Below are 57,671 nucleotides of genomic sequence, written 5' to 3'. Positions count from 1 at the left end.
ACTAGTTTTGTCCCCCATAACATCGTATAACGGCTCTTTAATTAGTTCTATAAGTAATTGGATGAGAAAGTAAAATTTAATTAGTTATTTTCCCACTAAAATGCCCACCTTCATAAACACCCTCTTTCCATAAAACATTTCCATTACTATCAAATGCTTCGATTTTCAATGGGTCTGGTTCCCCAGCATCTGCTTCTTCTAAAGCATCAAAGGTAACAAACCAACATCTTAATCCTTCAGAAATCTCAACAATTGTAGCTCCCTTCTCTATTGTTTTTTGCTTCACAAGCACGGTTGTAATTTGATCATTTGTGATAATTCCTCCAACCAATGTTAAAGGTACTTTTGGATTATTAAACATTACCCAGTCCATACCGTCACCAGGATCTATCTCACCGTTTCCAGTATGTGTCCAATATTCATCAACCGACTTTTTATATCCAATACGGAATCCTGTTTCATCTTCATAAAACACAACTTCATAATCTTCCTTTTGCAGTTTATCCAATATCTCAGTTGATTTTGGATGTGGAACGCTTTCTATAAAGTCCTCCGTACTATTTATGCTAAAAGTATATGAGCAGCCTGTCTGTAGCAGTAACACTATAAAAACCAAAAGTAATTTTTTCTTCATTAATCATTCCCCCCTTTGCTATATGAAAGTATATAATAACTTTCTCGTCATTAATTTACGTATATCTAGAATTTTAGTTTCAAAATATTCAATAAATAAATTAGAGTTCAGCATTAGAAAGTTAAATTTCTTAAACGAAGTCAATATTTGTTAATTTCTAAAGCTTCGTTAAAGTTATTGGTTAATTTGATTAAAACTTCATTTTTTTATAGTGATTGTAAACATTACAGAAGTGACATTCAAATGACTATTAAGAACATAAATTTTGTTTATGCAAGTAAATTTATAAGCACTTTATCGATGAATTAAAGAGCCGTTCCCATTTATTGATTGGAGCACCAGACGGCGACATAAGCAGGGTTGAGTGAGACAGATAAGACATCACAACCACGCGCGTAAGCGATGGGTGATGGCTTATCGCTCACTCCGCGAAAAAGCGTCCGGCTGGTACGAAAAATCAATTCTACTTTCTGATTTAAAGATTCCTTGCAACATTAATCAACCATACCCTTTTACATAGCTATTTCAAAAAAAGCAGCCCCAAAGTCTTTAAATGACTTTTGGAGCTGCTCTTCTATTTTATATTATTTCCATTCTCTTTCTGTGTAGCCCTTTGCCTTAATTCCTTCGTTTGTTTCCTTAATAATTTGTTCTCCTCCACGTTTCATGTATTCCTCAACCAAGCTATCCCATTCAGAGATTGGTCTTTGGCCAGCAATCATTTTTGCTTGCTCGTTCATGATGAATTGTGTTAAATCAGTGCCTTTCTCCTGATTTGTAGGAGACATTACTCCGTATGAAGGATCTACATAAAGCTTGTTAGATTCAAACATTTCCTGAAGAGATTGAACCATTTCCTTCATTTCTGGCATTTTGTAATCATCTGCATATGTGATATTTGCATCTTCTGGTACTTGCTCACGATTGTCTAAGAAGTAAGTCGAAGGTGAAAGTCCATCAGATGAGAAATTTGGCAATTGAACAGCCTGCCCATTTTCCATGTTATACCCTTTTCCTTCTCCACCTAAATAGAAATCGAAATCGGCGTTATCCGGATTTTTTGTATCCCTTGGGTAATATGTTTTACCAAAGTCAACCATTTCTAAAGCACGGAAAATCTTACCTTCGTCTCCAGCCATGTTAGCATTTAAAGCTAGAATACCTGAATAACCAGATCCAATAGTGAAGCCCTTGGACTTATCTGGAGCCTCAAAAGGAGGTATTGCTATTAAATGTGCATCTGGATTTGCTGCTAAAAGACCTTCGAAATAGGCTTCAGACATACCTGAAACTCCCCCAACAAAGATTCCAGCTTTTCCAGAGTAAAACTCCGTGTTCGTGCTAGCCCAATCAAGAACTGCAAAATCCTTCGTCATCGCTCCTTCTTTATAAAGGTTAGCAAAAAATTGGATCAAGTCTTTTCTACCGTCAGAAATAATTCCTGGGATGTAATTTCCTTCTTTATCTTGGTGATACCAAGCGTTAAAGTCCCAGTAAGTTCCCATATTAAAGTTCGGGTTAATATTTTCACCAATTGCAACGCCGTAAGTATCATCTTTTCCATTACCATCTGGATCTTCCTTCGTAAAAGCTATCGCTACCTTCTCCAGTTCTTCATAAGAAGTAGGAACTTCTAAACCAAGCTTATCTAACCAATCCTTACGAATAACTGGTGTTACAGGGTACGGTTGAGAGTAACGTGGAATACCATAGATCTTCCCGTTCACTTTAAAAGAGTTGTAAACGTATTCTGGGATTTTCCCTAGTGTGTCATAATGCTTAAGATAATCATCTAAAGGCAGGAATGCTCCCTGCTCTGCCCATTGATAAAAACGAGTGTCTGTTCCTGGAAATCCGATTAGGTCTGGCATAGATCCAGAAGCAACTATAGCAGACGACTTTTCAATATAGTCCCCCTGAGGAATAATTTCCGGCTTATAGTCCACGTTAAAGCGTTCATTTATCATATCAAGACCCGGGCTTTTCAGTGGTGGTGGATCACCGAAACGAAATGTCATTCCCGTAATCGTGTACTTTTCTGTATGATCAAACGGATCTACTGCCGTTTCCTCTTTGTTTGGTTCTGCACTATTTGTCTCTTTTTCCGGCTCTTTCGCTGGTTCAGTTTGGGCATTTTCATCGGTACAAGCTACTAAAATTAGACCAATGATAAGAATTAGAAAACCATAAAACCACTGCTTACTTCTCACATTAACCCCTCCATTACTATTTTGTCTGGTGTAAATAAATTCTCGATGTCCATTGCGATAGAAAGTCACCCCTTAACAGATCCAAGCATCACTCCTTTAGCAAAGTGTTTTTGTAAGAATGGATAGACGATTAAAATCGGTAAAGTAGCTAACAATATAGCAGCCATCTGAACGGTTTCGGGAGGTGGAAGATTTTCCAGCATTGCTGCATGCCCCCCTAGTGCCGCATTAGGCTCATTGACTATTACAATTTGCCTTAAAATTACTTGAATCGGCCATTTTGCAGGATCATTTAAATATAGAACCCCTGAGAAATAACTGTTCCAATGACCTACTGCGTAAAATAAACCGAATGCTGCCAAGGCTGGCTTCGACAAAGGTAAAATAATGCGAGTAAATATTTGGATATCGTTTGCACCGTCTATTAATGCCGCCTCTGTCAGTTCCTCTGGAATTCCTTTAAAAAACTGTGTAATAATGATCAGATTAAATGGACTAATCGCCACAGGAATTATAAGAGCCCATAAGGAATTTAATAATCCCGTTTCCTTTACAATAATATAGGTAGGGATCATCCCTGCTGAAAATAGCATCGTAAACAATACTAGAAAAAGAATTGTTCGTTGCCCTAAAATATTTCTAGTTAGCGAGTAAGCCATCGTCGTAGTAAAAAATAGATTTACTAATGTTCCAACGACAGTAATATATACCGTTACGAACAACGAACGAATAAATTGATCAGAGCCTAATATATACGTATAAGCATCAGTCACCCATTCCTTTGGCCATAACAAGAAATCACTATTTAATACATCACTAACACTAGAAAACGAAACCGAGAAAATATATAGAAAAGGAAAAAGCATGGCTCCTGCGATTAATAAGAGAACTGTACCATTGAAAAAATCCATTACTTTTTCCCCTGAAGACCTAAACATGAACATACCCCCTTCCAGATGATAGTCTTCCATAAAGACACGTCAACTTGAATCTTTCAAATGGTCAATATAGACCTTCCTCACCAAATCGTTTAGCAAGCCTATTTGCAAGAACCACTAAAATCAAGCCAATTATTCCTTTAAATAGACCAACAGCTGTTGCAAAACTAAAATTCGCCTGCTGTATTCCTTTAAAATAAACATACGTATCGAGAACATTACCCGATTCCATATTAAAAGGATTTAGCATTAGAAAGATTTGTTCAAAACCACTGTCCATCACGTTTCCTAAACGAAGGATTAATAAAATAACAATCGTACTTTTTAATGCAGGCAATGTTATATGCCAAATTTGTCTCATGCGACTCGCACCATCCATGACAGCTGCCTCATATAGATGAGGGCTGATGCCGGATAAGGCAGCTAGAAACAATATGGTACCCCATCCAGACTCCTTCCAGATGACCTGCAATACAACAATCGGTTTAAACAGCGCCGGATCTGTTAGAAAAGGGATAGGATTCATATCTAGAAAAGATCCAAGAAAGTTATTTATTAAACCTTCACTTCGTAGAAAGATAACAGTTATTCCAACTACCACAACCCAAGAAAGAAAGTGAGGCATATATACAACAGACTGCAGAAATCGTTTATACATTTGGTTTCTTAACTCATTCAGCATAAGTGCTAAAATAATGGAAATAGGAAATGCAAAAATAATTTGTAACATGGAAATCTGAAGTGTATTCCAAATTACTTGTATAACCTCCGAGTCTTCAAAAATGGATTGAAAGTGTTTTAATCCAACCCAAGGGCTCTTAAGAAATCCTTGGAATGGACTATAATCTTTAAATGCTAACAATAATCCAATCATAGGAATATATCGATAGATTAAAAAGTAAAGGGCACCTGGCAAAAGAAGTAGCAATAGATACCGATCCCGCCACAGTTTTTGCTTAATAGAATTTTTATTTGGGGGCTTTGGTTTTTCCTTGACGTGAGCTACTGTCGGAACAACTGTCTCAGCGTCTTTATTTTGAGTAACAATAACTTATTTCCCCTTTCCTTAAAGCTATTTACCAATTTGTTTACCTGTATAATACCTGTATTTATATTACCAATTTTAGTTTAAATTTTACATTTATTCAATATTTTTCTAAAATTATTTATTTCTTATATTCAATTGGCTCTTGCTGTTTTGATTCAATAATTTTAAACAGTTTATTGGATAGAAATATTAAAGTAACGCCTATTAAACTCCCACTATAAAAAGGTATGAGTCCAGGAATTTTCATGACTAAATAATAGGGGAAATAAAAACCTAAAACCATGAACACCGCAAACAAAGGATGGGCCAAAACGATATAAATACAATCCTTGAAGTACTGGGAAAGCTTCATCTGATAACCGACATAAAGTGGAAAAGCATACAATAAAGCGATCAAATAAATTATACCTAATATAAAGAAGAAAAATGATGCTATTAAGGCTGGTATATTTGGAAGGCTACGAAAAAACTGCAAATCTACAAAAAGAATAACGCCTATAATAAACCAAATATAACCATAGATATTAGCTTTCAACAATTCTTTTCTATATATATCCTTGAAGTAACGAAAGGTTTTTATATCCTCTTCACCATAGCTCCATTTGCGTATAACCGATAGCATAGCAACTGTAGCTGGGAAAAACCCTACAACGCCTAGTCCTAAGATGATTCCGCCTAACCAAAGGATGTTTATATAGGCAAGCCGCATTCCCCAGTCCATGTATCGATATAGCGTTCCTCTCCAGCCTGTCAGCTCCATACCATTCACCTCGTGTTTATCTAACCTTTTAAAGATTCAATCTTCTCAGCCTAAAATCTTCATTCATCTCAATTTATTTCTTATTACTTTATGAATTCATTGAAAGAATCATACTTTTTATACAATAGAATTCATATTCTCAGGCTAATGGCTTAGAATTTCAATTCATCTCTTATACCAATAAATGATTATTTACCTTTAAAACTACTTTATCTTATTCTAAAAGCTGTTGTATTCTTTGGCATGTTTCCTCTGGTTTCTCCATATTTGCCCATAAAAAATGCATTTCTCGTTCAATTAACTCAAATTCTTCAATCGTTAGGTGTAAATCCTTGATCGTTTTAGCGTCTGGCATCGTTTCAATAAAGGCATTGTAATGCTCTGGATGAATATCCGGCTGGAGGAGTCTATTGTCTTCTGCAACCTTTCGCAGCATTGGAATCGTACATCCATTTTTCTTTATCAATATTTGTGCCTCTTCACTAACCATAAAATCGATCAGTGCATGTGCAGCTGGCTTATTTGGACTATCTACATGGACACCAAGTGCCCCTCCAAGTAAAAGTGTGCCTACCTCTTTATTTTTAGGCGGTGGAATTACATCCCATTGTATCTTATGGTCTCTGAATTCATTCATAAAATAATAGGTAGTTAAAATCATCGCTGCCCCTTCTCGCATAAACAGGTTCTCAGCGAGGTCGTTGCTACCATGTGAAAAAATAGGGGAAACCTGATGTTTGTACATTAAATCTACACAAAACTCTAACGCTTCTATATTTTCCTTACTGTTCATCACCGGCTTAGTTCCGGTTGAATCTTTAAAGCTTCCTTTATTTTGTAATAGAAAAACTGGCCATCTGTTAGTAGAGGAGGAAAAACAAAAACCATACTCATTCACTAAATTATCCTCATTTAGTTCATGTGTTGTTTTTCTGGACACCTCTAACAGATCATTCCAATCTTCTATATGAAAATCGTTTAGGACGCCTGCTTTTTCAAATATGCGTTTGTTGTAGCAGATCATTACTGGCGAGAAAACAAACGGGGTAACATGCATTTTGTTTTCCGTTGAAAACATTCGAAAAACTTGGTGATAACTATCCTTCATCGGATCTATATGTGCTGGTAAATAGGGGTCTATAAGATCTAAGTGATCCGTCTCCATCAGCTGTCTATAATGATAGTCTGAAACCATAAAAACGTCCGGGCCAGTACCATGTTTAAACGACTGCATAAGGTTATAAACGTACTGATCATTAGGTAAGATTTCGAGATTTATCTTAATATAAGGATTCAACTGTTCAAATCTCTGAATGATTTGTTTAATAACCTCAATCTCATAGGAGTTTGAAAACCAACCAAGCGTTAATGTTTGCTTTTGTGTATCATCAGGCAGGGTTACCCGGTTTCCCTTTCCTGCTATTTTTTCTATAAGCCCTTCTTCCACTAGCTCTGCTAACGCTTTTCTTATGGAAACTCGACTAAGCGCATATTCTTTACTTAATGTATTTTCTGGCAATATAAATTCCCCAGGTTTAATCTTCCCTGTAATAATCTCTTGTTTTACCTCATGGATAAACTTGTTATAACGACTTTCAAAGTCACTTTGTCGTTTTATCAATGCTTACAACTCCCCTGCCAAAATTGGCGCTATATAAAGATATGAATCTATCATAACATGTGCAAGGTTGGTAGTTTTATTTCATTAACCATTTATCTAAAAATAAGTAAGCTGCTTGCCTAATTTCATAGGGAAAGTCATGACCCGAGTTCCCTATTAATGTTTGGATTTTTTCTGTACAATCCATCCACTTATACAATGAATTTAGTTCAAAAAGTCCTTCAGCAGCTGGTTTCCAATGGGGGAAAATAGAATCATTTTGCCCCATCCATAGAAAAAAAGGAGTAGGTGACACTAATGCAGCTATTTCAGTAAATTCAAAAGGAACCTTATCATCATTTATGTAGTTACTTAACTGGGGGATATGACTAAACCAATCTCGTTTTCCCCAACGATGTAACTCCGGATCTCCTGCAAATGTTGAAAATCCACAACTACATACTACTGCCTTTATTCTACGGTCTACGCCAGCTAAAAAGTAACCGTTGTAGCCTCCAAGTGAGTGTCCGATCACCCCTATTTTATCGCTGTCTACACAATTTAAGCTCTCTAATAGACTTATTCCCTGCTGATGATCCACAAGCATTTTAGCTACTGCAGACCAGTTCGGATATGCGGCGTCAAAGCTTGCTGTCTGAAAAGGCTTTCCGTCCTGTCGCACCCGTTCTCCAGCTGTTATCGTATCTGGGGCAAGTACTACATAGCCTCTCTTAGCAAGCTCAAGTCCATATTGTCTGTTTTGCCGTCCCTCTGTTGTACTTACATCATCCTTCCCGTTGTCGCTCGTTGGATGAAGCGCAATAACGGAGGGATATTGTTTGTGACTAGAGTTCAAAACCTCTATGGCGTCATCTTTAGTAGAAACCTTTTTGCTGTTACTTCCTTTCGGTATTAGCAGGTTTGCTGGAACCATATCGTCGAAAACAGTGTCGTACCTTATCTTTATTAAATAGTAATCTTCATACGATTTCCAAGAGATTATATCAAAATGTGTCTGTACTAAAGGTGGGACCCCACCAATACATTGTAACCAAATTTTTTCGATTGCATCTCTTTTGTTCTCCCAATCTCTTTTACGTTCCATTAATCGCAAAAGAGAAGGCGCACCCTGTTGATGTAAAGTGGACAATGCATACATTTCTTCACCCCATCATTCTATACTTACACTATATAAATGACTGCCACTACCATAGTAAACTCTTCCATTAAATAGAACAGTACCACTGCTCGCTTTAGCTTCTAACCCTTTTTTAAGTATTGGTTCGGGGCATGGTTGCTTAACATCAATCGCAATAAGTGCGTCTGACATAAGACAGTAAAGCGTGTGATTAGGCTCGTCATAAACGAAGCCTGAACGAATCGGTTCCCCATAACTGGATAGATCTTTTCCGGAAAGAATAGAATTCATTTCAGTATCCCATATAAAGTACATTCCTAGCCCAGTAACACCATGCACCCGATTATACATATCTGTATAAATAGCAATAATTTCTCGTGTCCCTTTAAAGGGTACGAAACTGCATTTTAGTTGCATGGTTGTTCGATCAAGCATATATAAGCGTGCATCCTGTTCTTTTGATACTGCTCCTCCAGGTGCCTCTACACTTGTGCCCCCTATAATATCTCCTTTACTGAGCTCACTAAGACAAATAGTACTGTGAAAGGGTAATATATCTTCATTGCGTATTACGACCTGCTTTTCTGTATCCATATTATAAATTGCCAAGGCACCACCAACTAGTCCATAGCCCGGAAACCCACCCCATATTACTTCTTTCGTTCCACTCAAGGCAAGGGCACAGCGAGGTCGATGAATCTGATCCTCTTCTAAAACTAAACGAGGAATAGAAGATTGCTGATCTAAATCGTGAACATATAGCTTTCCACCTGCGTATGCCACTCCCACTAACAGATTTTCATGGGAAGCATAGGCACAAATATTTCCTCCCCCTCCCTTTTCTAGTGCTCCAAAATTTTGAAGAGAGTTTTTGGTTGGATCATACCGAAAAAATTGTAGAGGGTGCATGGACGTACCATAGATAAATCCGTCTGGAGCGAGAAAAAGACTTGAAAGCTCCGCTCCCTCCGAATGGTATATTAAATGAATCGTTTTCTGTATCCCACTATCCTTATGACTAATTTGAACAAGCCCTTCAGATAAGCTGTAGTGCTCGATCTGATAATTTGATTCATCTGGAATGTGGACTTTTTGAAATCCTGTTCCTACAAAACTAGAAGGTGCAACGTCCGCTGCTGGATTACATTCTCCCTGAGAAAACTTTAGCCACTGAGAGGCCGTTAACACATTCTTTAAGTCGGATGCCTCTATGTGTCCATAGACAGTACCATCGTTTCCAAGATATACATAGCCTGCTCCCTTCTGCCTTTGATGAGAGGAAAGCAAACTCTTTTTCTGGCCAGTTATTAAATGGTAGGCTATTATATCTCTTTTCTCAGTTCCAATTCCCATATAAGCCCATCCGTGCGTATCAAGCGCTACTGTTCCTGGATATTTTTCCTCGGCATGCATAGAGCCGTAATCTACAACATGCTGCGATTTGCTATCATAGGAAAGCAAGTGACAGTGAGGGTATGTAGTGAAATAAATCATTCCCTCACTGTCCTCTGCAAAGCTAAAACCGACTATTTCCTCACCATTCTCTATTACTTGATAATCCACAAAGCACTCTTTGAAAGGGTCTAACACGAGCAGCATCTTACCTGCCCCCGTATAAAATAAGCCTCCACTACTAAATGAGGCAAAAGGGTATTCTTTATTTTCCAGTGGAAAGAAAACTTGCTTGCTTGTTCCTTTTTCTAAGTCGATTATTAACACAAAGCCCTTGGCCGCAATTACTAATTTACTCGCTTGTTCCTTCGTACATATAGCAGCTGTTCGCTCCTCCTCCGCGACAACCGGAGTTCCATGATCTATAAGTTTGTTATACATATAGGCTCTCCTTTAGACGCAATAATGGGCAGCTACCTTATTTAAGGCAGTAATCATATCCTCTATATCATGATCACTAAAAAACTCATTTATATCTAACCGTATCGCTGTCTTCAAAATTTCTTCAGCATTTGGACAGCTACCGGCTTGATAACTATACTCACCTAGACTAAAAGGATATTCGCTATTTAAGTAAGCCTGTTTTTGTTGGAATAGGCTTTGTGCGTATAACACTTGTGGAATGTACCCTGGTGAATTTGGAATACCCTCTGCTGTAAGTGCCGCTGAGAACTCTTCACGGGTGCAGCTTAACACATCTAAGTCGAGCGTTAGCATATAAAACCAGTAGCTGCACCATCCCCCAGTTGTTATTTTCATTGGCCGTATGCCCTTGGTATTCTGTATTCCACTACTCAATCGTTCTCCAAGCTTATTTCTTCGCGTACATATCCAATCCAGTTTTTTTATCTGCGCAATACCAACAGCACCTTGAAGTTCTGTCATACGATAGTTAGGTGCCAGATATTGAATATCTTTTACAACTTCCTTGTCATGTCTTTTATAGTTTTTATCTGCAAATGCATGAGTGGTAAAGTAATCTTCCTCTTCCCCGGAATTTACAGTAACAATTCCGCCATCGCCTGTAGATATATGCTTAAAGTCGTTTGTACTAAAGCATCCATAATCACCAATTGTGCCAGTTAAGCGCCCTTTGTAAGTAGTGAGATAGCTTTGGGCACAATCCTCTATCACTTTTACATTGTACTTTCTAGCAAGTTCCATAATGGAATCCATGTCGCATGGGTTTCCAGCAAGATGAACAACAATAATCGCCTTTGTTTTAGGTGAGATTACCTTTTCAATGGCTTCAGCTGTCATGTTATAGCTATTTGGCTCTAAATCGGCAAATATAGGTATAGCGTTCTGATATAAGATACCAATTACAGTACCCTGGTCTGTAATTGGGCTAGTTATGACCTCGTCACCGACTGTAATACCAGCTGCTCCTAGAGCAACATGCAGCGCAGCAGTTCCAGATGAGGTAGCCACACTATACTTCACATGATATAAATCATTAAAATCTGCTAAAAATTTCTTAACCTTGCTACCGAAATGATAAAAGAGTGTATTTTGCTCTAGTGCCTCTAGTAGCTCCGTTGCTTCCTCCATCCCAAAGCGTTTCCCAGTCCCGAATGGAGTCGTTTTAACCTTTTGCCCACCTAAAATCGCTAAAGTGTTGTTTTTCATTTTTAGACCCTCCAACATTACGCTTCCTTTAAAAGGTGATTTGTAGCAGAAACCATCTTACAATGCAGCCCAAAACGTTTGACCGTTTGTGCATCTTCTTTTGGAACGGGCATTAGAATAACGAGCTTATCGGCAACCGAATTTTCACTAAGTACCACACCATTCTCTTCAGATACTTCTATAATTTTAACCTGACGTCTTACTCTTTCCCAATCATTAATTTGCTTACTAGTCCAGAACGAGAAGCCTTGCTGCCTTGCCATACGGATTAGTTGGGTAATCGCTTCGCGTACTGGCGGTTGCTGATAGATGTGGATTTGATGAAATAGGAAATGAGCAACTCCATTCACTCGTTTGACTCCTTCCAAAAATGGTTCGATAACCGTCGCATCCGCTAACGTATTATGGTTCAAGTCTTGGGTCAGAAAACCAATCTCTAGCACATCATACATTCGATTTTTTTCATCGGCCCAAGCGATAGGGAAATAAGGCTGACACGTGCCAAATAAGAAGCCTATGTTTCCTCTTTTGCTAGGACCTCTCGATTGATCAGCCTGTATTCCATATTTCTCACACCAAGTAAAAAATTCTCCCCAGCCTTCAAACCTCGTATAGTGATTTTTATTGGACGTCACTTGTTCTATACCCACTGTCTGCTGCAACCAAGTAAGCTGTGCATGAAAGGCACTTTCTGACCAAATTCCATTGTCTGATTCTAATGCATTATAGTGTAGAGCTAGCTCATGCCCATCTGCCTTGATTTGATTGTAAATAGAAGGATTATATCCAGGCACAATCATACACCAAGTCGATTGCACGCCTTCTTCCTTTAGGGTATCTAACGTTATTTGTGCTGATTCGTCCACGTTCAAGTCACTATCATGAGAGATTAAAGCAACATGTTCTACTCCTGCTGGCCAATAATCAATGAAAGGAAGCGTAAGATTTTTATCGAGAGCACACTTTACCAAATGCTCTATTAACGCTTCTCTCCATAAATCAGCATACGGATGGGGAAAATAAGGCATACCTGTTTCAGTAACCGTTCGGTCTAGGTCCCAATCGAGCATAAAGCCGTCGTCCGCCTTTAATATCTCCTCATCCAAGTTTGCACTTCCGTCGGGAGCAGGAACTCCGTCTTCTGTTATAGGAGCAGTACCTTGCTGTAAGCCTACAATTGTTTGGGGAATAGAGACGGCCCAGCGTTCAATGGTCCCTTTTCCATATTTAATTTGAAGAAGGGCATCTCCATTGCCCTCTAGTAACGCTCCAAATTGTTGGATCTCTAACTGATCTCCAAAATAGACCCATGGATCCGCGTGTAAATAACGAAGAGACGTTGACTGGTTAAGAAAAGAAGAAAGCTCTGCATAGCCTATAGCAGGAATAGAATGGGAACTGAAGCCTAACCTTTCTTTTAGACAATGAAGATCGCCATATGAAATTACTGTACCTCCATTTTCTACATAATCTAAAATTTTAGTTTGAGCAGCTTCTGTATTAGGGCAACAAGCCACCATCATTAAATCAAAGGAGTCAAGCTCCTCGATTGAATCTATTTTTTTATAAGGCAGTCTTACATGATCAAGAATCTCTTCCAAATAGCGGTCAAATACATTTTCCCCTTTCTTCCACTGTTTTTCGGTTTCCTCTCTATCTAAAAGAACCCCCACTTTTGCCATCCTCATTTAACGGTCACTCCTCTATAAAAAAGACATGTATATTACCTGTCTATAATATTGTTATGATAATCATAGTATAACTGGGTATTTTTATCAATTAGTTATTTGAAAATTTTATAAACTTTTATATTTGTAGGATGACGTTAGCTACAGGTGGGTTTAAAAAGGAACAGAAAAAAGAGCTTGGAAATATATCTCCAAGCTTAATAGATTTTAATGCTTTATTTTTTGCTTAATTGAAAGTTCATAATAGAGAAGAAATTCGAACCCAGTAGTTCTCCGCTACGGTGGACGCTTTCCTGGGGGCACGTGGCCTTAGCCTGTAGTCTCTCCCTCGAGCTTGTCCCCTAGGAGTCGCCACCTTCTCTACGAACAAAAAGATTGTCTTACAAGAATCAGCTGGCTTCTTAAACAAATAAACCGTGAAATCAAGCTACAGATTTCACGTTTCTTTAATTTATTTTTCTCTCAACCTCATTCACTTATAATATTCAACGCACCATGCTATAGCATAAGCTATGCCGGAAGCAACTATTGTTCCTGCAAATAAATAGATAGGAAATGCAGGATGTAGATAAATGTAATTTGTAGAAAGAACCATAATCAACATTGCAGTAATTGCACTCAATGTAAAAGCAACATGAGAAGCTCTGGATGCTTTATTGGTGATGCTCAGCTCCCGTTCATCTCCATCTTGAAATTCTCCAAACTTCAAAAGGATGTCTGCCCTTTTTTTTGACTTCAATCTTAGAGACAGAATTGATTGAAGTATCATTAATAAAATACTGAGGATAAATGGCCACCAACTAAATTTTACTTCCACGTTTATAACTTCACCGTTTGACAACCCTCTATCAAATTCATCCATCAACCAGATGTTTTCATAAGCAAACCCCATTGCAAATGCAAGCACCCCTATAATAATGATTTTGCTGATACTTTCAAATAGAACAATCTTCATTTGCCATCCCCCTTGAAAAAGATTTTTTCAATTGGCTCCTGAAACACTTCCGCTATATTCATCGCGAGTAACAGCGATGGCACATAGGTTCCTTTCTCCAGCGAGACAATAGTCTGACGCGTTACACCTACTTTTTCTGATAAGTCCTTTTGTGTAAGGTTAGACCTTGCTCTCAGTTCTTTTAAACGATTCTTTATCTCCATTTATTCCCTCCACTGTTTTTTAATTACCTTTAATGTAAAGTAAACCAGACATAAAGTAAAGTATTTCTTACATTAAAGTGGAGATAAATATAAGTTCATATAATCAATTTCTAGTTCATAAGTGAAAAAACTTTAGTCCTCTGAAGTAAATTACCTGGTCAGTATCGTTATAAATTTTCACTCATTATGATTCAAAAATGGCCCCTAAAATTTTGCTGTCCGCAAAATTCTAGGGGCCATTCATTTTTTTTAGAACTTAGAACCACTAAAGCCATACTCATCGAGCAATTCTTCGAAGGATTTGTTTTTTTCTTTTTGTTTCTTTTCAAAAGCAAGCTGTGCCTGTCTTTCTTCTTCCTTCTCTTGCTCAGCTGTGACTAATTGCTTCTTAGTTTCTTTTAACTTAGCAAGCACATCCATAGAAAGCTGATCTGAAAGAGAATTCCCATCTTCTTTTACAGCTGAAGATTTAAAATTAGGCTGTTGCTGTCTTTTTTGTTTCTTCTTAGCCAATATTATTCACCTACTTTATGAGCGTTTCACAATAGTGGCTACGCCTTGTCCTCCACCTATGCAAAGTGTCGCCAGCCCCGTTTTAGCATCTCTTTTCTCCATTTCATGAAGTAAAGTAACGAAAATTCGAGCACCACTCGCACCGATTGGATGACCTAAAGCAATTGCTCCACCATTTACATTTAGTATATCATGATTGAAGGCAAGCTCTCTATCTACTGCTATAGATTGAGCAGCAAAAGCTTCATTTGCTTCAATTAGCTCGATTTCACTTAAGGATAGTTTTGATCTATTCAACACTTTTTTCACTGCTTCCACAGGTCCAATTCCCATCACGCTTGGATCTACTCCAGCAGATGCATTAGCAAGAATTGTAGCTAATGGTTTTAAGCCTAGTTCTTCAGCCTTTTGTTTGGACATTACGACAACAGCTGCTGCGCCGTCGTTAATACCCGAAGCATTTCCAGCCGTAACTGAACCGTCCTTTTTAAAAGCAGGACGCAAACCAGCTAGCTTTTCCTCTGTTGACCCTTTTTTCGGATATTCATCCTTATCAAAGATAACAGGCTCGCCTTTTCTTTGAGGAATCTCAACAGGAACTATTTCATCATTAAACTTGCCGGTCTCTACAGCTTCTGCTGCTCTTGCTTGAGACCGAGCAGAAAATTTGTCCTGCTCCTCACGTGAAATATCATAGCGGTCACAAAGATTTTCTGCTGTTATTCCCATATGGTAATCGTTAAAAGCACACCATAGACCATCAGAAACCATACTGTCTACTACTTTTTGATCGCCCATTCGGAACCCTTCTCTAGCATTTTTTAATAGATATGGAGCTTGACTCATATTCTCCATACCACCAGCAACAACTATATCTGCATCTCCAGCAATAATCGCTTGTGTTGCCAAATGTATTGCTTTAAGACCTGAACCACATACTTTATTTATAGTTAAAGCCGAAACGGATTGTGGTAAACCTGCTTGTATCGAAGCCTGTCTAGCAGGGTTTTGTCCAAGACCAGCCTGAAGCACATTCCCCATGATTACTTCATCCACTGATTCCTTAGAAACTCCAGCTTTTTCTAAAGCCTTATCAATTACAATTGCTCCAAGCTTTGTTGCCGGAACATCCTTTAGTGCGCCTTGAAAAGAACCAATAGCAGTTCTAACTGCACTTACGATTACAACTTCATTTGTCACGTGAATTTCCTCCTTCATATCCCCTATTTTCAATAAAACTATGAAACAAAAATTTTAAAATTTGCTTGTTCAACCAACCTTTCTTTACAATAAAAGAGGGAGGGATGAATATGTATAGTTTACCAAAAAAAGTGACAATTATCGAGGTAGGTCCACGGGATGGTCTACAAAATGAAAAAAATGTAGTACCAACTGATGTAAAGCTGTTATTTATCGAGCAACTTCAACAAGCTGGGGTAGAGGAAATGGAACTAAGCTCCTTTGTGTCACCTAAATGGGTACCACAAATGAGTGATGCAAAAGAAATTGTTACAAATGCGAAAAAAGTGGGTAGACAATTTGTACTAACACCAAACAAAAAAGGAATAGACCTAGCATTGGAAAATGGAGCTAAAAGTGTCGCTGTTTTTGTTGGCGTTTCAGATAGCTTTAATAAAAAAAATATTAACAAAACTACTAGAGAAAGTATGAATGAATTAAAGCCTCTTGTAGAAAAATTAATAGAAGACGGATATTTTGTCCGTGCATGTATTTCCACTGCTTTTTATTGTCCTTTTGAGGGTGCAGTCGATCCGGAAAAAGTAACTGAACTATGTAAGGAATTTGTGTCATGGGGTGTACAAGAGCTTAGCGTGGCGGACACTATTGGAATGGCGAATCCAAAAGAAAGCTACGCACTTTTCCATACGTTAATAAATGAGTTTCCTCATACATTAATTACTGCCCATTTTCATGATACTCGCAAAATGGGTATTGCCAATATATTTGCAGCGTTACAAGCAGGTGTATCTCGATTCGATACTTCGGCTGGTGGTTTAGGGGGGTGTCCTTTTGCACCGGGTGCAACAGGCAATGTAGCAACTGAGGATGTCGTGAATATGCTACATAAAATGGATATTACCACTAATATCGACATAGATGAATTATTAAACGCTGTCGACATAATTTCTCCTTATGTGTCCAGACCAATTGAAACAGGTATGTATAAACTATTTAAAAGCAAGTAGGTGTTGACCTTGAGAAAAAGAGTAATTGTTTGGACGAGTATTTTTACAAGTATTATTTCTGCTGTTGCTACTATATTCGGCTTTTTTCTTACAAACAAACTTATGTATATGAAGAAAAAAGAAGATGATTTTATTTATAACCGGGAGCTTACATCCAAACGATTTGATGAAGCTTGGTATACAGCAGTAAATAAATTAGAGCGATGGATCCCCTCTAAAAACGGATACTCACTTAAAGCGATTTTCATCGAGCCATTAGAAACGAGTAACTACGTTATTATTTGTCATGGCGTTACAGAGAACAAGATCAATTCACTTAGATTTGTTAGGATGTTTGAACGACTGGGATTTAATAGTGTTGTATATGACCACCGTAGACATGGGGATTCTGGTGGAAAAACGACAAGCTTCGGTTATTATGAAAAAATGGATTTACAGGCTATTGTGGAAGCCGTTAGAGAAAGGGCAGGTGAAAATGCAGTTATTGGTATACATGGAGAATCCATGGGCGCAGCCACCACCCTTCTCTATGCTGGTTCCATTGTGGATGATGCAGATTTCTATATCTCCGATTGTGCATTTTCCAACTTTGAAGAGCAAGTGTATCACATTATGACTCAAACAACCCCTCTTCGTTCAAGCTTAGCAATCCGATTTGCAAATTTTTTCTTAAAGTTTCGAGATGGGTACACCCTGAATTTAGTATCCCCCATTGATGTAGTAGACAAAATTGAAAAGCCTGTCCTATTTATTCATAGCCTGGAGGACGATTTTATACTACCGAAAATGACTGAGGACTTATATGAAAAGAAAAGAGGTCCAAAGATGTTAAAGCTATTTGATATTGGGGCTCATGCTAAATCGTTTAATGAGAACAGCAAGGAATATGAGGAAATCGTCTCAGATTTCTTAAAGCAATATGACCTGCTAGGAGAAGAGAATCCGATACAAACTTTTACGAATAACTGATTCTAAATTTTTCTAACAGATAAAGAAGATGACCTTTAATACTTGGGTCATCTTCTTTTAATGTAGCTGGACATTGAACATGATGATCTTAACGCTCATTTCATGGAAAACGTCCGCTAGAAGCTTAGAAATCATTTCCATTTGGTTTTTAGATAGTATAAAAAAATATTCCAATTTAATAATGTAATAAAAGGAGTTATATCAATTGGGGATTTTGCATTAATAAGGCGAGGATTATATATGGAAAATAAATTAAAGTTATTAGAACATGTTCGCTCGACAGCTCAGTTCGGGATAGAATATACACATAATCCGTATGATATTGAAAGGTATGAAATGATGCAGAGTACTTCGAATTAGCGAAATTAAGAAAAGCATTATTGGATTTGTAAATATCGTTCGACATTACTCGATACGCAGAGTAACACCTTTACTAGTAGAAAATACAAAAACAATCGACTAATCCTAAAATTCAATGAATCCAATTGAATGCTTCTATATTAAGACTTTAAGATTATACTTGAGTACCTAGTTGTACCTATATTAATCCAAAAATATATTTTCAATAGATTCGGATTCATTCTTATAAATTTTATACATAAAGTACATCAAAATAATAACAGCAAAAAGTAAAGATGATTCGCAAATGTGGTCCTCAGTGAGTATAGTTGTTTTAAGCGTGAATTCATTTGGTTTAATAGTAGCGATATGAATTTGATTTATTTTCACTTCTATCTCGTTGCTCCAATTTTCCTCAATTCGTATGTCTTGTTCATCAATATTTCCTAAAACACAAAAGTAGAGTAGGCTATTCCCTTGCTTATCTTTCAAAAAATAGGTCTTCTCTTCTGTTTCAATGATGTATGTAGCAATAAGAAAGTTTTTGATATTTCGTTTTTTAATCCCGATCTTAATTTCGGATCCCTTGTGAGCAGTAAATGACACTACACTTCCCTTTTCACATCTTGAAATATCTGCTTCTTCAATGGTTCCAACACTCTCTTTCTCCCTGTTTTCCACTTGAATAGCATTCTTTTTTTTCATGTATAACACATCATTGAATTGATATTGTTTCATTTGTATCTCACCTTTCTCAGTGGCTTATTCATGGTTATACATTTTTTATATCCCTCACTCTAATACTTATTACGATTTAAGCAATATTAAGTTTCAACTACATAATTATTCTATAATTTGGCCGGATTGTTCATAAAAAAAGACTATAGACAACTCAAATATAAATGAGTTGTCTATAGTCAGAAAGCACTTTGCTAAGTGGCTTTATTATTTATTTTGCATTTTATTCATTTGGTTCATCATTTGTTTCACTTGTTTTTCGGATGGTTTACGACCCATCTGTGCCATCATCATACGTAGCATTTGTTCGTTGATTGGTGGATTTTCTTTCAAATATTTCATCATATATTGACGTGCTGCAAAAAATCCAATTACAACACCACCGATTAAAGCGACAATTACTATAACAACCCATATCCAAGTATCCAATGTTTTTCCTCCTTTACCAACTTCTCTACGTGTACAAGACACCAATTGAAATTATACTATAAATTGGCTAGGCATTCTATATAATTTCTTTTAAAAAATAGCAATTCGAATACTTTTAAGACCAAGTATTCGAATTGCACATAAGAATATTATTTTTGTAGTAAGTTTTTCATTTTAGAAACAACATTTTCTACATTAAATCCGTATTCTTTCATAACGATTTCACCAGGAGCACTTGCACCGAATGTATCGATTGCAATTACGTCCCCTTCGAATCCAACATAACGATGCCAACCAAGAGAAGATCCCATCTCAATCGCAAGACGTTTTGTTAAATTAGAAGGTAGTACTGCATTTTTATATGCAGCATCTTGTTTTTCAAATCTATCCCATGAAGGCATAGAAACTACAGAAACTTGAATTCCTTCAGCCGCTAAAGCTTTTTGAGCTTCTACTGCTAGCCCAACCTCTGAACCAGTTGCTAATAAGATACCTTCTGCATTTTCTGCTGGAGAAACGACATAAGCACCTTTTGCAACTCCCTCACTTGCTTGTTCCACAGAACCTTTTAGTGTTGGTAGATTTTGACGTGATAGAACTAATACAGTCGGTTGATCTTTAGAAGAAACAGCTAGCTTCCATGCTTCAGCAGTTTCGTTTGAATCAGCTGGTCGTATAACTGATAGACCTGGCATCGCTCTTAGTGATGCTAAGTGCTCAACTGGCTCATGAGTTGGACCATCTTCTCCTACTGCAATACTGTCATGTGTAAATACATAAGTAACTGGTAATCCCATTAAGGCAGATAGACGAATTGCTGGTCGAACATAATCACTAAATACGAAGAATGTACCGCCAAATACATGAAGACCACCATGTAATGCCATACCGTTAAGTGCAGCTCCCATTGCAAATTCACGTACTCCAAACCAGATGTTTTTACCTGCATAGTTTTCAGCAGAGAAATCGCCAGCATTTTTAATAGTAGTTTTGTTAGAACCAGCTAAGTCAGCACTTCCTCCAAAGAATGAAGGTAGATTCTGAGCAATTGCGTTAATTGCTTCTCCTGAAGCAGCACGACTTGCCTGTGAAGAACCTTCTTCATATGATTTAAGAGCATCTGCAAAGTTTGCAGGCATTTCTCCTTTAATCGCTTGATTTAAAGTTGCTGCTAATTCTGGGAATTCTTTTTCATATGCTGCAAATTTATCATTCCAAGATGCTTCTTCTTGAACGCCTTGACGTTCTGCAGCTTCCTTGAAAGTCTCGTATACTTCCTCTGGAACATAGAAATCTTCCTCAAATAACCATTTGTACTCTGCTTTAGCTAAAAGAGATTCTTCTTTTCCAAGTGGCATACCATGCGCATCTGCTTTACCTGATCGGTTTGGTGAACCAAATCCAATGACTGTTTTAACTTCGATAATAGTTGGCTTATCATTTTGTGATTTAGCTTTATCGATAGCAGCAGAAATAGCTTCGATGTCATTTCCATCTTCTACGTATATATGATTCCATCCATAAGATTCAAAACGCTTAGCTATATTTTCAGAGAAAGATTTATGTAAATCTCCATCTAATGAAATATCATTACTATCATACAATACGATTAATTTATCTAACTTCAAGTGGCCTGCTAGTGAAATAGCTTCAGCAGCTACACCTTCCATTAAATCCCCATCGCCACATAACGCGTACGTATAGTGATCAACAACAGAGTGTCCTTCTTTATTATAAGTGGCAGCTAAATGAGCCTCGGCCATTGCCATACCTACAGCCATACCAATTCCTTGTCCTAATGGACCAGTAGTTGCTTCTACCCCAGCAGTGTGGCGGAATTCTGGATGTCCGGGAGTTTTAGAGTTCCACTGTCTGAAGTTTTTAATCTCTTCCATTGGAAGATCATATCCGCCAAGATGTAGCAAGCTGTATAACAGCATAGAGCCATGACCAGCAGATAAAACAAAACGGTCGCGGTTAAACCAATTAGGGTTGCTCGGATTGTGGCGTAAATGTTTTGTCCATAACGTATAAGCCATTGGTGCAGCCCCCATTGGAAGACCAGGGTGACCAGAGTTTGCTTTATCGATTGCATCGATAGAAAGAGTACGTATAGTCGTAATTGCTAATAAATCTGATTGTAATGACATGAATGACATCCTCTCGAACAAATTTTTTTCTATATTATTAGTGTAGACAACAATCTCTGTATTATCAAGGTTTCTAAAATGATTAGTTAATTCAGAAATTTACCCTTTTTTGCTTGCTGAACCTTTTCTGGCGTTACGTCATTTCCAGAAGGGTCAATAACTTTCACATGTTCAATTGTATCTCTCATCGTCGCTCTAAACGTTTCCAAATATTCTTTGCGTAGTGCACTTTGTTCTTTTGCCTCTTCAATAGATAATCCACTAGACTTAGATTTCTTTGACAGCTCGTTTATACGTGCTAATTTTTCTTTACTTAACATTTAATTTCATCCTTTCAGCTATCTCTTATATAAAGGTATGAAAAAAACACACGAAGTGCAAGTCTTTACTCTTCGTGTGCTTCTTTATATTCAATATATCTTCTATGTACGGTAGCTTTACTTATATGAAATCCTAACCCTTTGAGAGTGGATGTAATTTCCTCATAAGTTAGTCCTGCATTTCTTAACCGGACTATTTCATCAACTGGTATATCTATACGATCTCTTCCTTCAGGATTCCCTCGAGTTTTTAAATTCTTTTCTGGCTTATAACCTTGCGAGATTGCTCGTTTCATCCCACGTTTAATTTTGGCGTTGTGAATTTTGCGTTGATACTCCTCAACTAAGGCAAGAATTTCTAAAAGCATAGAATCCATTTCATTAAGGTTTAATATCCCTTTATCTTGCAATGTAAATACGGTAGTATTCGTTTTCTGCAGCATATGAAGGACTGCCATTCTCCCATTTCCTCTGCCGATTCTAGTTTCATCTTGGACAAATACAGCTTTAATATCATTCTCCTTCACATAATTAAGCATTTCTAGTAGGCCATCTCTCTCCACATCGTACCCACTATGCTGGTCTAAGAATACTTGAGAAACCTCATAACCCTGTTTTGTTGCAAAATCTATTAACTCTTCTTCTTGTCTCTCTAGTGAAGTTTCTTGAGTAGACTTGTCTGTACTTACCCGACAATAAATAACTGATTTCATTCTCCTGCTACCTCTGTTCCATAATTTAAGTGATAGTTCTCACTTACCTTTGGAATTACTATAACATCTCCTGGTTTAATAGAGGTATCATATAAATTATTCATTTCGATAACTTTACTTATCCAGTCTTCTTTTGAATCTTTTACTCCATATTCACTAGCAAGTCCCCAAAGGGAATCTCCTTGTTCTATATGAATTTCGTAATCTTTTTCTGCCGAGATTGTATGTGTAATAGCCATAGTTGTTATGAAAATTAGATTAAGTCCTAAAAATAACGCTAAAAAATAATTGTTTTTTACCCAATTCATGTTAAAACCTCCAAATAAGAATGTTTGTTCGTATCTACATTTTAATACTAATGCGAACATTTGTTTTTGTCAACATATTTTAGAACCTATGTTTGCATATTGTATAGGACACTGTTATACTATTAACAAGTATTAATATAGTAGGTAATTTATTACTAAAAGAGGTGAACTCATTGAAGAAAGCGTCGAAAAGACAGGAAGATATTTTAGCTTTTATAAAAGAAGAGGTTCGTAAAAAAGGCTATCCACCTTCCGTACGTGAAATTGGCGAGGCTGTTGGACTTGCCTCAAGCTCTACAGTGCATGGTCACTTAGCAAGATTAGAGAGTAAAGGGTTAATTCGGAGAGATCCTACAAAACCACGCGCTATTGAAATTTTGGACGGTTTGGAAGTTTCTGTGGAAAGACAGGGTGTTGTGCATGTTCCTTTGGTTGGTAAAGTTACTGCCGGTATGCCTATAACAGCTATTGAAAATGTTGAAGAATTTTTTCCTTTACCTGAAACGTTTGGTACATCGGACGACCATCTATTCATGTTAGAAATTATGGGTGACAGTATGATTGAAGCTGGAATCTTGAATGGAGATTATGTTGTGGTTAAACAACAACAATCTGCTAATAATGGGGATATTGTAGTTGCAATGACTGAGGACGACGAAGCTACTGTGAAACGGTTCTTTAAAGAAAAAACATATTTTAGATTACAACCAGAAAACTCGACTATGGACCCTATTATTGTGAACCAAGTTTCGATTTTAGGAAAAGTAGTTGGAGTTTACCGACATATCCACTAATAATCTCTTGACTTATTTCCGTATCATAGTATGATTACGTAGAGCCGATATCATATCTAAACTAGAAAGTGGACATTTCTGTTTAGATCATCGAAAAACCCCTTCACATTTATATGTGAGGGGGTTTTGTTTTTACTAATAATTTCTTATCTTGCTTTTACACCTTAAGTCTACACTTCCCCCTCGTCTTTTTATGAAAGAACTTAACAAAAGAGAATCATAATCTACTAACCGTGGAAAGGAAGATTCAAATTGCAATTTCCTTATCGTAACGATTTTCGAAAAACCTTAATACCTTACCTTAAAAATTTGTCTGAAGAAAATTGGGTGAAAGTTCACCCTAATTACTCTAATAATGTAGCCTGGGTAGTATCTCATATAGCCACAAGTGAGGATTTCTGGATCAATGAAATAGCTTTTAAAAAGAAACCTAAAGTTACTGTTGATGCTTATTCACCACCTCGAGAAATCTTAACAGCTTACGAGGAAATCAGAATGGAAACTGATTTTATTCTTAACTCTTTGGATGTTTTACAATTTGACCAGCTTATAGACGTGCCATCATTTTCTGACGGGTGGATCCCTCCATCAGTTCCGACAATTGGTTGGGTATTTCAGCATGTGTATGGTCACGAGGCCTACCATATTGGTCAACTAGCTGTGATTGCCCATCTGAACCAATTTGAAAAACCATTATTCTAACAACTATTACATACATTTCTACTAAAAAATATTAAATACTCTATTTTTCATTTATTTTATACAATTTTCTCCTTTTTTGGTTTTTCTTTTTGCGACGAAGGGTAAAGTTTTATAGTTCAAGAAAAACCTTCCATATATGTGTGTTACAACCCAAATAAGAAAAGGAGAGAAAATATGAGGAAAGGACTAAAATTAATATTTTTACTTTCGTGCACTATTTACTTAGTTGCCTGTAATTCAAATGAAGAGGTTACTCCCCCAATAGCTGACAAGGAAAAACGACCAATAGAACTTAAAGCTAGTAAAACAGAGGCAGAAATGGTATCTACTAAAGTACCTGAAAATTTTAAAGATCGAGAAGCCGTTGAAACGTATGTCACGGAAGTTAGGGAAATTTATATGGAGACTACTAATTTAGGAGCTCAGTGGGATGCTCTAAGAATAGGCTCCTCCACAGGAGAGGTAACTCCTCCAGAATTCGCTGAAGTAATCAGAACAGATTTGTTACCCCAAAACATGGCTATTATTGAAGTAATTGAAGCAATAGTCCCTCCGAATGATGAAATTGCTCGTACCCATGAACTTTTTATAGACGCAATCAATAAACAGCATATAGCATTTAGTGAGGTTGCTACTGCTATGGACACATACGATTCCAATAAAATGACTAAGGCGAACGAAATTTTGAGTGAGGTAAGAAAACTTGATCGCGAATTTGGAAGAGAGATGGAGAATTTACTACTTGAATATAATATAGATTGATTTGTAAAAAAATCACATACACCAAAAGACATTAAGATGGCATGATATATTCATGTCCATCTTTTTTTATTTCCAAAGAACCTCCTTCCCTTTTTCATAACATCTGAGTGAATATATTTCTGACAGACGCTTTCAGTTGTTCAGGTTAAGCCATCATCCTGATGTCGTGACCTGCCGCTACAATCACTTATTTGTAAATGTTAGCGTTTAATCAGGATTTTGCTATTTAAGAAAATACTCATCTTTATATTTTTATATCCCCTTAAAACACCCTATTACCAACGCACAAAAGCTATTTTACAAGCGATCATTAACCAAATAGCAGTGACTTCATTTTTTCATCTGAATATATTAAGTAAGTGATTTTTTATTCATCGAAAATAAAAAGAAATCAGCTTAGGAAGGTCTTAGTATGTCCTTCACTGGTATCGCATTTGTTAGCCCGTTTAAAAGATGTATGAAAGATCCGTGTACTAAAAATATAGTACTTTCCAATTACAGGAAGGGGTTAATAAAATGAAGAAATGGTTCATGATAGGGTTAATTTCCCTTATTCTGGGAGTGACTGCCTGTTCTCCATCTTCAAAGGAAGCAAAGCCCGAGAAGGAAACGGTGGAAGTCGTCAAAAAGGAAGAAGAGTCTGAAACTAAAGTAGAAAAAGAAGTTACGAAGGAAGAAGAAAAAACAGAAGTTGTGACAGCCGACAAGGAATTGATACAGTATTATGTTGATGATGTACGAGACGCTTATATGCAGGTATCTGACTTAGCGGTACAGTGGGATGAACTTAGAATGGGTGCATCAAATGGTGAAATCGATAGCTATACATTTGCTACTGCCATTTATGAAGAAATACTGCCGCAAAATATGTTTGTACTAGAAAACATAGAAGCAATCATTCCCCCTAATGATGATATTGCAGCTACCCATGAGTTACTAATAGATGCCATTAGCAAGCAGCACATTGCATTTAGTGAGGTTGCAGCCGGCATGGATGCCAACGACCCAGATAAAATTACAAAGGCAAATGAAATTTTAAATGAAGTACGAAAATTGGATCGTGAGTTCGGCAGAAAAATGGAGACACTCATCAAGGAATATGGAATAGATTAATACAGCTATAATAAAGAAAGAATATAAAAAATGGGCTGGTAAACATTTTGCCAAGCTCATTTTTTAATAATAAGGTTTAAATAAACTGATTATAGCCATTAAAACTAGTATCAAAGAGATCATCATAAATGTATAACCCATAAATACTTTGTTCTCTTTTTTTAAATCGTTTAACCCTAATAGAAAACAATTTGCACCTATGAACAACGCCATAAAAGGTAATAAATTCAGTTCGGTTAGTAAATCTAAAACTCCAAATACAATTGCACATACCAACAAGGTTACTCTTATTTTTTCGAACATCAATGCACCTCTTCACTTGTACCATATTTATAGTGGAATGTATTATTCTTCTCTCTTTCTCCTTCCTACCCTATAGAAGTAGACACTTCATATATCCCCTGTAAAAAAATCACCAAAATAATTTTATTCTCGCCACGTCTTCATACACTATTCTCCTTTCTAACAATGAACTCCTTTATCTTTCCTTTTTTAGTAATTAAATCTCTATCATAACTCATAAAAAATAACATTATTGGGCAACCTCTTAATGTTTAAACAAATCTTTTCTTATGATTGGTGGAGAAATATATGGGAAAGTCAAAAAAGCCGTTTTATAAAAAGTGGTGGTTCTGGGTAATCGTCATTATTATAATCATTGTATTAACTACAGGTGGCGGAGATGAAGACGCTACAAATGATACCGCAACCGATCAAACTACAAACAAAACGGATGATACCACTACCTCTGACAAACCTACAGAGGAAAAGGAGGAAACCAAAAAGAAGGATGACGGGAAGATTAAATCGGGGACTTACAAGGTTGGGACCGATATTCCAGCTGGAGAATATATAGTGTTTGCAAAAGGCTACACGTATATCGAGAGCTCTAAAGATAGCTCCGGAGCATTGGAAAGTATTATTTTCAACGATAACTTAAGTAAGGGTGCAAATTCCTATGTGACTCTTAAAGATGGGGAATATTTTAAATTCCAGGATGGAGAAATGTATGCGGTAGACCAGGCACCTTCAGTTATTCCAGAAGACAATGTCTACACGGATGGTATGTATAAGATTGGAAAAGATCTCCCTGCAGGAGAATATAAGATCACTTTAGGTACAGATTCTGAATTAGGTTATTACGAAGTATCTAAGAGCAGCTCTCATCAGCTGGAAGATATCGTAACGAATGAAAATGTACAAGCTGATACTTATTTAACTGTTTCAGATGGTCAGTATTTGAAGCTGCAAGGTGTAACCATTAATACAAAGTAGAGGAAGAAAAGCGTGGAGTAAATATACCCCGCGCTTTTTCTTTTTGATGCATCCTTCTTATTTTACTCTTAATACTTGACCAACATAAATCGTATAATTGGAGTCTAGACCATTCCAATCTTTTATCTGCAGAACTGTACTACCGTATCTTTGGCTAAGTCCATAGACAGTGTCTCCGCTTACAACCGTGTGATAAACAGCTGTAGCCTTTTTAGGAAGCCCAAAGGACTTTACGATACCATTTACATGACCTCTAGCTAAAGATTCAATGAAAGAGGAAGTCTTGAGCTTAGCTGCATCGTTGGCATTATCAATAAACCCGTTTTCTGTAAGAATCGAAGGCATATTCGATTCACGTAGGACATGGAAATTAGCTGTTTTCTTTCCTCTATCCGAAAAATTGACAAGCTTCAATATTTCAGAGTGAATATTCGTTTGATACGTAGTAGTAGGCGAGCCGCTACCTGGATATATATAATCCTCATAGCCTGTCCCACCTCCAGCATTAATATGGATAGAAACGAAATAATCAGCTCCCCAAGCATTTGCTTGGTTCGTGCGCTCCTGTAAAGACAAAAATGAGTCTCCCGTCCGACTCATCAAAATACTTACATTGTTGTATTCTGCCAAAAGGATATTTTTTACACGTGTCGCGATTTGTAGTGTTAAATTTTTCTCCTGTAAGCCATTCCCCACTGCTCCTGGATCTGTTCCTCCATGACCTGGATCAATAAAAATTTTTACCATAATCAATCACCTCTTCTAATTTTTTGTTTTTTATTAAACACATTTTTTCTTACCTTTTACTACACCAATGGAATCACCCCTTTCAATAAAAAGAGCCACCCATAGAGGGCAGCTCAATTTGGTTTTCTATATGTTAATGCTCTTTTGCTATCAGATAAATGCTGTGTCGTAGGATCTTGTACCAACCCAATCATAGAAAACAGACCAAACACTACATTTACAACCGCTAGCATCCACGTCTCTAGCTCATGAGATAAAGTATATTCTGTAATCTTTAGGTGTTTGAAAGCTATAAGCACGAGCTCTGTTAAAATAAACAATTGGGATAGGAAGCCCATGACCCAAATCTTATTTTGCAAACGGACCTTCCAGTTAATGTTCATACATTTGCCACCTCCTGTATGAGTGACAATTCTTCAATCCGTTTGTTCGCTAGTTTAGTACCTTCCTCCATTCGAGTTAATCTTTCCGATAAAATCTCCCGTTGCTTTTCCAGCGCCTTTATTTCTCTTTGAATTACCTCCACTCCTCTGCTGATCGTATCGAGCTTTGTTTCAATTACCGCAGTTCTAGCAGCCTCCGCCTTCACATCCTTGTCTCTGTTACGGCTATAAGTGAGCAATCCTACAAAAAAACCTAATACTGTACATCCCATACCGATAAATAACTCCATTCCCTCACTCCTTTTAGGGAAAGAAAAAGAACGTTCCAAAATTGGAACGTTCTTTTTGTTTCGCCGTTATTTTTTTATTTCTTCCTAGTTTATATTAAAACATATTAATATCGATAATTAGTGCCATCAATGTGCCATCTTTTGTGGAAGGATTTCAAAAAAATTTCTATATCAGAATGCAGAATTGATTCCGCGCCAGCCGGACGCTTTCCGTGGGGTGAGAGTTAAGCCATCACCCGTCGCTTACGCACGCGGATGTGTCTTAAATGTCTCACTCATCCCACAGGAGTCGCCGTCTTTAGCTCCAATCAATAAATGGGGAACGCAAGCTTCATTCATAGAATCCATTTATAAAATTATCTTACATAAAAAGAAAAGAATAGCTTACTCTGATAACATTTGAATTGTACCTTTGTACTGGTTACGGTCATGATAAAAGCTAAATTTTTAGTCAAAATTCAACAGGATAATTATTTCTAAAAATCTATCATCCACCAAAGTATTTTTGTCAAACATTCTATAGGTTATATTAAATCATACTTTAAACAAAATAGTGTGCCTTAAAAGTGCCATTCTAATTCTCCTTTTAATACACTCAACTCATTATTTAAACTCTCCCTTTTTTCTTTCCATACAACTATGTCCATAGCTATTGCAAGCTTTTGAAAGGCAGCTGCTTTTATACGGTAATACTGACGATGAGACAGATGTAGTTCGGTGTAAACTTCATAATCATATGCCTCTTCCTTACCAAAATATTTCATCGTGATGATCGATCTTTCTTTATAGGATAATTTATTAACCGCACTTATTGTTTTCTCCATCACTTTTTCTCTTTTTCTTGCATAATCAACATTTTTCAAAGCAGATTTTTCTGTAGATGAACCATTAAAACCACCTGAGGGAGGGACTAGAGAATACTGAGTTGTGATAGTAGGCAGATTATCAAGAGAAGATTGAAGCATATACATCCTGAATTCTGCAAGAGAACGTTCTACTGCCTTTTTGGTCTTTTTAGAATCTATTTGTGAGTTCATATTAAATACCCTCCTTTAAAATAGTAAAAGCATTTTTCACCTATAAATAAAAAAAGACACGAAACTTGGATTCAAGTTTGTGTCCTGGTTATTCCAGTAACGACTATATTCTTTTAGTTGATTGAATCTCGATATGAGTAGGCTTTCCATTTTGCCATGTGATAATTTGTTTACCGAACCCATATTGTGGGCTTTCCACTAACTTCATTTTTCCGTCCTTAATCAGACATACAGCTTGTTCCACTTGACTCTTCTCTTCATTTTTCATACATATCTCCTCCCTTCCTCTAACTATGGCAGGCTTATAAACAATGATTTTATTCAAAGATTCTTATTACCATCGACTAAACATACTTGCTAGCAGGCTTTTATGGTAGTGATTAAATTTGGCCTCCCCCGACTGTTCCTTTACTTTAAGATATTCCTCATGCCCCCTACTTTTTGAAACGACAAACCACAGTTCATGAGGATCCTTCAGTGTTCCATCATTGAAATACCACACATCTAACAAATAGGCGTCTTGCTTCATATTATTTCTCCCTTCATTAAAGTAACCGTTTTGGTGACTTAAACTTAAAATTTTTTATTTTGCTACTTACCGAATTGCTTAATCGAACTTGTGGAAATAATATATCACCATATTGGTTACTTGTAAATGGTAGAATAGCATTACTTATAAATTTAATTCCCATTTTGGTGACTATATTATATAATTGAATAATCACTAATGCAGGAGGAAAAACAGAATATGGAACTGACTAATTACGTAGGAGAACATATTAAAAAATGGCGCATCATGAGAAATATGAACCAAGAAGAATTGGCTGAAAAGTTGCATACGACAAAACAAACTATTTCCCGTTACGAAAAAGGAGAAAGGAAGGCCAATCAAGAAATACTATATGAGCTAGCTAAAATCTTAAATGTGTCCATTAATGAGTTTTTCCCACCATTGGAATCTAAAAAAGAAAAAAACATCGTAACCATAGCTGCGCATATAGATGAGGATGTCACTGAGGAAGAGATGGAAGATATAAAAAAATATATTGAGTTTATCAAGTCCCAAAGAAAATAAATTCTCTTATTATAGGGGTGTATTTGCATGAGTTATGAAAAGCTTTTGATGGAATATCCACAAATCTGCATTATAGAAAAGGATTTGCCAAAAGGACTTTCAGGGCTATACTATGACAATAATATTGAAATTAATAAGTCACAGTCCTCCTATGAAAAACATTGCATATTGGCTGAAGAGCTTGGTCATTATGAAACAACTGTTGGGAACATTACGGATTTAAATAATACTAACAATCAAAAGCATGAGCTAATTGCAAGAAGATGGGGGTACGAAAAAATAGTCTCTCTCGATCATCTAGTCGAATGTTATCTTCGCGGGTATACGACTGCAGAAGAAATTTGCTTGCATCTTGAGATTACTCCAAGCTTTTTAAATGATGCATTAAAGGTTTATAAGCAACGTTATGGGATTTCCGTACACTATAAAAATTATGAATTATTTTTTGACCCTTTAAATATCATAAAGAAATAATTGTATAAGACTATTAAATTGCCATCAAGAAGGAGGCTGTCCTATGAACCTGAAAAGTATTATCGGAATGTGTGTAAGCTTGATTTTACTGATTAATTTATTCATCTATATATTTATCAGAAAGGCGATCATGCTAGCAGATTTTCCTATTAACTACAAAATGCATGAATTGGATTCATTTTTCTTTTTAGTTTTACTCACTTCGTTCCTTTTAGTCGTTTTCTTATTATTTTCCGATAGATTTCTAAAAATAAACGTAGGCATTTTAGTTTTGATAACAGCCTATAGAACTTTTATATATTATAAACATAAGACAATATTTAAAAGTAATATGATTAATGATTTAAATGAATATTTAATTTGGATGTTTTTATTTCCGCTAATCATTGGCCTTGTCCTATTAATTACTAACAATCGACCTAAGGTAACATAATTTTATCTATTTACTGACAGCCATATTTCTGTAACGAGTTATATTGAACTGCTCTTCACATTTTCCATCCAAATAGATTGAGCAAAGGAGTTTAAATCTCCCACGTAGCGGTTTACTCCATCTACGTGATAAAAGGTACTTGTTTGATCGAAGTTATATGAGGATTTGCATGTAGAAAATAAATATATACTTTTTCCCAAGGCTAAGGCTATCCCCATCTCTATGTGGCTACCCTTTCCAGCTGGAAGTATCACAATCAGTACCTCAGATTCACTTACAGCCTTCATCTCTTTTTTACCGATATCAGCGAGACACGCATATGACTCCGCTTTTTGATTTTCAGTCCAATCGTATGTATGGTTCCATCCTTTTTGTCTAAGTAATTTTGCCAGCTCCCTTACTTGCCGGACATTCTGAAAGCTTGAAGCAATATAAAAGTTCATGTATGCCCCTCCCCTATGTATTACCAAGGTATAATTTCTAGTAATGGCCATTTTTCTTTCCATTTCGTCGATTTGCTCTCATAAATCTCTTGAGTAACTAATAGTTTGTTAGGTCTAACAACCATCGAGAACAAATCATTAAAACCATACGAAGAATATATGGTGTACAATCCATTATGCTCTAACCTAACCCCTATAGCAGTCGCTGTCGTCGGCCAGCTGTCAATTGCTGTCTCAATCGACATATATGGTTTAATAGGAAATCCAAATTTACTTTCATACCAAAAATGTACTCTTGCTTGATTTTTTACGTCTAACTTAAAAGAAAAATCACCAAGAATTCTCTCTAATTCTTTCTTTAGCTTTGTTTCATGATGTACATCTAAATTATATTTATCGTAATATACAATGTCGATGTCTGAAATTCCATACTCCAGTGGATATCCTGATATTTCGTTCCATATAGTATTTGTAACACTACCTGCTCCCACATAATATTCAAATGGCGGATCTAATTGCATGAGAGCTCTCAATACACTACACTACTCATAGATTTGCTTTTTTTTAGTGTTTCTAACAATCTATCCTCATACAAAAGGTTTCCTCCCATTTTAATCATTCATAGTCCAAACTCTATATAAAATTATATCGTTTACATTTATTTTATCTCTGTGCACAGCAACCTTCACATTTAGGTAATCAGCCCATTTTGGTAGAAGTTCACTGAGACTAGCGGTCACCTTTTCATCGGGAGTGGCATATCCAACATTCTTTTTATTTACTAAGCAATCCAAGAAATCTACATACAATGAATCGGACCACTCGTATACTTCCATTTCCATATCGAAAATCCTATTATCCTCCGCGTATTGACCATTTATCCATTGTATTTCCATTCCCATCCCCCTTAACTAGGTGTATACATCTCACTTACCTTTAAGACTATCTTTAATGATCCATCCAGCAGCTGTTGCTAAGTCTGGAAAGATGGCATCAGCTAGCGGATCCCTTTTCCCAAGAAATACACACTTCGTACCAGCTTTTTTTCCTGCTATTATATCCGTATCGGTGTCTCCCACCATATAAGACTCAGCTAATATTATGTCGTATTTTTTAGCAAGGTCCTCAATTAATTTACTGTTGGGCTTTCTACAAGTACAGCCTTCCTTTGGCTTATGTGGGCAATAGACTACCTCATGAATAACTGCCCCCATTTTCTTTAAAGCTTTCGCCATATGGTCATGGATTTTTATTAATTGTTGTTCCTGCATATAACCTAAGCCAACGCCGCCTTGATTCGTCACCACAAAAATATAATCGAATACAGTATTTAATTTTTTTATGGCCTCTGGTACACCAGGAAGAAAATACAAATCTTTTGGCTTATTCACAAACTTTACTCGGTTAGACAACACTTCGTTTATAACACCATCTCGGTCTAGGAATACTGCTTTTTTCATCCTATTCACACCTTTATTATTTTCCTAATATTGTGCCCACAAGGAAAATAATTATCAGGGTAATAAGACAAAACTATTAGCTATAACTTATTAATTTTTAAAAATATTGATAATAATAACTAACACAATGATTCCTACTACTACCAGCCCTCCAATAGTAGGACTACCATACAGAGCCCGATTCCACGCGTCATCCGTTTCAATTTTACTCTTCTTTTCATCACTAGGTTTCCCCATAAATTCACCCTTTTCGATTTAGTTTAAATAGTTGCCTCTAATAGTCTTAAATCGTTAGAAAAAGTTGCATGTATTCTATGTCCGCCAAATAAATCACCATCATTGAAGATACAAACTTCTCATAAGTTATATTGTATTCACCTGCATCTACTGCTTCCCAACTAAGAGTCAGATCATTTTCACCGTATTCAGGTCAAAAGTCATTTTTATAGTTCGAGTAAATATGCAGTCACAGAAGTTCTAACTTGTTTTTGGAAAATTTCTATAAAAAAAAACAGCCTTTCTGCAAAAACTAACAATTGCTTTGCACCCATTCTATTATTACTATTCAAGGTCCAAATGATTTCACCTTCACAGATTTTAAATTTTTTAGTTGTTTCTTCATAACTGAACAGCCCAATGCATCACTATTGAATTCATTTAATATCACCTTCTGGAAAACTAAATGGAACAACGTGATGTTCTCTGTCTATTTTTCATATACCCTATTGTAACTGCGAGAAGAAGGTTTTTGGAAATATATGTGGAATACATATTCAGCTAGATAGGATTTTGGATGTTGAAGTACGTTTACAAAAGCTTGTGAAAAGGAGTTTTAACATGAGGAGAGTTTGTATAATCTTCATCTTCGTCTTGGTGTTAACTGCATGCCAAGTTCAAGCTGCAAACATTACTTTAAATGATGTGATTGTTTCACTAGAAAATCAACATCTTGATGTAGAAGAGACAAGGAAATCTACGGATAACATTTTTAATAATAAGCTGAATGGTATAAAGCCAAACAATTATACGCTACAGGACAAATCATTATTGATCTATATTTTCGACTCTGAAGAAAATAGAAAAAAAGGATTTAAAGATTTTCAGAAACAAACAGAAAGTTTAAATACTGTATCTCATGGTGTTTACGAAGTGAAAAATGTTTTAATCTTTTATGTATATGAAAAGGACTTAGACAATAGCATCGAGGAAGGCCTTCAACAAACGATAAATAATTTAGAAAGGTTAGCTTTATAATACTAAAAAAATAGGGGTATTTCTCTGGACTGAAATCCCCTATTTGCATTCCAATTATAATTAATTTAGTGGTCTTGATATGATAAACTCATACTTTTCCACATTTTCATCTGCTTCCATTGGTACTCCAAATACAGTCGCTGCGTTAATAGTTGTTTCAACATTCGAAAGCTCGTCTTGTGTCAAAGACTCAAAAATGTCAGGATTCATTCTGATTAAAGTAACTTGCTTACCTTGTGAAGTAAGATATTCAATTCCTTCGTGCAGCCTATTTAAAAGTATTTCCATTTTGATTCCTCCTCCATTATTCCACATGAATAGCTTGTCCTAAAAAAAGAAAAATATATAAAATGCTCGTTTAATGATTCATTCATATAAAACGTAATTTCTACATCAAATAAATGCTTTTATACATGAATCAAATTAGTCGTTACCTTGGCTCATCGTTTAACCTATCTAAGACTTACTTAACTTGCCGGTACAAATAATTTATAAATGATACGCATCCAAACAATTATTACATTGACATTTTAAACTAATAGAATTAACATTTAAAAGAGTCAATTGAAAATGATTATCATTACTAATTAATCTTCAATTTATTTCAAATTTTAATGATGAAGAAGGAGTTTAAATGATGAAAAAGCTATTTATGATATCCTTACTGTTCTTTGTACTTATCCTTGCTGCATGTGGAGACAAGGAAACAAATAAGGAGCAAGGAAAAGAAGAAACAAAATCAGATACGATTACATACCAATCAGAAACTGGCCCTATCGAGGTTCCGGCAGATCCACAAAGAATAATTACTCTTACAAACGGGCCAAATGCTTTGGCATTAGAGGCAAATGTAGTTGGAATTGATGATTGGACAAAGATGAACCCTCTTTTTGAAGAACGATTAGACGGGGTGGAAGTTGTAACCGAGGAGAACTTAGAAAAAATCATCGAACTTGATCCAGATTTGATAATTGCAGGTTCTCATATGAATAACATTGAAAAATTAAATGAAATTGCCCCCACAGTTGTTTTTACGTGGGGAAAACTAGATTACTTAGAACAGCAGCTTGAAATTGGGAAGCTTCTGAACAAAGAAAAAGAAGCGAAAGAATGGATAGAGGATTTCAAATCACGCGCTGAATCGATTGGCGAGGCTATTCGCGCTAAAATCGGTGAAGATGCAACAGTTTCTGTGATTGAAAGTGGAAACAAGGAGTTTTATGTGTTTGGAAATAATTATGCACGTGGAACAGAAATCTTGTACCAAGCAATGGGGTTGAATATGCCCGAAAAGGTAAAGGATACAGCTCTTGAATCTGGGATCTACGTTATTTCAACTGAACTACTTCCAGAATACGCAGGTGATTATGTAATTTTAAGCAAAAATCCAGACGTAGATAACTCTTTCCTAGAAACAGATCTATGGAAAAACATCCCTGCAGTTAAAAATAGTCAAGTATATGAAATCAATACAAAGGCTTCTACCTACAGCGACCCTATAACTTTAGAGCACCTTCTAGATTTCTTTGAAAGCTCGTTTTTGAATAAATAAGGACCCGTAAAAACGTGAAATCAAGTTGCTGATTTCACGTTTTTTAATTTCTATACTAGTTATTTGTTTTACTTAATAAGAACGTACCGGTGAAATGAGTTGAAGATAAGAGGACTGTTCAATAGACTCAATTAAAATTGGGCTCATTGATCCGTTAAAACTAACTTTTATCTCTCCATCTTTTATTTTCTTTAAAGCATCCAACAAAAAAATCGCATCAAGTGAAATAGTTAGATTAGTGTCCCCAGTGATTGCTTTAATACTTAGTGTTTCTTCAATCTTCCCTATTTCTGTAGAATTAGAGGAGATTTTGATTTTAGCACCATCGTAAATTTCTAGCTGTACATTGTTATTTTTCCATTCACTTGCAAAAAGACAAGCTCTATCTATTGCTTTTAATAGCTGAACTGTATTAAGTATAATGGTTGTCCTGAAATTATTTGATAGTAGGCCGGATATGTTAGGATAATTTCCATCAATTAGTTTAGAAAAGAGGGAGATGGTATTTGACTTAAATACTATGTACCTTTCTGTCACAAATATGTTTATTACACTAGATTCCTTGTTAATTAGATTGGATAGCTCAATTAAACTTGTGGCTGGAACATTGAAAGAACCATTAATAAATGAATTTGTGGTAAGCTCCCTTAAAGCCAAACGCTGTGAATTTGTTGCAATACACGTGAGCCGGTTTTGATAGAAAGACATATTAACTCCTGTTAAGACAGGTCTAGATTCATTCTTCGAGGCTGCATACACTGTTTGTTTAATAATTTCTACCAATTCATCACTTAGAATTTTTATGGATTCAGTCTCCTCCATTTGTGGAAGACTAGGATATTCATCTGCGTTGAATCCATATAGAGTAGTTACAATTTCATTCGCTTGAATGGTAACGTGCTTTTCTTCATTTACTTTTATATGTATTTTTCCAGGTAGCTTCTTTAAAATTTCACTTAGAAGTTGGGCTGAAACTACAATACTACCTGTATGACAGACTTCCAAAACTTCCAGTTCATCTTTCCATACAGGAATAACTTTTTCGATAATAATATCAGAATTGCTTCCAACAAGAGTTAAGTGATTGTGATCAACAGTTATCTTAATTCCTGAGAGAATAGGGAACTGTGTTTTTAAAGAAACTGCTCTATTCACTTCTGAAATTGCCTTGTTAAAACATGCACTATCTATTATAAATTCCATAAAAACGGCTCACCTCATTTAAGCTTTAAGCATTACTACTTCGACTTCAGTTACCAATTCCCCTCTATTTTTTCTTATTAAATAAGTTAGACGTCTATACACTACTCATTTTTTCTATACATAAAAAAACACCGTTCCAGTCAACAACTGAACGATGCTTTATTTACCTTATTAATCGGTTGGATTTAACAACTTGGACTTACCAATGGTGAATCTTATTTGTTTTTAAGATACTCCATACCTTTAGCAGTGATCCCTAAAACTAGGTTATCTGAACCCTGCCCGCTATCCACTGCATATTCCATTTTGATCAGGTATTCAATCGCTTGTTTACTATTAAGGTCAGTATTTACCATAGCTTTAGGTAATACATAGCTCGCGCCATTATTAGCAAAATGATAATCATACAGACTTTGTAACAAAATATCCGATATTTTATTTAGTTCTTCGTTAGTCAAGCTCATCACTCCTCAGTAATCAATATACAACATTCAAGAAAAAAACTCTTTGTATTTGCTTCAGACAAATAACATAAAAACACCCCGTAAATGTTAGTTGGTGTCTAACATTTACGGGGCAGATCAAATTGATGGTCTTACTTAACTAAAACACCGAATTACGCGTTAGCAGCACAATCAACAAGTTCTCCAAATCAGATTGTTGGAATTGTTAATTAATTCAGAGAGAAATGTTAAATGCTATTCCTTTCCCTCCAGTTTTGATAATACAGCGTTTATCTGTGCCTGTGTGAGTGGCGCCCATGCTGAGCTATCAGAATCGGATAACGCTGATGCGGGGCTTTCCCCCTGACTCATCCATTTGGCCTGATAGGGCACTTCTTCGAAGATTACCCGCTGACCGGCTTCATATTTAGCCGTTTCTATCCAGGAAGGATAGGCATCTTTCGGTAATGTAGGCTGTGGAATTGGTTTTTCACCAGGCATAACGGGACCTATGAGATTCCATGGCGTTTCCCATGACTGAAGAACCGGATTGTCAGGAACATCACCCTTTGTCCACCACTTAGCCTCGTAGACGTTATGGTGCCGAACGACTTTGTCACCTTCAAGGTACATGACCGTTGGTGACCATATCTGGTAGGGACTTGTTTCCGGGTTATCAGGTTCCTGTTCACTGGCTGACACTTGATCGGACGTTGTTATGAGACCAGCACTCGTAACAATATCCCCCTTAAAATTCATACCTAGCAAATCAGAAAAGCCGAACTGCGTTTGTTCCACGCCACTACAGGCGTCTGAAACTATACCGACGTCAACATAATTACTTCCGCACATAATATCTCGATTAACCGACCACATGGACATTCGGCCAACACCACGGGAATGAGCAAATTCGTTTAGGGCTTGAGCGTCATTCAAGGTAAAGACTTCGTTTCTAAAATCGTTTTGGCCGATCATCGGCGTTGCACCAATCTTTGACCATAAGGTTTTATCACTTAAGTGGATACCTACCCGTTTGTAAAGTATCTTCAATTGTCGTTGAGTCTGTATTAAAGCGTTTTCTGAAGCAGTCAGCATCGTTTGATCAGACGATAGACTTGAACCGTAATCCATCGTCATCACGTTTACTCCCGCTAAATCTACGCCATTCTCAAGCAGTTGTTCAACAGCATTCGTGCCATCCTGACTCAATCCTTGGGGTGAGACAGGTAGTGTCACCCATACCGCCAGTTGCTTGCCAACTGCCCGTCTTTCTGACTGTAGTTTAGCAATTACCTCAGCACGACGGTTGCCAGCAGCAGTATCTGTAAGTCCAGAATTTTCAAGATCCAAGTCTATTGTAGTCAAATTATATCTGTCAATAACTGATTGATATGCGGATAAGAGTTCATCCGTGGATGTACACCCTACTGCCAGTTCATTGTTTTTTACACCGCCGAAGGAAACGGCTACACTCCCCCCTTGTTGATGTAAGCGAGCAATGCGCCGATCTAAATCGAGAGTTTCGCTAGCTTGATTCAATGTGTAAACCCCGCCCCAGGAGGGTGCACAAGGATTTGTCGGATCAGAAACAATGAATGCCAAAACAGCGTCCTTATGTTCGGTGGACCCTAGATTCTGAAACATAAACATTGGGGTAGCAGTTACGTCTACATATGGTGCAAACCATTGATTCTGCGCTGCAGCCCGAGAGACCCACAAATTCCCTATCTTGCCAGTTGCACCGAGGAAACCACCGGTGAAAAGCCCAGCAATAATCATACATAGAATTGTCAAACGAAATAGTGATAATCTCCGTTCCTCTACTTGAATCTTCGTGACTCTGGTCATGAGTGCACCACTTCTTTTTCTTCTACGTGTGGTGTTAATGTAGTCAATGTACTCTGATTGGAGGCATTATTAGACAGTCGCATCCCGGCATCGCCGTGATAAAGAATTGCTTGCCAGTCAAGACTTTGTGCATGCTCCTTCTCCTGATTTTTCTGTTTTTTCTTTACCGGAACGTATAACCAATTTTTGATGCCGAGCCATACGTCAACAACTGAATTTTTGATACCAATAAATTCCACTACAGCCCATGTGGCTGTAATTACATTGAATGCTGCGAAAGCAGCATTTCCCCAGTTTTCCAGCATGATGCCACGCCACAAAATAACCAGTGAGATTCCAATAATGAGATGTGGTGAAATAACATACAACATTGGAGATACTGTACGGTCCTTTATTTTAGGTGTGCGAGCAAAGGGGATTTTTTGGGCACTAAGAGCCTGCTGTATTGATGTAAGCACACCAGCTAAATTCACCGGTAAGAGTATCAAGTTGAAACCATAAATCCTGAAGACATCGCTCCGTTTATAATTGCAATATTTTAAATCGCTGGACATCGCTAAGAAGTATGGCAACGCCGCAAAAATTACTAATGGACTTAGGAGACGCCCATCTATGGGGTAAGCTAACATAAATAATAGCCCAAAGCTCGCCCAAGAAATGGAAGCCAGATAATTCACACGAATTAATATTTCGGTTTTAGACATCGTGTTTCCTTGTTTTTTACGATTTCGAACCAATGACCATAGCTTCGGCAAAATGATAAGACCCCCATTTGCCCATCTACGTCTTTGTACAATAAGTGAACCAAAATCAGGCGGAGTTGCACTGTAACTTAGACGTTCAGGATAGTTGATAAGCGTCCAATCATGTTTGGCTAGATCGACACTAGATTCCGTATCTTCGATAACAGTGCGGTCCTGAATATACCTTCGTATTTCAAAGTTACCCACCCATTCCGTCTCACTGATTTGTTCCAATGCAGACTTCCGTATAATAGCATTGGCTCCGACCCAGAATGTTGCGTTATAGTAAGTCATACCTTGGTGTAGAATATGTTGGATGTCAGTTGTAGCTCCAGCAATCCGCTCAATGCGGGTAGCGGCTCCACGAAATGAAGAATACGGTGTCTGAACCACCGCAACACGTACATTATCCGGTTGCTGTAAGAAATAGACCAAGCGTAAACAATAACCCGGACGCAGTATGGAATCTGCATCTAATGTAAGTACAAATTCGCTATCCGGAAATGTAATATTCCTGCCGTTCTGAATTTCGGTCGCGGGCACCAGTATAGGACCATCCGGTGTTTCTACCTGATCAAACGTGCGACCCATAAGTCCGATATAAGAATTAAGATTCATGGCTTTATTGGGCTCGTGAGATAATGAAGCGAATTTTTTCCGTTCGAAAATATCCAGTTCCGTATTAAATATCCAGGTCAAACGTTTATAGAGTTGACTGATCCTGTTAACGGGAATACTTACCTTTTCATTGTAGGAAGCAAGCAAAGCTTTATAAACCAAGCGCAACTCACTTGATAAACCGCCCACCACTTCATCTGCAAAAAATTCCCCAACATGGTCACCAATCTCTTCCTTATTGACCAACTGATCTAACCAATCCGCCGCCCAGGCATAGTGTTCAGCCAGTTCCTTCGTAATCTCTGGTCTGATATGCGATGACGACTCCAGCTCGCTTAGGTATTCTGTAAGTTTAGACTCAAATAGCTGACGGGGGGCAGCAAATAAATCATTGATTTCCTTAACCAACTGCCGAGTGGCGTTGAGTCGATCTGAAGCCGCTGGATCTTTCGGGTACGGGGCGTCATCCAAAAGGAGAACAATTCGGATATGGGGATACTCCTGTAGAGCAGCAGATAACAGGGTCTTTCGAACAACTTCCGGCTCTTCATCGTAAGACGGTATCAATACAGTAACCTTCGGCTGATTCTTCTCCAAGTACCTATCAATATCAGCACGAGGTATACGTACATGTTTACTAAAACGCTGCAAGGCACCCTGTCGTGCTATGAGATACATTAGAGCTGAAAAAGTTAGAAGTGTGACAATTAACAGATATCCGAGTGACTCCATCACGAACTGATATGTAATCGGACCCTTGAAATACTCCTTTATAATTGTCGATATTACATAAGCAATCCAGAATCCAATAGTCATTATTATTGCTAAGCCGCCATATGCCATTTTCCTAGTAGACGGCTTGTCATGAAAAATCGACAGGGGCGTTGAGTGACGCTCCGTACCCCACTGCCGTTTCAGCTTCCTAGTGCTTTGAGAACGTAACATATTTTAAGTCTGGCCTCCTCATTATTATTTCTACACCAAGCACGACGGCTATTGGATGGCTTGTTTGTATATAATATGGGTAGAATTCAAATTATATTCCAGATTTCGGGAAACCTCTCTGCTGAAATTGAAGTAAAGCTTCTAATTCAAATATTTATTGCCGAAGATGAACTGATCGGTGAAACAAAGATACGCAAAATGAGAAACAATGAATGGCCGATACAACAATCAATACTTTAAAGACTCATCTTATCATTCAAAATCAAAACAAACTTATATTGAAAGATGTATTTCGACATGATCTCAACTTAATACTCTGTAGAAAAGACGGAGAACCTATGCCAAAGTCTTCTCTATTTGATGCCTTCGAACGAATCCTCAAAAGGGCAGAAGTAAAGTCTTTGCCTATACATTCCTTACGGCATACTTATGTAGTTTTATTAATGGAAGCTGAAACTGATATTAAATATATTCAAAAACAACTAGGGCATGGTAGTAACCAAATAACTGCTGATGTATATACTCATGTATCAAACAAAATAAAAAAGAAAAACACCGAACAAGTCAACTTACGACTGAACGATGTTTTCAAATTATATTTTTTTACCTATTTTATGGGGTGAAAATAGGGTGAAAATAATTTTTACCAATAATTCTACTAAAACCACCCCATAAATCTAGTCAACAATCCTCGCTAAATTAAGCTTAGTACATCTTCAAGTACTGCTCACGTTCCCAAGGATGTACAGTCGTACGGAACATATCCCATTCGATTTCTTTTGCTTCTACGAAGTTAGCATAGATGTGTTCACCTAGTGCTCCGCGAATGATTTCGTTTTTGCCTAGCTCTTGAACTGCAGCATGTAATGATGGTGGTAAGTTATGGATACCATTTTCAATGCGCTCTTCTTCTGACATAACATAAATGTTACGGTCTACTGCTGGTGGTGGTGTTAATTTGTTTTTAATACCATCTAATCCCGCTTGAAGAATAACTGCCATAGCCAGGTATGGGTTTGCTGCTGGATCTACAGAACGAACCTCGATTCGTGTGCTTAAACCTCTTGAAGAAGGAATTCGAATTAAAGGACTACGGTTTTGACCTGACCATGCAACGTAACAAGGTGCTTCGTAGCCTGGTACAAGACGTTTGTACGAGTTAACAGTTGGGTTAGTGATTGCAGTGAAGCTTTGTACATGCTTCAATACACCAGCCATAAATTGCATTGCTGTTTCACTCATTTGCATATCTGCAGATTCATCGAAAAATGCATTTTCTTTCCCTTTGAATAATGAAACGTTAAAGTGCATTCCTGAGCCGTTCACACCGAACAATGGTTTTGGCATGAATGTTGCATGTAGACCATGCTTACGAGCAATTGTTTTAACTACAAGCTTGAACGTTTGGATGTTGTCACAAGCAGTTACAGCGTCTGCATATTTGAAGTCGATTTCATGTTGCCCTGGAGCTACCTCATGATGAGATGCTTCAATTTCAAAGCCCATTTCTTCTAATTCAAGTACGATATCACGTCGACAGTTTTCCCCAAGATCCATTGGAGCTAAATCGAAATAACCGCCATGGTCATTTAAGTCAAGTGTCGGCTCGCCTTGAGCATCTAATTTAAACAGGAAGAATTCTGGCTCTGGCCCTAAGTTAAAGCTAGTAAACCCTAACTCTTTCATTTCTTTTAATATACGTTTTAAGTTACTACGTGGATCTCCAGCGAATGGAGTACCGTCTGCTTTATTTACGTCACAGATAAGACGAGCTACTTTCCCTTTACCTGTAATCCAAGGGAACACTACCCATGAATCTAAATCTGGAACTAAAAACATATCTGATTCTTCTATACGAACAAATCCTTCAATTGAGGATCCGTCAAACATCATTTTATTGTCAAGAGCTTTATCGAGCTGACTCACTGGAATTTCCACGTTTTTAATCGTACCTAGTATGTCTGTAAATTGAAGACGAATAAAATTCACCTCATTCTCTTGAACGAACTTTTTGATGTCTTCTTTAGTATACTTACTCATTTTTCCACTCTCCTAAATATTTGATATTTTTGTTGAAGCTTACTTAACGAAAAAAGCGGGATAAGTCCCCTTGTCTTAAAGAAGCACGTTGCTGACTTTGTGCCAGTCGCATCTCTTCCTTTACAATGGCGCGTAACTCTTGATCAGAAATTACTTGTCGAACATCCTTAGAGGTTGCAGGATTTTTCTTCATTTCAAAAATTTGTTTAATACCGGCTATGTTCACACCCGATTTCAGAAGGTCTTTAATCTCTAACAAGACATCGATATCATCCAGTGAGAACATGCGTTGCTTACCTTCCGTCCGTGCAGGCTGAACTAATTCTTGCTCTTCATAATAGCGAATTTGTCTAGCGGTTAAACCAGTTAGCTGCATGACAATATTCATCGATAGCAGTGGCATGGAACGTCTCCATTCCTTTTCCATCGCTGCACCTCCTATGTAGGTTATAAACATAGTATATGTGATGTTAGCTAACATGTCAACACCATGTCAGCAAAACTTACATAAAATTTTCAAAAAAATTAAACCACTCTCTATATTTAGAAAGTGGTATTTTTTTGTTATTTATTCAAGGACTGAACTGCTCCTAAAATCGCATATTTGACATGTTCGTATGTTAACCCACCTTGTATAAACGCCGTAAATGGAGGTCTGATCGGACCATCTGCAGTCAGCTCCATGCTTGAGCCTTGCACAAATGTACCCGCAGCCATAATAACATCGTCCTCGTAGCCAGGCATATAGGCCGGCTCTGGGGCAAATTGGGCATTAATGGGTGAATGCATTTGGATTGCCTTGCAGAATTGAATCATTTGCTCAGGTGTCTGAAAGGAGACGGATTGTATTAAATCCGTACGTTTTTGAGTGTAATGTGGCTCCGTTGACATACCTACTTCCTCCAATACTGCGGAAGTAAAGATTGCGCCTTTAACTGCCTGTGAGACAACATGGGGAGCTAGGAAGAATCCCTGATACATATCTAATAATGTGTTCAGTGAAGCACCCGCCTCTGAACCTATACCCGGAGAAGTCATTCTGTAAGCGCATTTTGTAACAAAATCTTTTTTTCCTGCAATGTACCCACCAGTTTTAGCAATCCCACCACCAGGATTTTTAATCAGAGAACCTGCCATTAAATCTACTCCGACATTAGTTGGCTCTAAGGATTCCACGAATTCTCCATAGCAATTATCTACAAAAATAATGACGTCCTGCTTAATCGATCTAATTTTTTCTACCATTTCCTTGATTTGCGACACTGTGAAAGAAGGACGAACAGCATAGCCCTTTGAACGTTGGATGGCGACCACCTTGGTTTTGTCATGTATTGCATTTTTAACTGCTTCCCAATCCACCGCTCCTTCCTCTAGCAAGTCAACGTGCTGATAACTGATACCAAAATCAGCTAAAGAGCCCGTATCCTCTTCTCCGCCACTGACAATCGACTGTAAAGTATCATACGGTTTGCCGGTTATGTATAACAGCTCATCATTTGGTCTAAGAACACCAAATAAACTGATTGAGATTGCATGAGTCCCGCTAATGATTTGCGGTCTTACTAGAGCTGCCTCTGCTCCGAAGGTTGTTGCATATACTCGTTCTAACGTATCCCGACCTTCATCGTCGTAGCCATAGCCAGTCGAAGGATTAAAATGATGATCACTCACATGATGTGTTTTGAAGGCATGAAGGACTTTTTGTTGATTGTGAAACGCGATACGTTCTACTTCTTTGTGATAATCTGCAATCTTGGCTTCTGCCGAAGTTGCCAGAGCCAATACTTTTTCTGATAAGGTAGTTGTAAATTCCATGATGCATCTCCTAATTCTATTCATTGTACTTTGTATTTTGTTTGATGAATTATACTTTTAAACTCGTTTTTTTGATAAAAGAGAAAAGACTAATTTCAATAAATGAAATTAGCCCCTTATTGCATTAAATATTTAGAATTGCACTTCCCCGTCCCAGGCCATCATTCCACCTGTTACATTCGTTACATCGTAACCATTCTCTTCAAGGACTTCACAAGCCATCGCACTGCGGCCACCAGCTTTGCAAATTATGTAATGAGGAACGGACGGGTCGATTTGATCCAAGCTCGTTTCCACTTGACCTAAAGCAATATGCTTAGCTCCAGGAATAATTCCTGCATCTACTTCCTCTTGTTCGCGCACATCAATAATGTTGACTTGTTCGCCCGCATCTATTTTTTTTAGAAGTTCATCTGTCGTAATAGTTTTCATAAATAACCTCTCCACTTCATTTAAAGATTCTATCAAATAATAATTGGAGCAAGTGGAACTGTCAATGAATTAGATTTTACTCTTCTGATAGCTTTACAGGCTTAGATGGAGCAAATGTAGAAATCGCATGTTTATAAATGAGCTGTTGCTTCCCATCAGATTCGAACAATACAGTGAAATTATCATAGGATTTCACTGTCCCCTTTAGTTGAAAGCCATTTAACAGAAAGACTGTTACAAAGATTTCGTTTTTTCTTAACTGATTTAAATAGTTGTCTTGAATATTCATTGGTTTCATCCCAATACCCCCGTTTGCAATTTCGCTTAAAAACGTATCACTTTAACTATTCGCTTAAATTATTGATTTTCCTGCAAGAACCTACTAATTTCTTCTAAAATACTTTCACGGTCTTTAACTGGATCGAACCATTGTATATCCATTTTGTTACGGAAATAGGTTAATTGTCGCTTAGCATACCTTCTAGAATTTTGTTTTAGTGTGTCCACGGCATCCTCAAGGGTCGATTTCCCATCCAAATAGTCATAGATTTCCTTATACCCTATGGCTTGAATGGATTGAACATCTCTTATTCCTCTATCATATAGACCTTTTACTTCTTGTAACAGTCCTTGTTCTATCATCAGATCTACTCGCTTGTTAATACGCTGATACAGTATCTCACGATCAATTGTCAGACCAATGATATAGTGTGGGAAAACCTTTTCCTTGCCTTGATTTTGCTCAATCTCGTCTCTTTGCTTTCCAGTTAGCTCTTGCCTCTCGATTGCTCGGATGACTCTTTGCACATTGTTCGGGTGAATGTCCTTCGCAGCCACTGGATCTACATCCTGCAGCATCGAATATAATACCTCAGAGGACATACCTTCCAGCTCCTTCACCCTTGAGCTGTCTTGCTTTGGCTGCTCTGAAAAGCGGAAATCGTATAAAACCGACTGAACATAAAGCCCAGTCCCCCCCACAATAATAGGCACTTTTCCTCTAGAGGCAATATCCTTTATCTTTTCTCGTACGAGCCTTTGATACTCCGCCACAGAGAAGCCCTCGGTCGGATCTTTGATATCTAACAGATGGTGTGGAACATTTTCCATTTCATCTTTTGTTATTTTCGCTGTTCCAATGTTAAGTTCTCGGTAGACCTGCATAGAGTCCCCATTAATGATCTCCCCGTCACAAAACTTTGCTAGCTCTATACTTAATGCCGTCTTACCAACTGCAGTTGGTCCTACAATCGCAATAACTGCTGGATTACTATTCATCCTTCATCATCCACTTATATATAAATTCCATTGTTTGCTCTTTCCCTAATTCCTTTAAAAGTTCATGCCTTGCATCTTCTATCAATTGCACGGTTATATTTTTCATACCTACTTTTTTCATACCTTCCGCTACTTTAAATACATCCTTGCCGTCTTTTCCGACAGGATCCTTTGCTCCACTTATCATTAGTACTGGTAGACCCTTACGAACTTTCATGATCTCTGATTCTTTATGAATAGCTCTCATGCCACCAAACATATCGACATATAGCTGGTTAGATGGGATAAAACCACATAGAGGATCCTCTATATACTTCCTTACTTCCTCCCCGTCTCTAGTTAACCAATCGAAAGGAGTTTCCGGATGAGCAACTTTCTTGTTGAATCCGCCAAATGCTAGCGAGTTAAGCAAAGGACTTTCCGACTGTGGTGTTTTAATCTTAGAAGCTGCTTTACCAATTAGTTTTCCAATGTTGCCTAATACGCCAGGATCATACGCTGTACCACTAAGGATGACTTTAGATAGAGAATCACTATATTTTTGCATATACCGACGAGCAACGAACGAGCCCATACTATGTCCGAATAAAATAAGAGGGATATTCGTTAATCCTTCTCGAACAGTTAGCAGTACTTCTCGTACATCTTCCGTAATTCTTTCAAAGCCAGCACGGTCTGCAAAATAGCCTAACTGACCATTCTTTACTGCAGTCTTTCCATGCCCGCGATGATCATGACCACTTACGATAAAACCCTTATCAACCAGAAAATCGACAAACTCATCGTAACGCTCAATATGCTCAGCCAATCCATGCATAAGGTGAACATGGCCAATTGGTGTATCAGTTGGTATACATCTCATCACATAAATGAGGTGCCCGTCTGACATCTTTGCTTCTAGAATTTGCTTCACTCCACAACACTACCTTTCGAAAACATAGCATCTATTAAAGCTTCTTCTAATTGTTGCGAAAAACTTTCGGTCTCTTCCTCTGAATACTGAAGCAATTGCTTCATCACATTCAGCACTTCATCTTTATACAATTTGTATTGGTCAATACGGAAATAAAGCATACCCGTTCTTCTTACCAAGAAGTCTACAGGGGAGTACGTCATTTCTTCATGCACTGCATAGTAAATCTGCGCTAGCAAACCTAATGGCAAATTGGATGGAACAGTAGAGAGGATATGAGCGTATTGGAACACTTTATCGACATTAGAGCCGTAGAGCTTAGCCAACCTTCTTCCCTCTTCTTGCGTCAACCCGTAGGAAGGAGCGATTTGCTCTTTTAATGCAACAAACCCTTCGAATTGTTCGGAGCCACCAATTTCACCACCAGACAAATTCAAATGCTTCGTTACACAAGGGCCATACTTTTCATCCCCAAGTTGTTTGGATATCTTATCGACGATTGTTTCTGCCATTTTACGATAGCCAGTCAGCTTACCGCCTGCTATTGTTAATAGCCCCGCCTCCGATTGCCAAATTTCATCTTTCCGTGAAATCTCCGAAGGATCCTTACCATCCTCATAGATTAAAGGACGAACACCTGCCCATGTAGATTCAATATGCTCAATTCCTACTTGGACACCAGGGAACATATAATGGATGGCATCTAATAGATATTCAACGTCCTGTAAAGTCGCTACTGGATTTTGAATTTTTCCTTCAAAAAAGGTGTCGGTTGTACCAACATATGTTTTGCCGTCTCTAGGTATTGCAAATACCATTCGTTTATCAGGTGTATCAAAATAGATGGCCTGGTGCAATGGGAAAATAGATTGGTCGATTACTACGTGGATACCTTTAGTTAGTCGCAACTTCTTTTTATTTTCGATTGCGTCTAGCGCTCTTACGCCGTCTACCCAAGGCCCAGTTGCATTCACTACTTTTTTAGCATGGATCGCGATTCTCTTGTTTGTGACCATGTCTACTATTTCAGCACCAACTACTTTATTATCATCACTATAAAGGAAAGATCTTGCCTTAGCATAGTTTAAGCATACGGCTCCTTTTTCAATCGCTTTTTTTACAACCTCAATTGTTAGTCGCGCATCGTCCGTTACATACTCAACGTAGTAGCCACCACCAAGAAGGTCCTTACTTTTTACCAAAGGCTCTTTTTCTAGTGTTTCCTTAGCAGAGAGCATTAGACGACGCTCTTCTTTTTTTACACCAGCTAAATAATCATACAGCTTTAATCCAGCGGATGTGCTTACAGGACCAAACGTTCCTTGCTTATGGAATGGAAGTAGCATTCCAGTAGGTTTAGAGACATGAACTGCATTTTCGTATACAATTTCTCTTTCTTTCCCTACTTCAGCTACCATTTTAATTTCCATTTGCTTAAGGTAACGCAAACCACCATGGATTAGCTTGGTCGATCTGCTTGATGTACCAGCTGCAAAGTCCTGCATTTCCACTAAGGCTACGGACATACCTCTTGTAACTGCATCAAGCGCTATGCCCGCTCCTGTAATACCGCCTCCGATAACTAAAACATCGAATTCGTAAAAGTTTAATGTATTAAGTATTTGTTCACGTTCTACTGAAGATTTCACTTATTCCACTCCTCGTCCTGAAATTTAAATAATCTCGTTGCTTCAACGGCCAATTTCCAGCCTTTATATAATCGGTTTCTTCTTTCTTCCTCCATTTGAGGTTCATATAAGCGCTGGCTTTCCCTTAGATCGGAAAGCTCCTGCTCATCCTTCCAGAACCCTGTCGCCAAGCCGGCAAGGAAGGCGGCTCCTAGTGCGGTTGTCTCGTTAAGTTTTGCAAGCTCTACGGGTAAGTGTAACAAATCACTTTGAAATTGCATGAGGAATTCATTACTTACTGCACCACCATCTACGCGTAACACTTCCACAGAGACACCAGAATCACTAATCATCGTATCTAAAACGTCTTTCGATTGGTAGGCAAGAGACTCAAGTGTTGCACGGATAAAGTGTTCCTTGGTCGTGCCTCGGGTCAGACCAAATATAGAGCCTCTTGCATCAGAATCCCAATAAGGGGTTCCTAATCCTACAAAGGCAGGGACGACATATACCCCTTCTGTCGAATCCACCCGCTTCGCATAGCTTTCAGATTCACTCGCACGCTTTAGCATACGAAGCCCATCACGAAGCCATTGTATAGCAGAACCAGCGACAAAAACGCTTCCCTCTAATGCGTAGGTCACCTTCCCATTTATGCCCCATGCGATTGTCGTCAATAAACCGTTCTCAGAGGTTACCGCTTCCTCTCCGGTATTCAATAGCATGAAGCAACCAGTACCATACGTATTTTTAGCCATTCCCTTGTCAAAACAGCATTGTCCGAACAAGGCAGCCTGCTGATCACCTGCAGCGCCTGCTATATCAATCTCCTTACCGAAGAATACAGAAGGATCAGTTTTCGTATAAACCTCAGAGGAGGAAGCAACCGTAGGGAGCATGCCCATTGGAATATTTAGCTTTTCACAAATTTCCTGATCCCACTTTTGTTCGAATATATTATAGAGCATTGTCCGGGAGGCATTAGAATAATCTGTGACATGAGCCTTTCCATCTGAAAGCTTCCAGATTAGCCATGTATCAATGGTTCCAAACAGTAGCTCGCCAGCCTCTGCCTGTTCTCTTGCCCCCTCGACATTATCTAATATCCATTTAACTTTGGTTGCAGAAAAATAGGGATCTAGCTTTAAGCCCGTTTTTTCCTGGAAGAAGGATTCCAGATTCTCTTTCTTCAGCTCATCAATAATAGATTGTGTCTGCCTCGATTGCCAGACAATTGCATTATAGATTGGTTTTCCCGTGCGCTTGTTCCATACCACCGTTGTTTCGCGTTGATTAGTAATCCCAATGGCATGGACGTCTCCGGGTTGACTGCCGCTTTCTGTTAAAACTGCCGCCAATACCGATAGTACGGTTCCCCAGATTTCCTTCGCATCATGCTCCACCCAGCCAGACTTTGGAAAGTGCTGCTTGAATTCCTTTTGCGCAGAGTGAACGATATTCCCTTTTTTATCGAATAGAATAGCTCTTGAACTAGTAGTACCTTGATCGATGGATAAAATATATTTTCCCATATAACCCCTCCTACATTACTCGTTTGAACATCTTTTCAATTTCATACGTAGAAAAATGGACAATGACCGGTCTGCCATGCGGACACGTCAAAGGATGCTTCGCATTTTTAAGACTGACTAGCAGCTGCTCCATGTCATGCAACGTTAAATAATGGTTTGCTTTAATCGAAAGCTTACAGCTCATCATAATTGCTGCTTCTTCCCGGAGCTTTTTAATATCTGTTTTGCGATTCGTCAATACTTGCTCGATTAGTCCCTCAATAATCTTAGTTTCATGTCCTTTTGGAAACCATACGGGATGGTCTCTCACAACAAAGCTAGAGGAACCAAATTCCTCCAAGAATATCCCTACTTTGTGCAGCTCATCGATGGATTCTTTAATACGATAGGCCTCATCCAAAGAATAATGGAAGGTGAGTGGCAGTAAAAGTGCTTGACGCTCTGTTACATCCACGTCCCCTACCTTTTCCTTGTAATACTCATACTTCACTCGTTCCTGTGCTGCGTGCTGGTCAATCAAATAAAATCCATCTTCACTTTGAGCAACAATATATGTACCATGGATTTGGCCGACCACATGCAAATCGGGAAACGGGTCTCTTAGTTCGAGTTCAGTTTCAGAATAAGGTTCCTCATTAGTAGGAAAGCTCTCTTCCATGACTGTCGTGTTGTCATCCCATTTAGTCGACTCTATTTCAGGTTGTTGATCAGCACTTCGAGTAGGTGTGACAGACATACCTTCCTGCTCCGTTACCTCCTGCTTTACTGGCTCATATGTTTGTTTAAAAAAATCAAACTGGAAACTTGGCTGAGGTTTTGGCTTTACAGGCTTCTCTTTAATCTCTAGTGGTTGTTGAGAACGATGCATCACCTTACGGATGGTTTGTTTCACCAGCTCCATCAGTTCCTTTTCCTTACTCAAACGAATCTGATGCTTCGCTGGATGTACGTTAACATCAGTCAGCATTGGGTCTGTTTCAATGTTTAAAACGACAATTGGAAAGCGCCCTATCGGTAGTAGCGTATGATATGCCTCTACAATGGCATTATTTAATCCGTAATGCTTGACCCAGCGCCCGTTAACCAAAATCGTCATATAGTTTTTAGACGCTCTTGTAATCTCGGGCAGTGTTCCATAGCCTGAGATTTTAAAATCCGACGATTCTGCTTCGAATTTTATCATTTTCTTGGCATTGGACACGCCATATATGGAAGCAAGCACTTGTCTTAAGTCTCCACGGCCGCTCGTTTGTATGATTGTCTGATTGTTATGAGATAGCTTAAATGCTATTTCAGGAAAGCTAAGCGCTAAGCGATTGATCAAATCAATTGTATGTCCTAGCTCTGTTTGAATCGTTTTTAAATACTTTAGTCGAGCTGGTGTGTTGAAAAATAACTGTTTTACTACAATGTCCGTCCCTCTTCGGATTGGGGCAGGAGTACAGGAGATAACTTTTCCTCCTTCTAGCATAACCTTAGTCCCTACATTTTCTCCATCTGATGTCCAAAGATCGATTTTAGAAACAGAAGCTATACTGGCTAAGGCCTCTCCACGGAACCCTAAGGAGCGTATGCGGAACAGATCGTGCTCCGTCATTATTTTGGAAGTGGCATGTCTGGAGAAGGAACGTAAAGCATCCTCCTCGTCCATTCCCTTACCATTGTCTGTCACCTGAATTTTAGCTAATCCTGCCTCCTCTAGCATAATTTCTATGGAGGTGCTTTCTGCATCAATGGCATTCTCTACTAACTCCTTCACTACGGAGGCTGGCCTTTCAACGACTTCCCCTGCCGCTATTTTGTTAGATAAGAGCTCTTCCATTACGACGATTTTCCCCATTGTTGCTCACCACCTATATTTTTTAATCTAGCTCATTTTGTAGCTCGTATAATAATTGAAGGGCCTCTAAAGGTGTTGTACCCGAAATGTTGACCTTTTTAAGCTTTTTCATAATAATTCTTGCTGTTTCATTTTCTTCTTCATTAGTCTCTTCCGCTTTTACAATGGCTACGGGAGCTTCAGAAGAGGCCGCCTCATCAAAAAATGACAGCTGAGTATTTGCCCCGTTTCTCTCATTTGACTCTTTTCTCTCCTGCTGTTCAAACGACTTCAGGATATCTCGAGCTCTTGAGATAATCTCTTCTGGTAGCTGCGCAAGCTCTGCGACATGTATTCCGTAGCTTTTATCGGCTGGACCTTCTTTTAGCTTGTGTAGGAACACTACCTTACCATCTTGTTCAGTAGCAGCCACATGGACGTTTCGTAGCATCGATAACGTTTGCTCTAGTTCTGTCAGCTCATGATAATGAGTGGAGAACAACGTGTTTGCTCCAATATGGTCGTGTATATATTCCATCATGGCCTGGGCTAAGCTCATACCATCGTAAGTAGAAGTCCCACGTCCGATTTCATCAAACAATAGTAAGCTTTTGCTTGTTGCATTGACTATGGCATGCTGAGATTCCATCATCTCAATCATGAAGGTACTTTGTCCCCCTGCCAGGTCATCGGCTGCTCCTATTCGAGTGAATATTTTATCGACGATTGGCAGCTCAGCAGATTTAGCAGGCACGTAGCAGCCAATTTGAGCCATTATGACAGTAATGGCTACCTGTCTCATAAAGGTACTCTTACCTGACATATTCGGTCCAGTAATAAGTAGCATATTTTCCTTTTCAGTCAGTACACAATCATTTGGGACATACAGCTGATTGTTCATCATCTTCTCCACAACCGGATGTCTTCCCTCTTTAATAATCATCGCATTCGAGTCATGGAACATCGGTCTTGTCAGACGATGCTTTTCAGCGACCTCTGCAAACGAAATGAACACATCTAGCTCACTAATTTGCTTCGCTAGCTTTTGCACTAGTGGGATGTATTGTTTAATTTCTTCTCGCAGCTCAGAGAAAAGCTCATACTCTAAAACTAGGCTTTCATCCTCAGCTGAAAGGATAAGGGATTCCTTCTCCTTGAGCTCATCAGTTATATACCTTTCAGCATTTGCTAGAGTCTGTTTTCGGACATATCTTGATTCATCTGCCAAGTGAATGTTCGACTTCGTTAACTCAATATAATATCCGAATACTCGGTTATAGCCTATTTTTAAATTTTTAGCCCCAGTGATCTCTCGTTCTCTTCTCTCGAGCTCTGCAATCCATTTTTTCCCGTTAACAGAAGCATCTCGAAGCTTATCTAAGCGGTCATTGTAACCATTTTTTATAACTCCGCCATCTTTAACAGAAATTGGTGGCTGCTCGCTAATCGCATCCTCTAGCTTTCTCCAAATGTCCTGGCAATCTTCAATCGCTTCTCCTAATACTTGTAGCGTTTCGTCTTGTGTCTCCAATAAAAGCTGCTTGATCTGTGGAATTTTAGAAAGAGACTGTCTAAGTTGGGCAAGGTCGCGTCCTCCAGCACTTCCAAAGCCGATTCTTCCAACCAGTCGTTCTAAATCATAGACCTCTTTGAAAAGCTCTTTTATGTCCTCTCTTAACATGAAATCATCTAGGAAGCTGGTAACTATATTGAGCCTAGATTCAATCGCACTTTTATTGGCAAGTGGCTGATGAATCCATTGCTTTAGCTTTCTACCGCCCATAGCAGTAACCGTTTCATCTAAAAGCCATAACAACGTTCCTTTTTGATCTCCGCTTCGTATCGAGGAAACAAGCTCTAAATTACGTTTAGAATGGTAATCCATTGCAAGGAATGATTCTCTTTCCTGAAAGTTAAACGGTTGAATATGAAGCAATGATCGTTTTTGTGTTTTCTGTATGTATTTTAACAAGCGCTTGACTGTACGATAGGTCTCTGCTGGATGATTTACCACATACTTCGCAGCTTCATCATCCGACAATTCCTCTTGCTCAATGGATAACGTGAAATCGTGAATAGAGGATAAGTCATTTATCACTAAGTATAATTGTTCGCTTACGATTAACTCCTTTGCCTGTAGCGCCAAGAGCTGCTGAACGACTTCCTTCTCGTCTCCTTTTATAATAGTAGTAAACCCGTCACCTGTGGACACATCCAAATAGGAAAAGACAACCTCCTCCGTGGACAATAAATCTGCTGAGGCAATAAAATAATTCGTTTTATTTTGTAATGCCTTTCCCTCCATCAGAGTACCTGGAGTTACCAGTTGAACAACCTCACGTTTAACCACACCTTTAGCAACCTTCGGATCCTCCACCTGCTCGCATATCGCTACCTTATACCCTTTCGAAATTAGGGTCTCTATATAGCTCTGTGCAGCATGATGTGGCACTCCACACATTGGAATGCCATCCTTTCTGCTTGTTAAAGTAATTTCCAAGATGGATGCCGCCTTAATCGCATCATCATGGAATAGCTCGTAAAAGTCACCGAGACGGAAAAACAAAAAAGCATCTATGTAGTCTTCTTTAATCTTTAAATATTGTTGCATCATTGGAGTAATTGTAGTCATTGTTTCCCTCTTCTCATTGTTACTCCCCCTATTATAACAAATTAAATAATCACCGCAGACATAATACGACTTGTTTTTAGATGTTTCTTGTGGGAAAAACTAGCTTTAGAGGAGACCTATTGCAATCATTAGAAGGGACTAGTTAGAAGAGCTACATGACCATGCCAGTGCATGCAATTTATGGTATCTCAAAAAAAAAATTCATACTTTAAAGCAAAAAAAAGCCGGCCAGCGCCGGCTTATTAAAGTGAAGATGAATCGTGGAAATCGTCTGAAGAGCTGGATGAGCTGGATGAACTAGATGAGCTGGAAGAGCTAGATGAACTCTCATCCTCGTAAGACCATTCTTCCTCGAAGTCCTCATCATAAACTTGAATACAAACAGTTGTTTCTCCGACTACCTCTGCAAGTAACTCTCTCTCTACCGTAACTTGGAATTCACAGCCTTTTACAATAATTGCTTCTGTGCAATTTGGCTGCTGAATGACACGTACATGAACTTCCTCACCAGTTGCATCTTTGTCTCTATAGCTTAGTTTAATGCGATCCTTGTAATTCACCGTCTCCGTAAATACAGATGTTTTAGAGTGATCGTGGTGGGCATACCACACGTTGATATCGAATTTCCCAGATACTTCTACAAATTTCCCGTGTTTTTTAGATTGGTACGTATGATTGATAACCCAGCACCCTAAAATGCTAGAAGGTGTGTTTGGTGGTCGAAGCGTCTCACAAGATTCCGTTCTCTTTTTACCCTTAGCAACTACTGCTTTCGTCACGATATGTCGCAAATATTTCATGTTCTTCCTCCTTGTAATCAAGTCATAACATCATATGCACCGTTTGCCCAATCGGTTCATCCGTTTGAAGATGTTGTGTAGATTAAAGGAGAAAGAATTTCATTTCTCGTTAGAATTCGACAAGGAGGTGAGGAGATAACTCATCCCTAATTAAATCAATTCAACTACTTCTTAGCGGTTGTTCTCCGTTACGACGGTCGCTTTCCTGGGGTCACGGCTCGAGCCTGTAGTCTCGCCCTCCTGCTGT

The 57,671-nt window shown here is 38.0% G+C and carries 64 protein-coding genes (1 of these 64 running past the window's edge); 14 read left to right on the top strand and 50 right to left on the bottom strand.

Annotated elements, in window-relative coordinates:
• The 15 genes from Q0371_RS14660 to Q0371_RS14590 form a co-directional block, all read right to left on the bottom strand.
• A protein-coding gene (locus Q0371_RS14660) for an AAA family ATPase (protein WP_298472305.1) crosses the window boundary here: on the bottom strand, positions 1–23 show its 5' end (the start). The gene continues 529 nt to the left of window position 1, outside the view; 23 of the gene's 552 nt are visible here — the first part of the coding sequence; its start codon is at positions 21–23; its stop codon lies beyond the left edge, outside the window.
• A gap of 53 nt (positions 24–76) precedes the next feature.
• Positions 77–634, bottom strand: coding sequence for a hypothetical protein (locus Q0371_RS14655; protein ID WP_298472303.1), 558 nt, complete (start codon positions 632–634; stop codon positions 77–79).
• 584 nt (positions 635–1,218) lie between these two features.
• On the bottom strand, positions 1,219–2,844 hold the full coding sequence (locus Q0371_RS14650; protein ID WP_298472301.1) for an extracellular solute-binding protein: 1,626 nt from the start codon (positions 2,842–2,844) through the stop codon (positions 1,219–1,221).
• A gap of 65 nt (positions 2,845–2,909) precedes the next feature.
• Entirely contained in the window at positions 2,910–3,782 is an 873-nt protein-coding gene (locus Q0371_RS14645; protein WP_298472299.1) for a carbohydrate ABC transporter permease, read from the bottom strand.
• 64 nt (positions 3,783–3,846) lie between these two features.
• Positions 3,847–4,743, bottom strand: coding sequence for an ABC transporter permease subunit (locus tag Q0371_RS14640; protein WP_169360831.1), 897 nt, complete (start codon positions 4,741–4,743; stop codon positions 3,847–3,849).
• A gap of 205 nt (positions 4,744–4,948) precedes the next feature.
• The gene (locus Q0371_RS14635; protein WP_298472297.1) at positions 4,949–5,590 is read right to left on the bottom strand and encodes a YesL family protein; all 642 of its coding nucleotides are present in this window, start codon (positions 5,588–5,590) and stop codon (positions 4,949–4,951) included.
• Between the two features lie 214 nt (positions 5,591–5,804).
• Positions 5,805–7,211 carry an extracellular solute-binding protein gene (locus Q0371_RS14630; protein WP_298472295.1) on the bottom strand — a complete coding sequence of 469 codons (1,407 nt, stop codon included), beginning with the start codon at positions 7,209–7,211 and terminating at the stop codon, positions 5,805–5,807.
• Between the two features lie 76 nt (positions 7,212–7,287).
• Positions 7,288–8,349 (bottom strand): dienelactone hydrolase family protein, encoded by a 1,062-nt coding sequence (locus tag Q0371_RS14625; protein ID WP_298472293.1) that lies wholly within the window; start codon positions 8,347–8,349, stop codon positions 7,288–7,290.
• A gap of 12 nt (positions 8,350–8,361) precedes the next feature.
• A complete protein-coding gene (locus Q0371_RS14620; protein WP_298472291.1) occupies positions 8,362–10,161 on the bottom strand; it encodes a hypothetical protein in 1,800 nt (599 codons plus the stop codon).
• Between the two features lie 12 nt (positions 10,162–10,173).
• Positions 10,174–11,409 (bottom strand): DegT/DnrJ/EryC1/StrS family aminotransferase, encoded by a 1,236-nt coding sequence (locus tag Q0371_RS14615; protein ID WP_298472289.1) that lies wholly within the window; start codon positions 11,407–11,409, stop codon positions 10,174–10,176.
• Positions 11,410–11,426: 17 nt separating this feature from the next.
• Entirely contained in the window at positions 11,427–13,097 is a 1,671-nt protein-coding gene (locus Q0371_RS14610) for a hypothetical protein (RefSeq protein ID WP_298472288.1), read from the bottom strand.
• A 472-nt stretch (positions 13,098–13,569) separates the two neighbouring features.
• On the bottom strand, positions 13,570–14,052 hold the full coding sequence (locus tag Q0371_RS14605) for a hypothetical protein (protein WP_298472286.1): 483 nt from the start codon (positions 14,050–14,052) through the stop codon (positions 13,570–13,572).
• On the bottom strand, positions 14,049–14,255 hold the full coding sequence (locus tag Q0371_RS14600; RefSeq protein WP_093496836.1) for a helix-turn-helix transcriptional regulator: 207 nt from the start codon (positions 14,253–14,255) through the stop codon (positions 14,049–14,051). Before Q0371_RS14600 ends, Q0371_RS14605 begins: the two co-directional genes overlap by 4 nt.
• 249 nt (positions 14,256–14,504) lie before the next feature.
• Positions 14,505–14,768 carry a YqkE family protein gene (locus Q0371_RS14595; RefSeq protein WP_298472281.1) on the bottom strand — a complete coding sequence of 88 codons (264 nt, stop codon included), beginning with the start codon at positions 14,766–14,768 and terminating at the stop codon, positions 14,505–14,507.
• Between the two features lie 15 nt (positions 14,769–14,783).
• A complete protein-coding gene (locus Q0371_RS14590; protein ID WP_298472278.1) occupies positions 14,784–15,986 on the bottom strand; it encodes an acetyl-CoA C-acetyltransferase in 1,203 nt (400 codons plus the stop codon).
• 92 nt (positions 15,987–16,078) lie between these two features.
• On the opposite strand from Q0371_RS14590, the gene Q0371_RS14585 reads away from it, so the two are divergent.
• From Q0371_RS14585 to Q0371_RS19220, 3 genes are all read left to right on the top strand, one after another.
• Positions 16,079–16,975, top strand: coding sequence for a hydroxymethylglutaryl-CoA lyase (locus tag Q0371_RS14585; protein ID WP_298472276.1), 897 nt, complete (start codon positions 16,079–16,081; stop codon positions 16,973–16,975).
• A 9-nt stretch (positions 16,976–16,984) separates the two neighbouring features.
• The gene (locus Q0371_RS14580) at positions 16,985–17,944 is read left to right on the top strand and encodes an alpha/beta hydrolase (protein ID WP_169360808.1); all 960 of its coding nucleotides are present in this window, start codon (positions 16,985–16,987) and stop codon (positions 17,942–17,944) included.
• Positions 17,945–18,184: 240 nt separating this feature from the next.
• Positions 18,185–18,304 (top strand): NUDIX hydrolase N-terminal domain-containing protein, encoded by a 120-nt coding sequence (locus Q0371_RS19220; protein WP_340883751.1) that lies wholly within the window; start codon positions 18,185–18,187, stop codon positions 18,302–18,304.
• Positions 18,305–18,487: 183 nt separating this feature from the next.
• Here Q0371_RS19220 and Q0371_RS14575 read toward each other — a convergent pair whose 3' ends face one another.
• The 6 genes from Q0371_RS14575 to Q0371_RS14550 all read right to left on the bottom strand — a co-directional run bounded on the left by Q0371_RS14575 (position 18,488) and on the right by Q0371_RS14550 (position 22,941).
• Complete coding sequence (locus Q0371_RS14575) at positions 18,488–19,021, bottom strand: hypothetical protein (RefSeq protein WP_298472274.1); 534 nt, start codon at positions 19,019–19,021, stop codon at positions 18,488–18,490.
• A 207-nt stretch (positions 19,022–19,228) separates the two neighbouring features.
• Complete coding sequence (locus Q0371_RS14570) at positions 19,229–19,450, bottom strand: YneF family protein (RefSeq protein ID WP_144537029.1); 222 nt, start codon at positions 19,448–19,450, stop codon at positions 19,229–19,231.
• 149 nt (positions 19,451–19,599) lie between these two features.
• Positions 19,600–21,600 carry a transketolase gene (gene tkt, locus Q0371_RS14565; RefSeq protein WP_169360805.1) on the bottom strand — a complete coding sequence of 667 codons (2,001 nt, stop codon included), beginning with the start codon at positions 21,598–21,600 and terminating at the stop codon, positions 19,600–19,602.
• An 86-nt stretch (positions 21,601–21,686) separates the two neighbouring features.
• Positions 21,687–21,920, bottom strand: a complete 234-nt coding sequence (locus Q0371_RS14560) for a DUF896 domain-containing protein (RefSeq protein ID WP_169360804.1) — start codon at positions 21,918–21,920, stop codon at positions 21,687–21,689.
• 65 nt (positions 21,921–21,985) lie between these two features.
• Positions 21,986–22,633 carry a recombinase family protein gene (locus Q0371_RS14555; protein ID WP_298472271.1) on the bottom strand — a complete coding sequence of 216 codons (648 nt, stop codon included), beginning with the start codon at positions 22,631–22,633 and terminating at the stop codon, positions 21,986–21,988.
• Positions 22,630–22,941, bottom strand: coding sequence for a LysM peptidoglycan-binding domain-containing protein (locus tag Q0371_RS14550; protein WP_298472269.1), 312 nt, complete (start codon positions 22,939–22,941; stop codon positions 22,630–22,632). Before Q0371_RS14550 ends, Q0371_RS14555 begins: the two co-directional genes overlap by 4 nt.
• Positions 22,942–23,114: 173 nt before the next feature.
• Between Q0371_RS14550 and lexA the strand changes: the two genes are divergently transcribed.
• The 4 genes from lexA to Q0371_RS14530 all read left to right on the top strand — a co-directional run bounded on the left by lexA (position 23,115) and on the right by Q0371_RS14530 (position 26,312).
• Entirely contained in the window at positions 23,115–23,735 is a 621-nt protein-coding gene (lexA, locus tag Q0371_RS14545; RefSeq protein WP_169360801.1) for a transcriptional repressor LexA, read from the top strand.
• Between the two features lie 252 nt (positions 23,736–23,987).
• The gene (locus tag Q0371_RS14540; RefSeq protein ID WP_298472267.1) at positions 23,988–24,437 is read left to right on the top strand and encodes a DinB family protein; all 450 of its coding nucleotides are present in this window, start codon (positions 23,988–23,990) and stop codon (positions 24,435–24,437) included.
• A 174-nt stretch (positions 24,438–24,611) separates the two neighbouring features.
• Positions 24,612–25,199 (top strand): hypothetical protein, encoded by a 588-nt coding sequence (locus tag Q0371_RS14535; RefSeq protein WP_298472265.1) that lies wholly within the window; start codon positions 24,612–24,614, stop codon positions 25,197–25,199.
• A gap of 516 nt (positions 25,200–25,715) precedes the next feature.
• The gene (locus Q0371_RS14530; RefSeq protein ID WP_169360798.1) at positions 25,716–26,312 is read left to right on the top strand and encodes a hypothetical protein; all 597 of its coding nucleotides are present in this window, start codon (positions 25,716–25,718) and stop codon (positions 26,310–26,312) included.
• A gap of 63 nt (positions 26,313–26,375) precedes the next feature.
• On the opposite strand, the gene Q0371_RS14525 is transcribed toward Q0371_RS14530, so the two are convergent.
• Positions 26,376–26,615, bottom strand: coding sequence for a hypothetical protein (locus Q0371_RS14525; RefSeq protein WP_298472263.1), 240 nt, complete (start codon positions 26,613–26,615; stop codon positions 26,376–26,378).
• A gap of 288 nt (positions 26,616–26,903) precedes the next feature.
• Here Q0371_RS14525 and Q0371_RS14520 point away from each other — a divergent pair, with 288 nt between their 5' ends.
• Positions 26,904–27,587, top strand: coding sequence for a hypothetical protein (locus Q0371_RS14520; protein WP_169360796.1), 684 nt, complete (start codon positions 26,904–26,906; stop codon positions 27,585–27,587).
• A 57-nt stretch (positions 27,588–27,644) separates the two neighbouring features.
• On the opposite strand, the gene Q0371_RS14515 is transcribed toward Q0371_RS14520, so the two are convergent.
• From Q0371_RS14515 to Q0371_RS14490, 6 genes are all read right to left on the bottom strand, one after another.
• Positions 27,645–28,334, bottom strand: a complete 690-nt coding sequence (locus tag Q0371_RS14515) for an N-acetylmuramoyl-L-alanine amidase (protein WP_169360795.1) — start codon at positions 28,332–28,334, stop codon at positions 27,645–27,647.
• 113 nt (positions 28,335–28,447) lie between these two features.
• A complete protein-coding gene (locus tag Q0371_RS14510; RefSeq protein WP_298472259.1) occupies positions 28,448–28,717 on the bottom strand; it encodes a phage holin in 270 nt (89 codons plus the stop codon).
• Positions 28,714–29,007, bottom strand: coding sequence for a hypothetical protein (locus Q0371_RS14505; protein ID WP_251556002.1), 294 nt, complete (start codon positions 29,005–29,007; stop codon positions 28,714–28,716). The genes Q0371_RS14510 and Q0371_RS14505 overlap by 4 nt, the downstream gene beginning before the upstream one ends.
• Positions 29,008–29,567: 560 nt before the next feature.
• Positions 29,568–30,044 (bottom strand): ArpU family phage packaging/lysis transcriptional regulator, encoded by a 477-nt coding sequence (locus Q0371_RS14500; protein ID WP_298472257.1) that lies wholly within the window; start codon positions 30,042–30,044, stop codon positions 29,568–29,570.
• A 103-nt stretch (positions 30,045–30,147) separates the two neighbouring features.
• Entirely contained in the window at positions 30,148–30,312 is a 165-nt protein-coding gene (locus tag Q0371_RS14495) for a DUF3954 domain-containing protein (RefSeq protein WP_298472255.1), read from the bottom strand.
• 66 nt (positions 30,313–30,378) lie between these two features.
• Positions 30,379–30,573: a hypothetical protein gene (locus Q0371_RS14490; protein ID WP_298472253.1), complete on the bottom strand. Its 195-nt coding sequence runs from the start codon at positions 30,571–30,573 to the stop codon at positions 30,379–30,381.
• 219 nt (positions 30,574–30,792) lie between these two features.
• On the opposite strand from Q0371_RS14490, the gene Q0371_RS14485 reads away from it, so the two are divergent.
• From Q0371_RS14485 to Q0371_RS14475, 3 genes are read left to right on the top strand one after another with little or no spacing between them, the layout of a single operon-like run.
• Positions 30,793–31,119 (top strand): helix-turn-helix transcriptional regulator, encoded by a 327-nt coding sequence (locus Q0371_RS14485; protein ID WP_298472251.1) that lies wholly within the window; start codon positions 30,793–30,795, stop codon positions 31,117–31,119.
• 27 nt (positions 31,120–31,146) lie between these two features.
• Positions 31,147–31,593 carry an ImmA/IrrE family metallo-endopeptidase gene (locus tag Q0371_RS14480; protein WP_298472249.1) on the top strand — a complete coding sequence of 149 codons (447 nt, stop codon included), beginning with the start codon at positions 31,147–31,149 and terminating at the stop codon, positions 31,591–31,593.
• 43 nt (positions 31,594–31,636) lie between these two features.
• Positions 31,637–32,026 carry a hypothetical protein gene (locus Q0371_RS14475; protein ID WP_298472247.1) on the top strand — a complete coding sequence of 130 codons (390 nt, stop codon included), beginning with the start codon at positions 31,637–31,639 and terminating at the stop codon, positions 32,024–32,026.
• Between the two features lie 38 nt (positions 32,027–32,064).
• Here the strand turns inward: Q0371_RS14475 and Q0371_RS14470 are convergent, their stop codons facing one another.
• The 5 genes from Q0371_RS14470 to Q0371_RS14450 all read right to left on the bottom strand — a co-directional run bounded on the left by Q0371_RS14470 (position 32,065) and on the right by Q0371_RS14450 (position 34,166).
• Positions 32,065–32,469 (bottom strand): nucleoside 2-deoxyribosyltransferase, encoded by a 405-nt coding sequence (locus Q0371_RS14470; protein ID WP_251556012.1) that lies wholly within the window; start codon positions 32,467–32,469, stop codon positions 32,065–32,067.
• A 20-nt stretch (positions 32,470–32,489) separates the two neighbouring features.
• The gene (locus tag Q0371_RS14465) at positions 32,490–32,990 is read right to left on the bottom strand and encodes a nucleotidyltransferase family protein (protein WP_298472244.1); all 501 of its coding nucleotides are present in this window, start codon (positions 32,988–32,990) and stop codon (positions 32,490–32,492) included.
• A 90-nt stretch (positions 32,991–33,080) separates the two neighbouring features.
• Positions 33,081–33,365 (bottom strand): hypothetical protein, encoded by a 285-nt coding sequence (locus Q0371_RS14460; protein WP_298472242.1) that lies wholly within the window; start codon positions 33,363–33,365, stop codon positions 33,081–33,083.
• Between the two features lie 30 nt (positions 33,366–33,395).
• Positions 33,396–33,929 (bottom strand): HAD family hydrolase, encoded by a 534-nt coding sequence (locus Q0371_RS14455; RefSeq protein WP_169361145.1) that lies wholly within the window; start codon positions 33,927–33,929, stop codon positions 33,396–33,398.
• 90 nt (positions 33,930–34,019) lie between these two features.
• Positions 34,020–34,166, bottom strand: coding sequence for a hypothetical protein (locus Q0371_RS14450; protein WP_169361146.1), 147 nt, complete (start codon positions 34,164–34,166; stop codon positions 34,020–34,022).
• A gap of 600 nt (positions 34,167–34,766) precedes the next feature.
• Here Q0371_RS14450 and Q0371_RS14445 point away from each other — a divergent pair.
• The gene (locus tag Q0371_RS14445) at positions 34,767–35,183 is read left to right on the top strand and encodes a hypothetical protein (protein ID WP_298472239.1); all 417 of its coding nucleotides are present in this window, start codon (positions 34,767–34,769) and stop codon (positions 35,181–35,183) included.
• A gap of 60 nt (positions 35,184–35,243) precedes the next feature.
• Here Q0371_RS14445 and Q0371_RS14440 read toward each other — a convergent pair whose 3' ends face one another.
• Complete coding sequence (locus Q0371_RS14440) at positions 35,244–35,471, bottom strand: lactate dehydrogenase (RefSeq protein ID WP_169361148.1); 228 nt, start codon at positions 35,469–35,471, stop codon at positions 35,244–35,246.
• A 349-nt stretch (positions 35,472–35,820) separates the two neighbouring features.
• Here Q0371_RS14440 and Q0371_RS14435 point away from each other — a divergent pair, with 349 nt between their 5' ends.
• Entirely contained in the window at positions 35,821–36,735 is a 915-nt protein-coding gene (locus Q0371_RS14435) for an iron-hydroxamate ABC transporter substrate-binding protein (protein ID WP_251557131.1), read from the top strand.
• Positions 36,736–36,807: 72 nt separating this feature from the next.
• On the opposite strand, the gene dnaN is transcribed toward Q0371_RS14435, so the two are convergent.
• From dnaN to Q0371_RS14415, 4 genes are all read right to left on the bottom strand, one after another.
• Complete coding sequence (gene dnaN, locus Q0371_RS14430) at positions 36,808–37,938, bottom strand: DNA polymerase III subunit beta (RefSeq protein ID WP_298472235.1); 1,131 nt, start codon at positions 37,936–37,938, stop codon at positions 36,808–36,810.
• 215 nt (positions 37,939–38,153) lie between these two features.
• Positions 38,154–38,396: a hypothetical protein gene (locus Q0371_RS14425; RefSeq protein WP_298472233.1), complete on the bottom strand. Its 243-nt coding sequence runs from the start codon at positions 38,394–38,396 to the stop codon at positions 38,154–38,156.
• A gap of 240 nt (positions 38,397–38,636) precedes the next feature.
• The gene (locus tag Q0371_RS14420) at positions 38,637–40,229 is read right to left on the bottom strand and encodes a glycosyl hydrolase family 18 protein (RefSeq protein WP_298472231.1); all 1,593 of its coding nucleotides are present in this window, start codon (positions 40,227–40,229) and stop codon (positions 38,637–38,639) included.
• Complete coding sequence (locus Q0371_RS14415; protein ID WP_298472230.1) at positions 40,226–42,535, bottom strand: glycosyltransferase family 2 protein; 2,310 nt, start codon at positions 42,533–42,535, stop codon at positions 40,226–40,228. The genes Q0371_RS14420 and Q0371_RS14415 overlap by 4 nt, the downstream gene beginning before the upstream one ends.
• Before the next feature lie 212 nt (positions 42,536–42,747).
• On the opposite strand from Q0371_RS14415, the gene Q0371_RS14410 reads away from it, so the two are divergent.
• Entirely contained in the window at positions 42,748–43,158 is a 411-nt protein-coding gene (locus tag Q0371_RS14410) for a site-specific integrase (RefSeq protein ID WP_298472228.1), read from the top strand.
• A gap of 82 nt (positions 43,159–43,240) precedes the next feature.
• Here the strand turns inward: Q0371_RS14410 and glnA are convergent, their stop codons facing one another.
• From glnA to cotE, 12 genes are all read right to left on the bottom strand, one after another.
• Entirely contained in the window at positions 43,241–44,575 is a 1,335-nt protein-coding gene (gene glnA / locus Q0371_RS14405; RefSeq protein ID WP_169361154.1) for a type I glutamate--ammonia ligase, read from the bottom strand.
• A 43-nt stretch (positions 44,576–44,618) separates the two neighbouring features.
• The gene (locus Q0371_RS14400; protein ID WP_169361155.1) at positions 44,619–45,002 is read right to left on the bottom strand and encodes a MerR family transcriptional regulator; all 384 of its coding nucleotides are present in this window, start codon (positions 45,000–45,002) and stop codon (positions 44,619–44,621) included.
• 137 nt (positions 45,003–45,139) lie between these two features.
• Positions 45,140–46,390, bottom strand: a complete 1,251-nt coding sequence (locus tag Q0371_RS14395; protein ID WP_298472226.1) for a methionine gamma-lyase family protein — start codon at positions 46,388–46,390, stop codon at positions 45,140–45,142.
• A 132-nt stretch (positions 46,391–46,522) separates the two neighbouring features.
• Entirely contained in the window at positions 46,523–46,822 is a 300-nt protein-coding gene (locus tag Q0371_RS14390; protein WP_169361157.1) for a rhodanese-like domain-containing protein, read from the bottom strand.
• A gap of 76 nt (positions 46,823–46,898) precedes the next feature.
• Positions 46,899–47,120 (bottom strand): RNA chaperone Hfq, encoded by a 222-nt coding sequence (gene hfq, locus Q0371_RS14385; RefSeq protein WP_144541813.1) that lies wholly within the window; start codon positions 47,118–47,120, stop codon positions 46,899–46,901.
• A gap of 59 nt (positions 47,121–47,179) precedes the next feature.
• On the bottom strand, positions 47,180–48,100 hold the full coding sequence (gene miaA / locus Q0371_RS14380; RefSeq protein WP_298472222.1) for a tRNA (adenosine(37)-N6)-dimethylallyltransferase MiaA: 921 nt from the start codon (positions 48,098–48,100) through the stop codon (positions 47,180–47,182).
• Positions 48,093–49,013 carry an alpha/beta hydrolase gene (locus tag Q0371_RS14375; RefSeq protein ID WP_298472220.1) on the bottom strand — a complete coding sequence of 307 codons (921 nt, stop codon included), beginning with the start codon at positions 49,011–49,013 and terminating at the stop codon, positions 48,093–48,095. Before Q0371_RS14375 ends, miaA begins: the two co-directional genes overlap by 8 nt.
• Positions 49,010–50,662: a glycerol-3-phosphate dehydrogenase/oxidase gene (locus Q0371_RS14370; protein ID WP_298472219.1), complete on the bottom strand. Its 1,653-nt coding sequence runs from the start codon at positions 50,660–50,662 to the stop codon at positions 49,010–49,012. The genes Q0371_RS14375 and Q0371_RS14370 overlap by 4 nt, the downstream gene beginning before the upstream one ends.
• A complete protein-coding gene (glpK, locus tag Q0371_RS14365) occupies positions 50,659–52,173 on the bottom strand; it encodes a glycerol kinase GlpK (RefSeq protein WP_298472218.1) in 1,515 nt (504 codons plus the stop codon). The genes Q0371_RS14370 and glpK overlap by 4 nt, the downstream gene beginning before the upstream one ends.
• Positions 52,174–52,183: 10 nt before the next feature.
• Positions 52,184–54,013 (bottom strand): DNA mismatch repair endonuclease MutL, encoded by a 1,830-nt coding sequence (gene mutL / locus Q0371_RS14360; protein WP_169361162.1) that lies wholly within the window; start codon positions 54,011–54,013, stop codon positions 52,184–52,186.
• 22 nt (positions 54,014–54,035) lie between these two features.
• Positions 54,036–56,624, bottom strand: coding sequence for a DNA mismatch repair protein MutS (mutS, locus tag Q0371_RS14355; protein WP_298472216.1), 2,589 nt, complete (start codon positions 56,622–56,624; stop codon positions 54,036–54,038).
• Positions 56,625–56,866: 242 nt separating this feature from the next.
• Positions 56,867–57,424 carry an outer spore coat protein CotE gene (gene cotE, locus Q0371_RS14350; RefSeq protein WP_251557107.1) on the bottom strand — a complete coding sequence of 186 codons (558 nt, stop codon included), beginning with the start codon at positions 57,422–57,424 and terminating at the stop codon, positions 56,867–56,869.
• Between the last annotated feature and the right edge of the window lie 247 nt (positions 57,425–57,671).

Origin of the sequence: uncultured Psychrobacillus sp., from assembly GCF_938022135.1 — a bacterium.
GTDB lineage: Bacteria > Bacillota > Bacilli > Bacillales_A > Planococcaceae > Psychrobacillus.
Note: the sequence above shows the minus strand (reverse complement) of the source record. Positions and strands in the feature narration are given on the sequence as shown.

Bases quoted from the DNA above. Each gene is read 5' to 3' on its own strand.
- Q0371_RS14605 (WP_298472286.1), bottom strand. From the start codon at position 14,052: ATGAAGATTGTTCTATTTGAAAGTATCAGCAAAATCATTATTATAGGG.
- Q0371_RS14485 (WP_298472251.1), top strand. From the start codon at position 30,793: ATGGAACTGACTAATTACGTAGGAGAACATATTAAAAAATGGCGCATC.
- Q0371_RS14500 (WP_298472257.1), bottom strand. From the start codon at position 30,044: ATGAACTCACAAATAGATTCTAAAAAGACCAAAAAGGCAGTAGAACGT.
- mutS (WP_298472216.1), bottom strand. From the start codon at position 56,624: ATGACTACAATTACTCCAATGATGCAACAATATTTAAAGATTAAAGAA.
- cotE (WP_251557107.1), bottom strand. From the start codon at position 57,424: ATGAAATATTTGCGACATATCGTGACGAAAGCAGTAGTTGCTAAGGGT.
- Q0371_RS14395 (WP_298472226.1), bottom strand. From the start codon at position 46,390: ATGGAATTTACAACTACCTTATCAGAAAAAGTATTGGCTCTGGCAACT.
- Q0371_RS14530 (WP_169360798.1), top strand. From the start codon at position 25,716: ATGAAGAAATGGTTCATGATAGGGTTAATTTCCCTTATTCTGGGAGTG.
- Q0371_RS14615 (WP_298472289.1), bottom strand. From the start codon at position 11,409: ATGAAAAACAACACTTTAGCGATTTTAGGTGGGCAAAAGGTTAAAACG.
- Q0371_RS14475 (WP_298472247.1), top strand. From the start codon at position 31,637: ATGAACCTGAAAAGTATTATCGGAATGTGTGTAAGCTTGATTTTACTG.
- glpK (WP_298472218.1), bottom strand. From the start codon at position 52,173: ATGGGAAAATATATTTTATCCATCGATCAAGGTACTACTAGTTCAAGA.
- Q0371_RS14445 (WP_298472239.1), top strand. From the start codon at position 34,767: ATGAGGAGAGTTTGTATAATCTTCATCTTCGTCTTGGTGTTAACTGCA.
- Q0371_RS14575 (WP_298472274.1), bottom strand. From the start codon at position 19,021: ATGAAACAATATCAATTCAATGATGTGTTATACATGAAAAAAAAGAAT.
- Q0371_RS14450 (WP_169361146.1), bottom strand. From the start codon at position 34,166: ATGGGGAAACCTAGTGATGAAAAGAAGAGTAAAATTGAAACGGATGAC.
- Q0371_RS14455 (WP_169361145.1), bottom strand. From the start codon at position 33,929: ATGAAAAAAGCAGTATTCCTAGACCGAGATGGTGTTATAAACGAAGTG.
- Q0371_RS14410 (WP_298472228.1), top strand. From the start codon at position 42,748: ATGGCCGATACAACAATCAATACTTTAAAGACTCATCTTATCATTCAA.
- Q0371_RS14505 (WP_251556002.1), bottom strand. From the start codon at position 29,007: ATGGAGTTATTTATCGGTATGGGATGTACAGTATTAGGTTTTTTTGTA.
- Q0371_RS14515 (WP_169360795.1), bottom strand. From the start codon at position 28,334: ATGGTAAAAATTTTTATTGATCCAGGTCATGGAGGAACAGATCCAGGA.
- Q0371_RS14535 (WP_298472265.1), top strand. From the start codon at position 24,612: ATGAGGAAAGGACTAAAATTAATATTTTTACTTTCGTGCACTATTTAC.
- Q0371_RS14625 (WP_298472293.1), bottom strand. From the start codon at position 8,349: ATGTATGCATTGTCCACTTTACATCAACAGGGTGCGCCTTCTCTTTTG.
- glnA (WP_169361154.1), bottom strand. From the start codon at position 44,575: ATGAGTAAGTATACTAAAGAAGACATCAAAAAGTTCGTTCAAGAGAAT.
- Q0371_RS14490 (WP_298472253.1), bottom strand. From the start codon at position 30,573: ATGAAGCAAGACGCCTATTTGTTAGATGTGTGGTATTTCAATGATGGA.
- Q0371_RS14520 (WP_169360796.1), top strand. From the start codon at position 26,904: ATGGGAAAGTCAAAAAAGCCGTTTTATAAAAAGTGGTGGTTCTGGGTA.
- Q0371_RS14440 (WP_169361148.1), bottom strand. From the start codon at position 35,471: ATGGAAATACTTTTAAATAGGCTGCACGAAGGAATTGAATATCTTACT.
- Q0371_RS14600 (WP_093496836.1), bottom strand. From the start codon at position 14,255: ATGGAGATAAAGAATCGTTTAAAAGAACTGAGAGCAAGGTCTAACCTT.
- Q0371_RS14590 (WP_298472278.1), bottom strand. From the start codon at position 15,986: ATGAAGGAGGAAATTCACGTGACAAATGAAGTTGTAATCGTAAGTGCA.
- Q0371_RS19220 (WP_340883751.1), top strand. From the start codon at position 18,185: ATGGAAAATAAATTAAAGTTATTAGAACATGTTCGCTCGACAGCTCAG.
- Q0371_RS14560 (WP_169360804.1), bottom strand. From the start codon at position 21,920: ATGTTAAGTAAAGAAAAATTAGCACGTATAAACGAGCTGTCAAAGAAA.
- Q0371_RS14620 (WP_298472291.1), bottom strand. From the start codon at position 10,161: ATGTATAACAAACTTATAGATCATGGAACTCCGGTTGTCGCGGAGGAG.
- Q0371_RS14525 (WP_298472263.1), bottom strand. From the start codon at position 26,615: ATGTTCGAAAAAATAAGAGTAACCTTGTTGGTATGTGCAATTGTATTT.
- Q0371_RS14420 (WP_298472231.1), bottom strand. From the start codon at position 40,229: ATGACCAGAGTCACGAAGATTCAAGTAGAGGAACGGAGATTATCACTA.
- Q0371_RS14460 (WP_298472242.1), bottom strand. From the start codon at position 33,365: ATGGAAATACAATGGATAAATGGTCAATACGCGGAGGATAATAGGATT.
- Q0371_RS14435 (WP_251557131.1), top strand. From the start codon at position 35,821: ATGAAAAAGCTATTTATGATATCCTTACTGTTCTTTGTACTTATCCTT.
- Q0371_RS14465 (WP_298472244.1), bottom strand. From the start codon at position 32,990: ATGCAATTAGATCCGCCATTTGAATATTATGTGGGAGCAGGTAGTGTT.
- tkt (WP_169360805.1), bottom strand. From the start codon at position 21,600: ATGTCATTACAATCAGATTTATTAGCAATTACGACTATACGTACTCTT.
- Q0371_RS14550 (WP_298472269.1), bottom strand. From the start codon at position 22,941: ATGAATTGGGTAAAAAACAATTATTTTTTAGCGTTATTTTTAGGACTT.
- Q0371_RS14495 (WP_298472255.1), bottom strand. From the start codon at position 30,312: ATGAAAAATGAAGAGAAGAGTCAAGTGGAACAAGCTGTATGTCTGATT.
- Q0371_RS14470 (WP_251556012.1), bottom strand. From the start codon at position 32,469: ATGAACTTTTATATTGCTTCAAGCTTTCAGAATGTCCGGCAAGTAAGG.
- Q0371_RS14610 (WP_298472288.1), bottom strand. From the start codon at position 13,097: ATGAGGATGGCAAAAGTGGGGGTTCTTTTAGATAGAGAGGAAACCGAA.
- Q0371_RS14400 (WP_169361155.1), bottom strand. From the start codon at position 45,002: ATGGAAAAGGAATGGAGACGTTCCATGCCACTGCTATCGATGAATATT.
- Q0371_RS14585 (WP_298472276.1), top strand. From the start codon at position 16,079: ATGTATAGTTTACCAAAAAAAGTGACAATTATCGAGGTAGGTCCACGG.
- mutL (WP_169361162.1), bottom strand. From the start codon at position 54,013: ATGGGGAAAATCGTCGTAATGGAAGAGCTCTTATCTAACAAAATAGCG.
- Q0371_RS14510 (WP_298472259.1), bottom strand. From the start codon at position 28,717: ATGAACATTAACTGGAAGGTCCGTTTGCAAAATAAGATTTGGGTCATG.
- Q0371_RS14645 (WP_298472299.1), bottom strand. From the start codon at position 3,782: ATGTTTAGGTCTTCAGGGGAAAAAGTAATGGATTTTTTCAATGGTACA.
- hfq (WP_144541813.1), bottom strand. From the start codon at position 47,120: ATGAAACCAATGAATATTCAAGACAACTATTTAAATCAGTTAAGAAAA.
- dnaN (WP_298472235.1), bottom strand. From the start codon at position 37,938: ATGGAATTTATAATAGATAGTGCATGTTTTAACAAGGCAATTTCAGAA.
- Q0371_RS14390 (WP_169361157.1), bottom strand. From the start codon at position 46,822: ATGAAAACTATTACGACAGATGAACTTCTAAAAAAAATAGATGCGGGC.
- Q0371_RS14415 (WP_298472230.1), bottom strand. From the start codon at position 42,535: ATGTTACGTTCTCAAAGCACTAGGAAGCTGAAACGGCAGTGGGGTACG.
- Q0371_RS14480 (WP_298472249.1), top strand. From the start codon at position 31,147: ATGAGTTATGAAAAGCTTTTGATGGAATATCCACAAATCTGCATTATA.
- Q0371_RS14655 (WP_298472303.1), bottom strand. From the start codon at position 634: ATGAAGAAAAAATTACTTTTGGTTTTTATAGTGTTACTGCTACAGACA.
- miaA (WP_298472222.1), bottom strand. From the start codon at position 48,100: ATGAATAGTAATCCAGCAGTTATTGCGATTGTAGGACCAACTGCAGTT.
- Q0371_RS14555 (WP_298472271.1), bottom strand. From the start codon at position 22,633: ATGAAATCAGTTATTTATTGTCGGGTAAGTACAGACAAGTCTACTCAA.
- Q0371_RS14635 (WP_298472297.1), bottom strand. From the start codon at position 5,590: ATGGAGCTGACAGGCTGGAGAGGAACGCTATATCGATACATGGACTGG.